The organism is Portibacter lacus (assembly GCF_021533215.1).
GTDB lineage: Bacteria > Bacteroidota > Bacteroidia > Chitinophagales > Saprospiraceae > Portibacter > Portibacter lacus.
Genome location: NZ_JAJNKA010000010.1, coordinates 173,014 through 230,684 on the forward strand (window position 1 = coordinate 173,014; position 57,671 = coordinate 230,684).

36 protein-coding genes (1 of these 36 running past the window's edge) are annotated in these 57,671 nt (G+C 36.6%); 28 read left to right on the forward strand and 8 right to left on the reverse strand.

Annotation, left to right across the window (positions count from 1 at the left end):
• From L2586_RS17020 to L2586_RS17030, 3 genes are all read right to left on the reverse strand, one after another.
• Positions 1-161, reverse strand: partial view of a hypothetical protein gene (locus tag L2586_RS17020; protein WP_235294135.1) — the 5' end (the start) only. The gene continues 1,060 nt to the left of window position 1, outside the view; only the first 161 of its 1,221 coding nucleotides appear in the window; the start codon lies at positions 159-161; its stop codon lies beyond the left edge, outside the window.
• A gap of 123 nt (positions 162-284) precedes the next feature.
• Positions 285-1,016, reverse strand: coding sequence for a PLDc N-terminal domain-containing protein (locus L2586_RS17025; RefSeq protein WP_235294136.1), 732 nt, complete (start codon positions 1,014-1,016; stop codon positions 285-287).
• Positions 1,017-1,022: 6 nt separating this feature from the next.
• Entirely contained in the window at positions 1,023-2,606 is a 1,584-nt protein-coding gene (locus tag L2586_RS17030; RefSeq protein WP_235294137.1) for a M28 family peptidase, read from the reverse strand.
• A gap of 102 nt (positions 2,607-2,708) precedes the next feature.
• Here L2586_RS17030 and L2586_RS17035 point away from each other — a divergent pair, with 102 nt between their 5' ends.
• Positions 2,709-3,734 carry an acetate and sugar kinases/Hsc70/actin family protein gene (locus L2586_RS17035; RefSeq protein WP_235294138.1) on the forward strand — a complete coding sequence of 342 codons (1,026 nt, stop codon included), beginning with the start codon at positions 2,709-2,711 and terminating at the stop codon, positions 3,732-3,734.
• 191 nt (positions 3,735-3,925) lie between these two features.
• Here L2586_RS17035 and L2586_RS17040 read toward each other — a convergent pair whose 3' ends face one another.
• Positions 3,926-4,438 (reverse strand): SixA phosphatase family protein, encoded by a 513-nt coding sequence (locus L2586_RS17040; RefSeq protein ID WP_235294139.1) that lies wholly within the window; start codon positions 4,436-4,438, stop codon positions 3,926-3,928.
• 18 nt (positions 4,439-4,456) lie between these two features.
• Between L2586_RS17040 and L2586_RS17045 the strand changes: the two genes are divergently transcribed.
• From L2586_RS17045 to L2586_RS17090, 10 genes are all read left to right on the forward strand, one after another.
• Entirely contained in the window at positions 4,457-5,719 is a 1,263-nt protein-coding gene (locus tag L2586_RS17045) for a S8 family serine peptidase (protein WP_235294140.1), read from the forward strand.
• Positions 5,720-5,947: 228 nt separating this feature from the next.
• The gene (locus L2586_RS17050) at positions 5,948-8,371 is read left to right on the forward strand and encodes a zinc-dependent metalloprotease (RefSeq protein ID WP_235294141.1); all 2,424 of its coding nucleotides are present in this window, start codon (positions 5,948-5,950) and stop codon (positions 8,369-8,371) included.
• A gap of 177 nt (positions 8,372-8,548) precedes the next feature.
• Positions 8,549-9,532 carry a YARHG domain-containing protein gene (locus L2586_RS17055; RefSeq protein WP_235294142.1) on the forward strand — a complete coding sequence of 328 codons (984 nt, stop codon included), beginning with the start codon at positions 8,549-8,551 and terminating at the stop codon, positions 9,530-9,532.
• Between the two features lie 9 nt (positions 9,533-9,541).
• Positions 9,542-10,204 (forward strand): DUF2306 domain-containing protein, encoded by a 663-nt coding sequence (locus L2586_RS17060; protein WP_235294143.1) that lies wholly within the window; start codon positions 9,542-9,544, stop codon positions 10,202-10,204.
• Between the two features lie 5 nt (positions 10,205-10,209).
• On the forward strand, positions 10,210-10,866 hold the full coding sequence (locus L2586_RS17065) for an HD domain-containing protein (RefSeq protein ID WP_235294144.1): 657 nt from the start codon (positions 10,210-10,212) through the stop codon (positions 10,864-10,866).
• A 249-nt stretch (positions 10,867-11,115) separates the two neighbouring features.
• Positions 11,116-12,486 (forward strand): redoxin family protein, encoded by a 1,371-nt coding sequence (locus L2586_RS24700; protein ID WP_284284025.1) that lies wholly within the window; start codon positions 11,116-11,118, stop codon positions 12,484-12,486.
• Between the two features lie 150 nt (positions 12,487-12,636).
• Complete coding sequence (locus tag L2586_RS17075) at positions 12,637-15,147, forward strand: zinc-dependent metalloprotease (protein WP_235294145.1); 2,511 nt, start codon at positions 12,637-12,639, stop codon at positions 15,145-15,147.
• A gap of 401 nt (positions 15,148-15,548) precedes the next feature.
• A complete protein-coding gene (locus L2586_RS17080; protein ID WP_235294146.1) occupies positions 15,549-16,256 on the forward strand; it encodes a DNA alkylation repair protein in 708 nt (235 codons plus the stop codon).
• Entirely contained in the window at positions 16,250-17,473 is a 1,224-nt protein-coding gene (gene sbcD / locus L2586_RS17085; RefSeq protein ID WP_235294147.1) for an exonuclease subunit SbcD, read from the forward strand. Before L2586_RS17080 ends, sbcD begins: the two co-directional genes overlap by 7 nt.
• On the forward strand, positions 17,463-20,498 hold the full coding sequence (locus L2586_RS17090; RefSeq protein WP_235294148.1) for an AAA family ATPase: 3,036 nt from the start codon (positions 17,463-17,465) through the stop codon (positions 20,496-20,498). Before sbcD ends, L2586_RS17090 begins: the two co-directional genes overlap by 11 nt.
• Here L2586_RS17090 and L2586_RS17095 read toward each other — a convergent pair.
• Positions 20,491-20,997: a YfiT family bacillithiol transferase gene (locus tag L2586_RS17095; RefSeq protein WP_235294149.1), complete on the reverse strand. Its 507-nt coding sequence runs from the start codon at positions 20,995-20,997 to the stop codon at positions 20,491-20,493. The genes L2586_RS17090 and L2586_RS17095 overlap by 8 nt on opposite strands.
• A 1-nt stretch (position 20,998) precedes the next feature.
• Entirely contained in the window at positions 20,999-22,660 is a 1,662-nt protein-coding gene (locus L2586_RS17100; protein ID WP_235294150.1) for an SWIM zinc finger family protein, read from the reverse strand.
• A 149-nt stretch (positions 22,661-22,809) separates the two neighbouring features.
• On the opposite strand from L2586_RS17100, the gene L2586_RS17105 reads away from it, so the two are divergent.
• The 5 genes from L2586_RS17105 (at position 22,810) to L2586_RS17125 (ending at position 26,112) form a co-directional block, all read left to right on the forward strand.
• Entirely contained in the window at positions 22,810-23,307 is a 498-nt protein-coding gene (locus L2586_RS17105; protein WP_235294151.1) for a SixA phosphatase family protein, read from the forward strand.
• On the forward strand, positions 23,279-23,632 hold the full coding sequence (locus L2586_RS17110) for a DUF4296 domain-containing protein (protein WP_235294152.1): 354 nt from the start codon (positions 23,279-23,281) through the stop codon (positions 23,630-23,632). The genes L2586_RS17105 and L2586_RS17110 overlap by 29 nt, the downstream gene beginning before the upstream one ends.
• Positions 23,633-23,644: 12 nt before the next feature.
• Positions 23,645-24,328 carry a response regulator transcription factor gene (locus tag L2586_RS17115; protein ID WP_235294153.1) on the forward strand — a complete coding sequence of 228 codons (684 nt, stop codon included), beginning with the start codon at positions 23,645-23,647 and terminating at the stop codon, positions 24,326-24,328.
• Positions 24,328-25,386, forward strand: a complete 1,059-nt coding sequence (locus tag L2586_RS17120; RefSeq protein ID WP_235294154.1) for a sensor histidine kinase — start codon at positions 24,328-24,330, stop codon at positions 25,384-25,386. Before L2586_RS17115 ends, L2586_RS17120 begins: the two co-directional genes overlap by 1 nt.
• A gap of 423 nt (positions 25,387-25,809) precedes the next feature.
• Positions 25,810-26,112: a hypothetical protein gene (locus L2586_RS17125; protein WP_284284042.1), complete on the forward strand. Its 303-nt coding sequence runs from the start codon at positions 25,810-25,812 to the stop codon at positions 26,110-26,112.
• A 375-nt stretch (positions 26,113-26,487) separates the two neighbouring features.
• On the opposite strand, the gene L2586_RS17130 is transcribed toward L2586_RS17125, so the two are convergent.
• Entirely contained in the window at positions 26,488-27,807 is a 1,320-nt protein-coding gene (locus tag L2586_RS17130; RefSeq protein WP_235294155.1) for a peptidoglycan DD-metalloendopeptidase family protein, read from the reverse strand.
• A 295-nt stretch (positions 27,808-28,102) separates the two neighbouring features.
• Between L2586_RS17130 and folP the strand changes: the two genes are divergently transcribed.
• From folP to L2586_RS17150, 4 genes are all read left to right on the forward strand, one after another.
• Positions 28,103-28,936 carry a dihydropteroate synthase gene (gene folP / locus L2586_RS17135; protein WP_235294156.1) on the forward strand — a complete coding sequence of 278 codons (834 nt, stop codon included), beginning with the start codon at positions 28,103-28,105 and terminating at the stop codon, positions 28,934-28,936.
• 27 nt (positions 28,937-28,963) lie between these two features.
• Entirely contained in the window at positions 28,964-33,784 is a 4,821-nt protein-coding gene (locus tag L2586_RS17140; RefSeq protein ID WP_235294157.1) for a translocation/assembly module TamB domain-containing protein, read from the forward strand.
• 413 nt (positions 33,785-34,197) lie between these two features.
• Positions 34,198-36,582 (forward strand): endonuclease MutS2, encoded by a 2,385-nt coding sequence (locus L2586_RS17145; RefSeq protein ID WP_235294158.1) that lies wholly within the window; start codon positions 34,198-34,200, stop codon positions 36,580-36,582.
• Between the two features lie 134 nt (positions 36,583-36,716).
• Positions 36,717-36,872 carry a hypothetical protein gene (locus tag L2586_RS17150; protein ID WP_235294159.1) on the forward strand — a complete coding sequence of 52 codons (156 nt, stop codon included), beginning with the start codon at positions 36,717-36,719 and terminating at the stop codon, positions 36,870-36,872.
• Between the two features lie 307 nt (positions 36,873-37,179).
• Here the strand turns inward: L2586_RS17150 and L2586_RS17155 are convergent, their stop codons facing one another.
• Entirely contained in the window at positions 37,180-41,598 is a 4,419-nt protein-coding gene (locus L2586_RS17155) for a choice-of-anchor Q domain-containing protein (protein WP_235294160.1), read from the reverse strand.
• Positions 41,599-42,063: 465 nt separating this feature from the next.
• Between L2586_RS17155 and L2586_RS17160 the strand changes: the two genes are divergently transcribed.
• The 8 genes from L2586_RS17160 to L2586_RS17195 all read left to right on the forward strand — a co-directional run bounded on the left by L2586_RS17160 (position 42,064) and on the right by L2586_RS17195 (position 57,618).
• A complete protein-coding gene (locus tag L2586_RS17160) occupies positions 42,064-42,882 on the forward strand; it encodes an oxidoreductase (RefSeq protein WP_235294161.1) in 819 nt (272 codons plus the stop codon).
• Positions 42,883-42,972: 90 nt separating this feature from the next.
• Positions 42,973-43,887: a helix-turn-helix domain-containing protein gene (locus L2586_RS17165; protein ID WP_235294162.1), complete on the forward strand. Its 915-nt coding sequence runs from the start codon at positions 42,973-42,975 to the stop codon at positions 43,885-43,887.
• 286 nt (positions 43,888-44,173) lie between these two features.
• Positions 44,174-46,075, forward strand: coding sequence for a sensor histidine kinase (locus L2586_RS17170; RefSeq protein WP_235294163.1), 1,902 nt, complete (start codon positions 44,174-44,176; stop codon positions 46,073-46,075).
• Positions 46,076-46,081: 6 nt separating this feature from the next.
• Positions 46,082-46,822 carry a LytR/AlgR family response regulator transcription factor gene (locus L2586_RS17175; RefSeq protein ID WP_235294164.1) on the forward strand — a complete coding sequence of 247 codons (741 nt, stop codon included), beginning with the start codon at positions 46,082-46,084 and terminating at the stop codon, positions 46,820-46,822.
• A 271-nt stretch (positions 46,823-47,093) separates the two neighbouring features.
• Positions 47,094-47,495, forward strand: coding sequence for a LytR/AlgR family response regulator transcription factor (locus L2586_RS17180; protein WP_235294165.1), 402 nt, complete (start codon positions 47,094-47,096; stop codon positions 47,493-47,495).
• A 52-nt stretch (positions 47,496-47,547) separates the two neighbouring features.
• Positions 47,548-51,753, forward strand: a complete 4,206-nt coding sequence (locus L2586_RS17185) for a LamG domain-containing protein (RefSeq protein ID WP_235294166.1) — start codon at positions 47,548-47,550, stop codon at positions 51,751-51,753.
• Positions 51,754-52,454: 701 nt separating this feature from the next.
• Positions 52,455-52,856, forward strand: coding sequence for a LytR/AlgR family response regulator transcription factor (locus L2586_RS17190; protein WP_235294167.1), 402 nt, complete (start codon positions 52,455-52,457; stop codon positions 52,854-52,856).
• 52 nt (positions 52,857-52,908) lie between these two features.
• Positions 52,909-57,618: a LamG domain-containing protein gene (locus L2586_RS17195; protein ID WP_235294168.1), complete on the forward strand. Its 4,710-nt coding sequence runs from the start codon at positions 52,909-52,911 to the stop codon at positions 57,616-57,618.
• Positions 57,619-57,671: the final 53 nt, after the last annotated feature.

Here is a 57,671-nt window from a genome sequence, read left to right on the forward strand (position 1 = left end):
TTCCAAAAAGATACATTTAAATTGGAGTATTTGTGGATGTCATTTTTACTTAATTCCTGAATGATTTTCTTTTTGATGGTCATATTCAGATATCCTGTAAGCAATACAAGAAATACTAAAATACCAAGTGCCCATAGCAGTGCTTTTTTTCCGTTAGTCATATGCTATATAAGCTAAGGGTGAATGCTTTTGTTCGGGATCTAAAATTGACATAGAAAAGTAACCTAATACAGCAAGATCACTCTGTCTAGAAATACGATATGGGAATAGAAACTGAATAGAAGTTACAAAAGCACCTTCTGCTTAATCGCTTTGATTTCTTTGTAAATTTTCTGAACAGATCGCTTTTCATAGGAATCCATTTCCTTCATCTCATTGAGCATTTCATCTAGCAGCAAATCAGCTTCTTCATGACGGTCTGTCTCCAATAAAAATTTAGCGTATTCAGATCTGTGGTAGTAATTCGTATTGTCAATGTTCATCTGCTTGAAAATTCGCTCAGCATTTGCATCATCATTTAACTCGAAATACGCCCAAGCATAGTAGGTTTTCTCCTTAGCATTAGCGAAGAAGCGATAATTCTCTAATTTTTTACCAAGTGCAATGGTATTAATATAATCATTGCTGAGATAATAAGCTCCAAGGAGTTTTTCATTAAGTTCGTCATCGTCTTCCGTAAATTTATTAAAGCAAGAGAGGTATAAATCTATGGCTTCGTTGTAATCACCTTGTTCTACGTAGGCATCAGCCAACCTAATTTTATTAGAAACGGTATCAGCAAGTTCCACCTGTTTCTCTAATTGATCAATTCTCGAATTAGAAAAAACAGGTGCAACGTTACTGGTTTCTAATGTGAAACTATTTCGTTCATTTGCACTTTTTACAAAGTAGATCAAGCCTCCTATAAAAGGAAAAAGTATAATTATGATATACCAATAGGCTTTATCCTGATTCTTGTAAATATGATAGAAGCAGTATGCTTGAAATGCTAAACTTATTAAAAATGCAAATGTCATAAATTCTTAGTTCGTTCCCGATTTTAAATCCTCATCTAAAGGCTTTCTTGGTAACATTGTATCCATCTGAGAAGTATTCCATACGAAAGTTGCAATGATCGTTGCAGCTTGACTTAGATCTTCTCCAGATAAATGGTCTAAATTATCCATATTACTATGATGCGTTTTAGCAAAATAAGACATTGGATCCTGAATAAATTGGAATCCTGGAATGCCTACTGCATCAAACGCCAAGTGGTCTGTTCCACCTGTATTGCCTAATGTTATCGTACCTGTTTCTAGGTCTGGAAGTTCAGTAAACCATTTTCTAAATATTGGCACTACATCTTCGTTACCTTGAGTATAAATACCTCTAATTTTACCAGTTCCATTGTCTAAGTTATAATAAGCAGACACTGTTTTCTGATCTTCTTTTAATGACTGAGGAGTATAACTGTTCGGTGGAAATTCTGCATAGTGTTTTCCTACATAATTTCTAGATCCGAATAATCCTTGCTCTTCTCCAGTCCATAACGCAATTCTTAATGTTCTTCTTGGCTGAACACCAGACTCTTTAATGGTTTCCATTAATATTCTAGCGACTTCCATCATTACAGAAGATCCAGCAGCATTATCAGTAGCTCCTGTTCCAGTATGCCAAGAATCGAAGTGTGCTCCGAAAATAACAACTTCATCTTTCAAATCAGTTCCTGGGATTTCTGCAATAATATTATGCTCCATCTGATCTGGGTTTGTATAATTTGATTGCAGATCAATGCTTAATCTTACAGGAATTCCTTTGTTAAGCATTCTGAAAATTCGGTTATAATGTTCTACAGATAAAGTAGCTTGTGGTACAATATCGTTGTCTACATTTTGGCTTCTTCCTTCTGATGCTCTAGCTCCCGAAACAAAAACAGTTCCCAAGTCTCCTTTGTATGAACGATCAATAACAGCAATTGGTTTTTCAGCTTCAATCAATTTCCACATTTCTGTGTTAAAATTGAATCCTCCAGCTCTTCTTCCACGTCTTGGTCGCGGAGTAGGAGAACCAGCATTGGCCATGCCTAATAAATCATCGCTTTCATATCTTTTAGCAGACGGCTCGAACCATTCTTCTACATCTCTTATGGTATCAACCATTACAAATTTTCCGCCTAGCTTTCCTTTGTAAGCGTCAAGTTCCTCTTGTGTACTTGCATCGATATAAATTACTTCACCTTCTCCTTTTACAGGTGGTGACCAAGCTTTAGGGTATGCTAAAACTGGAAAGTAATTAGGTGCTTCGGCATGCATTTCGAAGTGTGTTAAGTCCCATCCTCGACCGAATGGGCCCCATTCTTCGAGGTGAACATTAGAAAGTCCCATTTTCTTTAGTTCAGACACTGCCCATTCTGTTGCTTTGTCAAGCATCGAAGAGCCAGTAAGTCTCGGGCCATATACATCTGTCATCCAACCAGCAATTTCCATAACTTGAGATTTCTCAAGTCCCTGTTCTTTGATTAAATCCAATGGTGTGGTTTCCTCATTGCTGTCTTCTGATGTGGCTTTTTGCGCATTTACGGTGTGTAAAGTCATAAACACACAAAGTAATAGAAGTAATTGTTTCATAATTTCTTTGATTGGTTTAAAATAATATGCTTTATATTCGCGTCGTAATTTACGATTTAGAAATTATTTTTTTGATTTACTTATATAATAAAATCAGTCAGGATGAACAAATTGACCACTTTCTCTAAACTATTGATAACTCTAGTCATTTTAGCACTGCTATTTTTTGGCTATAAATACCTGGCGCCTTCTTTAGGTTTGCCTGAATTGGGAACAGGAAACAATACTACTAATGAAGTAGTTATCGGGGAAGATGAAAATGGCGAGGCCATTAAAACTGAGATGCCTCCTAAAACTGCGAAGACAAAAAATAATAATTCTTCAACTTGGAACTACACAGCTGTAGAACCGATAGGTGGAAAATTAAAAGGTGTTGTGGAATTAGGTGCTTCTGGATTTAATTCATTTATTATTAAAACAGACAGCGATAAAAATTGGAAGCTTGAAAAAGCAGAATGGAGTAATAGTTTGGTTTATGAAGGGATGGCTTCTGGAACGGATGTTACACAAGGTCTGAAACAATACATTGCTAAGTTCTTAGATTATGGTGTTTCTGGAAATGAAATTCACTTTGTGGTTTCATCTGGTGCATTAAAAAATGACAAAACTCAACCGATTATAAAAGCGCTTAAAGACTTAGGTTTTGTTGTGAATGAAGTAACACCAGAGCAAGAGGGTAGTTATGCCTTGAAATCTGTTTTGCCTAAATCATATGAAAACAGTGCTTTTGTTGTAGATATAGGAAGTGGAAACACTAAAATTTCGTGGATAGAAGGAGGAAAAGTAAAAGCAGTAGAAACTTATGGAGCTAAGTATTTCCAAAATAGTATTGCTGATTCAAAAGCTTACGCTGATGCTAAGAAATATGGCGAAATGATTCCAAGTTCTAAAACAAATACTTGTTTTATCATTGGAGGAGTTCCTTTTACATTAGCGAAAGAGGGTAGAGATGGAAAAGAAAGATATACGGTATTGAATAAGCCAGGATCTTATGATTCTGATGAAGCTAAGACAAAGGCGGGCCTTAATATTTACCAAGGGTTAGTGGATGGAACAGGTTGTGATCAGTTTGTATTCGATTGGGATGCTAATTTCACGATTGGATTCTTATTGACGCTTCCATACTAAACGCGAACACGGATATTTAATATAAAAATCGGATCTGTCATTTTTTTGCTTAACTATTTTTAGAGCGGCGAAAAAGTGACAGATCTTTGTATTTGTGGAGGTTGCGTCTCGTAGAGAGGTGGAGGTTCATTGGGATTGGACTTAACCCAACATTATGAGGTCGTCTTGTACAGATAAACTAAACTACTAATTCAATATTTCACGACTTCTGCCTCTAATTGATCACCTTTTTTATGAATCGAAAAGAGATTTTCGTAGTCATCTTCTGAAAGCTGGTCATATTTTTTTTCTCCTAAAACAGCATTGACCAATGTAGGTGTTGTATTAGAATGTCCAACGATTAATGCACTTCCACTCTCAAGTTCATTCTTTAATTTAGCAGCAAATTCCTTATCTGAAGGATTGTAAAGCTCAATTTCTAAATTGAGTAGATCTGCTAACGGTTTTCCAGTAAACCTTGTTCTTTTGTAGTCTGTAGAATAGATTTTTGTAATGCCTTTATCTTTAAGTATTTCAGCTAAGTTACTTGCCCGCTTTTCACCTTCTGATGTCAACGGAGGATCTTTAGTTCCATCATCTGCTTTCTCAGCGTGCCTAACAAAAAATAATTCATAATTATTGATCTCATTACTTTGATTATTTTTACATGAAAAGGTTATACTGCAACCTAATATTAACACACATACAAATAGCATTTTTTTCATAGCTTTCAATTTTTTGAGATGATAAGATATACAATAGTTATTTTGGTTTTAGCTTTTTCAACGATTTGTTTTGGTCAAAATGAAAATTGGACAGACCAACAATTGGAATTAATCAACATGGATTGCCTTCATGAAAGAGGATTTACTGGCAAGGGAATAACCATTGCCCACCTTGATGATGGTTGTGATGGTTGTGATGAAATAGAAGTTTTCCAGTATGCTAGAGAAAAAGGTTACTGGAAAGGGAATTATGATTTTGTACTTGATACAACATTGGCATTTAATAACCTAGGTAGTCATGGAACAGCGACAATTTCAATCGTTCATGGAAACATAGAAGGGAAGTACACTGGAGTAGCTTATGATGCGAATGTATTAGTGGCAAGAACTGAAAATGTAGCAAGCGAAACACACCAAGAAGAAAAGGACTGGCGAGACGCCGTAGACTGGTGCATTGCTAATGGAGCAGATATAATAACGAGTTCACTTCAGTACAATACATTTGACAAAGGGGAAGGTGATTTCACCTATGAAGATATGGATGGCAAGTCAACAATCATCACTAATGCAGCTGATTATGCTGCAAGCAAAGGAATTATAGTTGTTACCATACAAGGCAATTTCGGAGCAGATCCTTGGTATTATTTATCAGCTCCAGGAGATGCCGATTCTGTGATTACCGTAGGAGCAGCTCGAAAAGATGGTGTGAAAGCTCGATTTTCTGGATTTGGGCCATCATACGATGGGCGGATGAAACCTGATGTGATGGCAATGGGTCAAGGCACAGCGGTTGCAAACCCTAATGGAACGATTAGTCGAGGAAATGGAACTTCATATGCAGCGCCAGCTATTGCTGGGTTAATGGCCTGTCTGAAACAAGCACATCCAGAAAGAACAAATATGCAACTCATCACTGCCGTTCGCCAAAGTGGAGATCGATATCGAAATCCTTCGGCCAAAGAAGGCTATGGATATGGAACAGCAGATGCATGTCTTGCAGATGAAATATTGACAGAAATAGATAAGTCTACCCATCAAAAAGGATCGTGGATCGTTACGCCTTCAGTTCGATACAAACAGCGAAAGAGAATCATGCAAATTAGACCAATTCCTGATGATCTTAAAGTTGAGAAACTAGTGCTCAAGGACATATTTGAAAATAATCCGATTGACTTGCTTAACAAAAAGTCTATCAAACTTCAAGATTTAGATCCAGGAGATTACTTAGTAGATGTTCACTTAAGTGATTCTTCCATTAAGACGATATATTTCAAGATTTAATGTTCTATAATCGTTTTGGGTTTTCATTAGTGTCCATGAGAAGCTAAAACCAAGAAGACTGGTTCCGCTGTTTTATAATTAGAAAGACCAAGTGCCTATTTCGTGGTAATTTCTTTCACCAAACCATTCTTCTTTCACATGTTCTCGCGATTAATTAAAAAAAAATCTATTTTCACGCAAGATACACAGCCATATTGCTTTAAATCATTAAAAACAAATCTGAATTCAATGACAAAACTTTTCAAACTCGTATTACTATTTTTTGTGCTAAGCTTACTGCCTACACAAAGTCAAGCTCAATTTTGGAAAAAGAAAAAAGAAACGCCTGCAAAGCCTGCAGAAAAGAAAGACAAAGACTCCAAAATCAAGAAGTATGATGAAATTATAAAAGATGGTGCAGTAACAGATACTGGACTATTCACAGTTCACCAAGTTAGTGATAATTACTATTTCGAAATTCCATTTGACCTATTAGAACAAGAAATTCTTGTGGTGAGTAGAATCTCAGGGTTTGTAAAAGGACTCAACTTTGGAGGTGCAGGGACAAAATCTAAGCCTCAACAAGTGATCAGATGGCAAAGAAAGAACGATCAATTATTGCTTCGAACGGTTTCTTATAATAGTGTTGCAAGCGAAGAAGATCCAATCTACCAATCTGTGAAAAATAATAATTTCGAACCGATCATCATGGTTTTCGATATTAAAGCCTTTAATCCAGATAGTACTTCTGCGGTTATTGACATTAAGAGTTTATTTACAACAGATGTGGAGATGCTAGCACCAGTTTCTCCTAGGCAGAGAAAAGCATTTGAATTAGGAAGTCTAGATGGCAAGAGAAGTATGATTTCTAGTATGAAGAGTTATCCAGAAAATACGGAAATAAGACACATATTGACCTTCAAAGGAAAGAAAATTCCAGACAATCAAGTAACTGGGACCATGTCCGTAGAAATGAATCAATCCTTCATTAAGTTACCTGAGATTCCATGGACGCCTAGAAAGTTTGATGCTAGAGTTGGTTATTTTTCAGTAGGTCAGATTGATTACAGTTCCAATAATCAGCGTGCATCAAGTAATAGATTTATCACCAGATGGAAACTAGAGCCTAAAGATCCAGCGGCATATGCCAGAGGAGAATTGGTAGAGCCAGTTAAACCAATCATCTATTATATCGATCCATCGACACCGCATGAATGGAGACCATTTATTAAGCAAGGTGTTAACGATTGGCAAGTAGCATTCGAAGAAGCTGGATTCAAAAATGCCATCATGGCTAAGGACGCACCTACGAAGGAAGAAGATCCAGACTGGACACCAGAAGATGTAAGATATTCAACGATACGATATGTATCTACAGATATTCAAAATGCAATGGGACCTCATGTTCATGATCCTAGAACTGGAGAAATATTGGAAAGTGATATCATTTGGTATCACAATGTGATGAACTTATTAAGAAATTGGTTCTTCATCCAGACAGCAGCGATTAACCCGCAAGCAAGAAGTATTAACTTTAAGGAAGACGTGATGGGACGGTTAATTCGTTTTGTAGCGGCACATGAAGTAGGACATACTTTAGGATTACCACACAATATGGGTTCTAGTGTGGCATATCCTGTGGATTCATTAAGATCTCCATCTTTTACGAAAAGGATGGGAACAGCACCTTCTATTATGGATTATGCGCGATTCAATTATATCGCTCAGCCAGAAGATGGTGATGTTGGCTTGATGCCAGGAATAGGACCTTATGACAAGTGGTCGATCAAGTGGGGTTACACTTATTTCCCTGGAAAAGATGCAGAAGCATCGGATGCTGAACTAAATAAGTGGGCATTAGAAAAGGCAGGACAACCGATTTATAGATTCGGACGTCAGAGAGGAAATCCAACGGATCCTTCTGCACAGACAGAAGACTTGGGTGATGACTCGATGTTAGCAAGTGAATATGGAATAAAAAATCTGAAAAGAATTCTTCCTAAATTGACAGAATGGACGAAAGAAGATGGAAAAGATTATGCGCAGTTAGATGAGTTATACGGTCAGGTTTTCGGTCAATTTAATAGATATATGGGCCATGTTACTTCTAATATAGGAGGAGTATATGAGTTCCAGAAAACGTCAGATGAAGACGGAGCGGTCTATACTCCAGTTGATAAGGAAAAACAGAAAAGAGCGATGATGTTCCTTAACGAGCAATTGTTCAAAACTCCAACTTGGATGATAGATCAGGATATCATTTCTAAAACTCAAGAAAGTGGAATCGTAGATCTTATCACAGCTTTGCAGACGAGAACATTGAATAGAATATTCGAAGGTGATCGTTTATTAAGAATTATTGATAATGAAACCTTGAATGGCGATGCAGCTTATGGTCTAGATGACTTGTTTTCTGATGCAGAAAGTGGAATTTTTTCTAACATGAATCCTGATACCTACACTAGAAATTTGCAAAGAGCATTTGTAGATCGAATGGGAGACTTAATCATGGAAAAAAATGACAAATACAAGCGTTCGGACATTAATGCGATGGCACGAGGAACATTGACTAAACTGAAATCTAAAGTTTCAGGACAAGGCAATGATCAGATGAACCGATACCACTTTGAAGATTTGAAAGTAAGAATTGATAATATTCTAGATCCGAAATAACTATTTGTTTTCAGTTTTTTAATCATTCGGATGATTATTCTAGGCTGAATGAAAAGATGATATAAATAAAGAAGATTCAATGTACCTAGTTGTATGTTGAATCTTCTTTTTTTGTAATATACTAGGGAAGTCAATTCATTTTCTTTTTATATTTTTGGAAAAGCTCAAATCCAAAAAATGAAAAATCTCTTTTACCTACTTTTTCTGACCTTATTCATTTCGAATTGTAAAGATGCTATTAAAAATAGTGAGGCAAAAATTGACATAGAAAAAGGGACAGCTATAGAAGCGGAAGATGCCGTTATCGAAGAAACGAGTAACATGGCTCAGCGGCAGCAACAGGAGCAGGCAGAAAAGTTGAAAGCCGAAGAACATCTAGACCTTATAGGTTTCTGGGTAGGATATTTTGAGAGAGACAGTGAGGCTGATATTTTATTCGTAGATGAAGGTTATATCTGGAATAGAGAAAATAAAATTAACATAGCTATCGATCAGATAGATGGCAGTAATGTCGTCGGTCATAGTGTTGTCGCAGGAAATGATCGACCGTTCGAAGGAGAAATGATTTCTGAAGAAGATGGGAGTTACGCTTTCACTGTGAAAGAGCCGGGGGATGATAGATATGATGGAATATTTACATTTACCATTAAAGATTCGGAACTAATAGGAACATGGTCAGCTTATAAGAAAATCGAAATTCCCAGAAGAAAGTACACCTTAGAAAAAAAGACATTTACCTATAATCCTGATGTTATGTTAGAAGGTGCGAAGGAATACGTCGACTGGACAAAGAAAATTCAGACCAAGGAAAAAGTTGAAATGGCGGAGAACGAATTCGACGAATGGATTTCTACACAATTCGCTTCGGCAACCTCCTTGATTTATACGATGAATGCTTCGAATCGCTTGTTAGAAAAATCAGAAGTGGAAAATTTACAGAAAGGAGATCTAACGATTATCCGAAATACCATTTATGCGCGGCATGGATATTCATATAAAAATAGACCGCTTCGGGTATTCTTCGATGCCCAACCATGGTATATTCCTGTGCATTCTAATATCAAAGGAGATTTTACAGAAATAGAAAAAGAGAACATCAAGTTGCTCTTAAAGTATGAACAAAATGCTGCGGAATATTATGATACTTTCGGGAGAGGATAATTTACTTCAATGAATCAAGCTAAGCGCCTCGTCTTTAAATCAATATGGTACTTATCTATCGTTTATTTCTCCTACTTGATGTTGCTGATTACAGTACAATATATCCCGATCGATTTCGAAGTAGCATTTCTGCGAGTAAAGGAAGAAGCAATGAGCAAGATGCACTACCAGCTTGCATTTTTTAGTCATGTTTATACAAGTATAATCGTGCTTCTAGTAGGTATTACACAATTTTCTGAAACCATTAGAAAACGATATGCTTTTGTCCATCGGAATTTAGGAAAGTTATATGTATTGCTTGTTTTGGTCATTGCCAGCCCTTCTGGATTCATTATGGCTTTATACGCTAATGGTGGAATTTATTCTAAGATATCTTTCGGGCTTCAAGCTATTTTATGGTTTTATTTTACCTTCGCGGCACTTAGGTTTGCAAGACAAAGAAAATGGGAGCAGCATCAACAATTTATGATTAGGAGTTATGCGCTTACCCTTTCAGCGATAAGCCTTAGATTATTTAAGTGGATCATTGCGAACACGTTAGAATTGCCACCGATGGATACTTATCGGATCGTTTCCTGGTTAGGGTGGATTTTTAATCTTGTTATTGCGGAGCTATATATTTACTATTTTATTAGAAAAAATAACAGAGTATTTACTAAAAACAAACATTGACCTAGATGAAGAAAGAAGAAGTTATATTAAAAACGGTCGAGTATGTGAAGGCTGTGCTTAAGGATGCTGAAGGAGGGCATGATTGGTATCATATTTCGCGTGTTTGGAAGTTAGCTAAGCACATATCGGAAAATGAGGAGATTGATGGATTTGTAGTTGAACTAGGTGCATTACTACATGATATAGCGGATTCTAAATTTCACGGTGGTAATGAAGAAATAGGGCCTATGAAGGCTAAAGAATTTCTTTCGTCGCTGGAAGTTGATTCGGAAACGGTTACACACGTTCTAGAGATCATTCGTAATATCTCATTTAAAGGTGGGAATGTAGCGCAGCGGTTTAAGTCGAAAGAATTAGATGTTGTTCAAGATGCAGATCGAATAGATGCCTTGGGCGCTATCGGAATTGCTAGGACTTTTAACTATGGAGGATTTAAGAACAGAGCTTTGTATAATCCCGATATTAAACCGAATCTGAATATGACTAAAGAAGAGTATAAGAACAGCACCGCTCCGACTATAAATCACTTCTATGAAAAGCTGCTGCTACTTAAGGATAGGATGAATACAGAAACAGGAAAGAAGATAGCGCTTCAGCGGCATGAATTTATGGAGCATTTTTTAGGTCAATTTTATAAAGAATGGGATGTTGATTTAGATTAGAAATAACGAGTTAAGTCCTTAATAGTAGGTTTCTCTAAGCTAATTACTCTAAATATAATCTTGTTTTTAATATGTACTTCCATTTGGATACTTGAATGATTTCCTTAATCGTTATTAGAGCGACTTTTCATAGGTTTGTAACTTCGTATATAATTAAGGCAGAAAGGTTTTATAATGCCCGCGAAAAAAAAGTTGCAAATTCATTTTGTACAAATAAAAATATTGAATAACTCACATTTAGAATTAATAATGAATAAACTACTGATCTTACTTATAGCGATTGTTTTTGTGGCCTGTGATAAAGAAAATACGGTTACTATAAATACTAACATCTCAGATCCTGAGGTGCCGCAATTATTGATAATGAACGAAGTAGAAATGATCTTCGATACCATTTCAGATTTTAACGGTACTCCATTTGTGCTTCCTGTAGGAGAAAAACCATCGATCCTGAAAGTTCAATTTGGAAGATTGGCTGATTATATCTATATCAGTCCAGGAGCCGAAATTACCATAAATAAGGAAAGAGGCAGCCGCGTGTTCAATATTGAAAATTCTAATGACGCTGAGCAGAAATTACTTGCGGAATTTGATAAGCAGATGGACATCGCTTCTGCGAAATACAGTTTGAACGAAATAGCGAATGGTTCAGAAGAAGATTTTGAACATGCATTAAGCTTGAAATATGAGGAAGTGAATAAGTTATTAGCAGAGCATCAAGACGCTTCTCAGGATTTGATTTCGTGGTTAGAAGCTAGGATCATCGCGAATAAGATTGAATCTAAAGTTTACTACCCAGACTATTATGAATATATAAAGAAAGAAGAGCCCGTTATTTCTGCGGACTTTTATAAAACGGAAAATGACTTAGATCTTAGTCGCAAAGAATTATTCTACTTTGATGATATGAAATCAGCAGCATTGTCTTTGCTTGGTAGAGGTGTCAATTTTGAAGACTATGAAGATTTCACAGAATATTATGCAGCGCGATATAAGGTGATAGACGAGCGTGTGGAGAATCCAGAGATTGCTGAAATTTTAAAATTTGGGATTATAAATGATAAAATTAACTACGCTGGTGGAATACAGGGATTTGAAGATCAAATAAATGAGTACTTGAAAATAGCAAAAGATCCAAATAAGAAAATAGCCATAGAAAATCAAGTAGCGAAATGGGCTCATTTAAAGAAAGGGGCAGTAGCGCCAGATTTTACAGCTCTAACAAGAGACGGGGAGGAAGTGAAATTATCTGACTTGAAAGGTAAGCATGTATATATAGATGTATGGGCAACATGGTGTGGTCCTTGTCTTGCAGAAATTCCATCATTAAAAAGTATGGAAGAAAAATACCATGGACAGAATTTAGAATTTGTAAGTGTCTCTATCGATAAAGAAAGTGATAGGGAAAAATGGAAGAATTTTGTTATGGAAAAAGACTTGAAAGGTATTCAAATCATGACAAATGAAGCTTGGCAAGCAAAAATGACCACCGATTATAATATATCGGGCATCCCAAGATTTATCATGATTGATGAAAATGGAGCACTCGTAAGTGCAGATGCACCTCGTCCAAGTAATACGGTATCGTTTACAAAAATGGTTGATGGATTATTAAATTAATCTCATAAGTGTCGCGAAATGCATGAGAAATGACGCCTAATTGTCATAGCTATGCAATAATGTCATGTTTCTTACAAAATTTATGTCGTCTAGTAGGGGGTTTATCCGTCGTGTAGTTGTCATGTAACTGGACTGAATAAATTTTAGAGAATGAAACCTATAGTAACTGGAATGGTGCTAATTGCACTGTTTACCAACGTGTTATGCTATGCCCAAAACAATACTCCGATGGAGGTTTTGGTGAATATAGCCAATGACAACGCTCGTTTTATTCCTAAACAAATTTTTATAGAAGATCACCGAAACACAGATTACCTAGATTCTTACCTAACGAATTATGCAACGTTAAAATTAAACGAATCTCTACTTAATGAAATCGTGACACAGGAACTGCCTAATATCGCGGTTGCTCTGCCATTACCTGATGGTAAATCATTAAATGCTAGACTTGTTAATTTTGATATTCGTACGGAAGAATTTTCTGTTGTTGACCAATTCGATAACGAATTGGAAATTCCTGATGCCCAATTTTACAGGGGTGTATTAGATCGTGAAAGCGATGCGATGGCAGGAATAAGTTTTTTTAGAGATCGAGTTTATGGATTGTTTTCCAGCTTAAGTAAAGGAAATATAATCTTAGCTCAAGATCCTATTAATCCTGGAAATGGAGAGAATTATATTCTCTACTATGAAAGAGATTTACTAATAGATCGTGAGAAATCTTGCGGAACTGATGACCTCAAGCCATTTGATGATTATCAATCTGTAACGTCGCGTTCTACAGGAAATGTGTATTCTTCTTGTGAAGATATAGAAGTATACATCGAAGCAACGAACAAGTTGTACCAGAAAATGGGCTCATCCACTGCAGTGACCAATTACATTACCGCTTTTTTTAATAGTGTTTCTATCATTTACAGAAATGAAGGAATCTATACTAGTATTAAAAGAATTAAGGTAAATACAACTGAAGATGGATATACCAATTTGACAACTTCGTTTGATAACTTGAACAAGTTTGGAGAAAACACGAAAAATAATTATCAACAATATGGTGCCGAATTAGCTCACCTTGTTGATTACAATGAGAATAATCTTGGAGGGGTTGCATGGATAAACGCAATGTGTATTAATTATATCTATTATCCTTCGCAAAACTATCATTATGGTGGTTACGCATATAGTAGTATCAATAATACACACGAAGATTTTCCTGATTACTCATTAACCGTATTCATGTTTGCTCATGAAATGGGGCATAATCTTGGATCTCAGCACACGCAGTGGTGTGGATGGACGGGAGGACCGATAGATAACTGTGTGAGCGTAGAAGGAACGTGTGATCCAGGGCCAGCTCCTGTGAATGGAGGAACCATTATGTCTTACTGCCACCTAACGGAATATGGCATTAATTATAGTGAGGGATTCGGAGAAATACCTGGGAATCATATCAGAAGTATTCTACAAAGCAAAACTTGCAAAGAAGAATATGTTCCTAAAGGTGTAGTGAATTGTAATCCGAATACAACGGTTACTGCGAATAGAGAATGCACAGATGAAGATGGATGGACGCATTACTATTTCGATAACAATTCCACGGATGAAGATGATGATGACTTATTACTTTCTGTTCTGAAAGGATCAGAAGATATAGGAGACTTAGATGATGGTTCACTCATTGTAAGAGTAAAAACTTCATCTAATGCTGGAAATGGTGCAACGCATATTGTAGATCCTGGCTATAGTGCTGGTGATGATTGGTATGTAATGAACAGATGGTTCGAACTTATTCCAACGGAAGAACCGAATAATCCGGTAACCGTACGTTTTCCATACACAACTGAGGACTACATGGATGTGATTATGACTCAACCAGCTGTTAATGCACATCAAGATCTTATTTTTTATAAGATTAATACTCCGGGTAATCCTGATCCAGATTCTGGGCATAAGAATATTACGAATGATCAGATAACATTTTATGAAAATGGAACAACGGCATCATTGAACGCATGGAAGTACATTAAAAATGGTACAAGTCATATGGCTGAATTTCAAGTAAGTTCCTTCTCCGGAGGTGGAGGTGGATTTTCAGAAACTAGCCAATCAGCAGTTCCTGTTGAAATTTTGACTTATGATGTACAGAAGGAAGGAAAGTTTGTTAGTGCAAATTGGTCTACTTCTCTAGAAATCAACAATGAATATTTCACTGTTGAAAGATCATCGGATGGAAAAGTATTCGAAGAAATAGGCAGAATTAGTGGTCAAGGTAATAGTTCAGAACTGCAGGAATATTCATTTTTGGATAGAAATCCTAATGCTGGAATAAATTATTACCGTCTTTCGCAAACTGATTTTGATGGTACACACGTAGTAATAGGTGTACGGTCGATCAAGATGGATTTTATACGAGAAATTAATGTTTTTCCTAATCCATTAGCGTCAGACCAATTAAATATTAATTACAGCCTAACGAATGCTGAAGATATTTCGGTTGTGATCAGGAATATAGAAGGAAGAATGATTTACCAGACTCAGAAAACATCTGAAATTGGTAAGAATCAGATGAGTATGGATTTGAGCCATGTGGATGCAGGAATTTACATAGTTCAGATTGTAAGTGGTAAAGAAACTTACACACAAAAATTGATTAAAGATTAAGCGTATATAAATTTTAAAAACTTACTCAAAGTACCTCGAAGGAAAAGTTCTTCGAGGTTTTTTTATTTTAATTTGAAAATATTTGAAATTAAATAGGGGTAGGTCATTTTAATTGCGTCTTTAATGTACACACAATAGAGAAACAAAGAAACAAATAATGAGTTTGGCTGGAAAAAGAAGTCTTGAGAAATCGGGACTTTTTTTATTTACGGTCAATTTCTAAAGCGGGCTTCCGCGAGTTATTGCTTTTTATTCCCTCCGTTTCTTATCAACGAGCCAGATTAACAGACCCTACGTCATTTTAGTTTTTGGAATACATAAAGCCAATCAACGGACTTCTATTTTAAATTTTTAATTTTATATCATCGTAATCCGATTTTAGATAATCTAAATTTAATTGTATGACTGTAGCGGAAGTAATGACTCAATTAGAATCTTGGGGAAATCCGAAAACCAAAGAAGTTTTATTAAAGCACGGTGCTAGAGAGCCATTCTTCGGCGTTAAGGTTGCAGACTTAAAGAAAATCGTCAAAAAGGTCAAGAAAAACCATGAGCTAGCGATGGCTTTATATGATACAGGAAATTCTGATGCCATGTACTTAGCAGGATTGATCTCCGATGAAACCAAGATGACTAAGGCTGACCTGAACAAATGGGCTGAAGAAGCTTATTGGTATATGATTAGCGAATATGCGGTTGCCTGGGCAGCTGCTGAAACTCCTTTCGCTGAGGAAATTGCAGATGAATGGATTCAGTCAGATAAAGTAAATGTTGCTTCTGCTGGCTGGGCAACATGGTCTAATATTTTACTTCTCAAAGCTGATGAAGATCTAGACCTAGAAAAAATTAAGAGCCTCATGGCTAAGGCAGAAGAGGGCATTCACGATCATCAAGACAGAGTCAGTTATACTAAAAATGGTTTTATTCTAGCAGCAGGAGGTGCAGTAAGTGCATTGACTGATCTAGCTACCGAATATGGAAACCGAATCGGTAAAGTGAAAGTGAATATGGGAGAGACGGCATGCAAGGTTCCATTCATCCCCGATTATTTGAAAAAGATGAAAGAGAAAGGAAGGATTGGTAACAAGAAGAAAACGGTTAAGTGTTGAAAATACTACATACTGCCGATTGGCACATAGGAAAAAATCTTCATAAGGTTCCATTACAGAGCGAATTCAAAATGTTTTTAGAATGGTTGCTAGGTATCATAAATGATGAAGCCATAGATGTATTGTTGATTTCAGGAGACATCTTTGACTATGCTAATCCAGCTGCAGAAGATCGGAAAACCTACTACGAGTTTTTGAAAAGTTTAGTTGATACCAATACTAAAATAATCATCACAGGTGGAAATCATGATTCTGCAGGTTTTCTGAATGCACCACGTGAAGTACTAAAAGCTTTAGATATAGAAGTAATCGGGGAGGCGACTCATCCGATAAACCAAGAAATTATTCCTATTGTAAATGATGATGGGAGCGTTGAAGTTGTCATTGCTGCCGTACCTTTTCTGAAAGATAAAGACCTTAGAAATCGAAATGAGGCTGAAAAATTTGAAAGTAGGGTAGATGAGATTCGATATGGAATTCAGAATCACTATCACCAACTAGCAGAAATTATCAAAGATCAATATCCTAATGTTCCTTCTATCGCCATGGGACACTTGTATACTGTGGGTTCTGATCCTTCCGAAAGTGAACGTGATATCCACATGGGGAACGAAGCAGCAGTGGACGCTAAGATATTCTCGGATGCTTTCGATTACGTTGCGCTCGGCCATATTCATCGACCACAGATTATTGGGAAGAATGAATTCATTCGCTATTCTGGATCGCCTATTGCCTTGAGTTTCTCGGAAAAGAAAGATATAAAAAGTATAATCATATTAACAGTTGACGAAGGTGAGATCCAAAAACCTAAGCTTATAGAAGTACCTAAGAATCGGACATTGGATCGAATTTCTGGGAACTTGGAAGAAGTTAGACTTGCGCTAGAAGATTATGAAAACTCCTTTACCTTGCCGGCATTTCTTGAGATTATCGTTAAGGAAAAAGAATACAGTTCTGTCATTCTCAGTGATTTTGAAGAGCTAAAAACTTTGCACCAAGATCAGCCAAATTATAAGGTTATTAAAAGTAAGGTAGATTTCGAGCATGGAGCGAAAGACATAGATGCGTTATTTCTAGAAGGTGAAAACATCGAAGATCTAAAGCCTACTGAAGTTTTTGCGAAGAAAATGGAGTCTGAAAATATAGATGATGCTTCTAAGGAATTAATGAATGAAGCTTTTTTAGAATTGCTATCAATTGTGATGAATGAGGATTAGGAAAATTAGTTTTAGCAATATTAACAATCTGAAAGGTGGACCACACGTGATCTCCTTTGAAGAAGAGCCATTGAAATCTTCTGGAATATTTGCGATTACGGGACCTACAGGATCAGGGAAGTCTACGATCTTAGATGTTATTACACTCGCTCTTTTTAATCGGATACCACGTTATGATGGTAAGATTTCTGATAAGAAAATGCAAGAATTAGGCTCAGTAATTACCCATCATGCTAAAGACGCCGAAGCTGCTGTGGAGTATGAAGTAGGTGGAAATCGATACACCTCGAAATGGTCCGTTCACCTCGCTAAGAATAGCGGTAAGATTCAGCCATATGATATGTCTATCAGTGATGTCAGCGGTAATTACTTAGATCTGAAAAGAAGTGATGTTCCTGCGAAAAATGAAGAAATTATTGGTTTAGACTATGAGCAGTTTGTTAAGTCTATCATTCTCTCTCAAGGTGAATTTTCTAAGTTTCTAAAATCTACGGTTAATGAACGTGGAAAGCTCTTAGAAAAGTTAACAGGAGGAGATGTATATCGAAAAATAAGTCAAGCCGCTTATCGCAAAGAAAAAGATATTGTTCAGCAGCTCAAATTTGAAAAATCCTTATTTGCAGAAATTGAGCTTTTTACGCCAGAGAAAATTGAGGAAGTAAAGAAAAACATTGACCTATACCAAAAAGAGATTAGCAAGCTAGAACAGGTCATCAAAAATGATGTGGAAGTCTTACAAGTTAAGACATCTCTGTCCTCTATTTCGAAGCAGTTAATTGAAAAGAAGGAGAAACTACTGCTTAATCAAAAGAGCTTAGATGCTTTTCAAGAAAAGGCCGAGCAGGTTAAAGTGCATGAAAAGGTCGTTGTCTTTAGTGGCCAATTATCGCTGCACGAAAAATCATCAGAGCTTTTACTCAGAACCGCATCAGAAATTAAAGCTAGACAGCAAGAATTGAACTTGGCTCAAGAGCGATTTACGAATTCGATAAAGGAACTAGGAAGCCTGACCAAGGAAAAAGTTGAGGAAAGCAATTTCAAAACCATCTTAGATACATTTGAATCCAAGGTGGTTGCTTTAGACTTTGAATTGCTCAATTTGAAAAAGAAAGGTGGGGAATCTCGTGAAAAAATAAATGAGAAGTTATTAAATTCTAGGCTTGGACTGAATGCTAAAATATCTCCCAATGAGGCCTTAACCTCACTCGCTGAAATCAAAGAAAAATTAACAAGCCAACTGTCCTCAATTGGTTTTTATGAAAATACGCCGACTTCAGATCTCAAAACCCAAATCAAGGATAAACAAGAAAAGATAACGCTATACCGAAATTGGCTCCAACTATCAGAGTCTCAAGAAAAGAATCTAGCCACTAAAGCTACTTTGACCCAAAAGATAAAAGAAGATCAGAAGACTTTAGAAAGCAATAATCCATTACTAGCAAGTAACCTAGCCTTGATTAAATCTCTGAAAAGCCAAATCACGCTATTAGAGGCTCGAAGAGATGATGCACTGAAAATTGCCAAATTAGAAGATTTTAGAAAGGAACTTGTAGATGGAGAGGCTTGTCCTCTGTGTGGCGCAGTCGACCATCCATACACTGTTCACTTGCCAGAAGAACAAGAAAATGAGATTAAGAAGGCAATTTCACTCAACCAACAAGAAATTGAAAATGTAGAGCAGGTTGCTCGACAGCTGGAGCAAAAAATAAGTACTGCGAACACTGCTATAAAGATAAATTCAGAAACACTTGCGAATCTATCTAGTAGTATTTCAGAACATGAAAAGGCCATTAATGAAATCGCTCAGAAATTCTCGGCGAAGCAAGATCACGAACCGTTATCACTGAAATCCGAAATACAAGTAGAAGAAAAAGCAATTGCCGCATTAGAAAATGGTCTAGAATCGTTAGAACAACTAAAAATTGTCAATGATTTAAACCTTGATTTTCAAAATTTAAAGGAATTATTGTCTACTTATGCCAGCGTCAATGCTCAGCGCCAAGAGCTTTATATCGGAAAAGATATTAAGCAGGAAACCAATAAGTTACAAGACTTATTTACCCAAAACAAATCTTTGATTGCTAAGCTTTCAGAGTTCTTAGAAGAAAAGCAAAAGCAATACCTTAACCTAGAGAACGACATTAGTAAAATCGAGGAAGAGTTAAAGCCTGAATTAAATAATTTTGGTGTTCCGGATATTCAATCTATGAAAACTTTACTGTTGCCTCAGTATAGTTATGAGGCGTACAAAAAAGAGGAAACAGCAATTCATGATGAGCGGAAAAATCTCCTAGCAGAACAAAATCAATTAGAAAGTTCTCAGAAGGAATTAAAAGAAAAAGATAACGCAGTCGATAAGGAGATAGAAGTTATTCAGAGCGAAATAAAAATTAATGAGACTCGACGAAACGAGCTTAATGCAGAAATAGGCGGATTAAAATCCATGCTAAAGGAAGACTCTGATCGAAGAGTTAAGCAGATGGATCGTCAGAAAAACATTGAAAAATTAGAAGAGGAGAATGAAAAATGGAGTTTGCTGAGCAGACTAATCGGTTCTGCAAATGGGGATAAGTTCTCGAATTTTGCACAAGGACTAACGCTTCAGAATCTACTCGTTTTTACGAATAGAAGATTGAAAAATCTTACAGATCGCTACCTTCTGGATAAACCTGGACCTGATGGCACCTTGAGTGTTATCGACTTGTATCAAGGGAATACAGAACGAGCGGTAACAACATTGTCAGGTGGGGAAATCTTCATTCTGAGTTTGGCATTGGCACTTAGTCTTTCAGATATGGCGTCTAGAAATGTCTCTTTAGAAAGTTTATTTATAGATGAAGGTTTTGGGACTTTAGATCAAGAAACATTAGACATTGCCATGACTACGCTGGAAAAGCTTCAGTCAGAAAGTAAGAAGATGGTTGGGATTATTTCCCATGTGGAAGCACTGAAAGAAAGGATCAATGTACAGATCCAGTTAAAAAAGAATGCTCAAGGTTATAGCAGAATCGAAATTGTTAGCTAGAAATGTGCGCTAAGTGATGCCTGCAATGCCATGCATAGTGCAGTAAGTTCTCACCTAATGAAGATTCTGCATTTTTTTCTGGATGATAATACGTTTTCGCAAAATCGTCATCGGTCATGTTTTCTATGACCACCACCCATCTTTTGTGTAAACTATCTAATATATCTAAAGAAAGATCCACAGGCAACTTAGCATCCGGTAGTTCTGCCCATGCTGCTTCATCATAAGCTTTAATCGTAGGAGTATCTTCTGTAAGTGCTAATTTGAACCGAATGTAGGCATTCATATGGCTATCTGCACAATGATGAACCACTTGTCTTAATGTCCAGCCCTCTGGTCGGTAAGGGGTGTCAAGTTGGTCTTCAGTCAATTCCGCACATCGTTTGCGCATTAACGAAGGAAATTCAGCAATGGTAGCAATTGCTTGATCTTTGTTTTCAGAAGTAAATTCTTCGTTTTGATCTTTACCTATTGGGTATTTTAAGTGCTCTAAATCCATATTATAAATCTTTAATTTCTGATTTGAGGCTCTTTCTGTCTTCGTAGCCTTTTAATAAGTGCTTTTGAAGCTTGCCCAATTCTTTATCCCACTTATTCTTACGAAGGAAAATTAAAAGTCTTTTCATTTCGGAAGAACTTTCTATGCCCATGTATTCACTTAAATAGAGATCACTTATCCTGATAAGTACTTCTGTTAGGCGGTTGCTTCGTTCGGAAATGTACTCTGCAAATTCGTAAATGTGGGATATGGCGTGATTCGAAGTTGACATGTAATCGATCAATTCTTCCACTTTATCATCCTCTTGTAAGATTGCGAGGTAGAGCCGTTGAAATTCTTTTAGTTTTTTGTGTGCAATTTTGCTTTTTATCGTTTCGAAGAAATCGTCTATCGTGTCTGGATAACTCTCCTTCAGCAGACGATAGAAGTACATGTCTTTATGTATGATTAGGTTAGTCATAGCCATATCTGTAAGCTCTTTTTTACTACCTATCTGCTTTAAGACTTGTACGTATTTTTTAACTAAGAACGCATCTCTGATCTGTCCATTGATAAAGAAAAGCTCAAGAAAATCTTTTAAACCTTTATAAGCCTTGAATTCATACAATCGGTCACTAATTCGATATATGGATTGACTACTGAGCGTTGGCGTTTTTTGTTCTTTGACTTCGATTCCTTTTTCAATGTAATACTGACGAATGGTCCATAATTTTTCTAATTCGTATACATGAAGCAAACTGGAACTTAATTTTCTATTGAGGATCTCATTTAAGATTGTTTCCTTAGAATCTAAGCTTAGTGGATTCAGAAGAATGATCAACAAATTCTGCTCCGCATGAGAAATATGGTAGTATGAACGTTCTGCGAGATCCAGACCGAAAGCAACTAAGTCCTTCCGCAAAGAGGGAGCAATATCTAATTCAATCAAAAGTCTGAATCGTTTGTGAAAATGCTTTTTGGCCTGTAAGATTTCTTCATTTTCAGAATTGGTCCAATGGTTAACATAGGCCGCTTTAGACATCAAAGTCTTTATAATATAAGAAGCCTCTTTGTATTGTTTTAGTGAAACCGCATCGTCGAATTGCGCGTCAAACTGTTCTGAGATAGTTATAAACTGCTTTATATTCTGGAAAGAAATCCGATAATCCACGCCAGTCGCTGGTCGGATTACTGAATTTAGTATGTTTTCATATTTGTCTTCATTATTCTCAAGCTCTATGGACCTTGCGAATGTTGCTTTCAGTGAAGTCGAAAATTTCTTATTTTTCTTAGCAAATGTTCTTACAAAGTTTTTTAGGTCTTCGGGATCTATCTGATTAAGAATATTCGGAATACTTAGTTTCTTCGGAACAGATCTAACCACTTTCGCACCTTGCTTGACATTTTTAGTTTTCAGCAAGCGAAGATGGTAGAGTGATGCAATGATATGCTTGCAACTTCCATTTTCAGTAAAATATGTACAGTCGCAAGAGTAGTTTAAGACCTTACTTGGACTGATAAGGATTTCAATTTCGTAGGAGATACCGTCTTTAATTTCATAAGACCAGAGGTTTTTTTCTACTTCTTCGAATTCGAGCACCGCTTTTTTCTCATAGAGAGCTTCTCCAGGAGCTATAATCTCTGGTGGAAAATGTAATTCAAAATGCTCTAATGAGAAGTTCATGATTTCAGTTTATTAATCAGAAAAACCTAAACCTTCTTTCTGAACTAATAAAAATAGTGCTAATAGATGAGAGCATTGGCAAAAAAGAAAGTATTTTTTATCCTATCTTTGCTTCATTAATTCGGAGAACCGATAAACATGGCCATATAGTGAAAAAAATTATATTTATAAGACACGCTAAATCATCATGGAACTCAGGCGTAAGTCGTGATATTGACCGTCCTTTGAATGCAAGAGGCAAAAACGATGCTCCTGTAATGGCTAAAGTTTTAAAGAATTACTTCCATAAAATAGACGGAATTATAAAAAGCCCTTCGAAAAGAACTACCGAAACATCTACTTACTTCCAAGAGACTTTTAACCTGAATAATGACGTTGTTTTAACAGAAGAACAATTATATCATGGTTCAGTGGATAATCTGATGGATGCCATTCAAGGGTTACCTGAAGACTGGGAAAGTGTGATGTTGTTTGCCCATAATCCAGGGATGACTTACTTAGCAGAATATCTAGGTATGACAGAGATCGTTAATGTTCCAACATGTGGAATGTTAATCGCTGAAAGTTCGACTGATGACTGGGCAATGGTTAATAATAAAAATACTAAAATTTTAGCTTTTGAATATCCTAAGAAGTATAGTAATTAGTATCATCGCAATTTCTTTTTTCAGTTGTGAGGAAGAAAAGAGTAATTTGACTGATGAAGAATTGGCAACAATTGTAGCGGATATGCATATTACTGAGAATGCGATCGGAAGACACGACTTATCACTAAGAGATAGTCTGAGTGTTATTTACCTTGAAAAATTAGAAGAAATTCACGGAATTTCGAAAGAAGAAATGAAGCGTGAGGTGGAATTAATGATGGATAATCCTAAGCGTCAATCTGAAATTTACGGCATTGTAATTAGGAGATTGCAAGCGATAGAAAAGGAAGTTAAAGAAGAGAATAAATCTAAAGATAAAGACTAAATATAGAACCAGATGAGTAAAGCAAGAATCTTGTTAGTAGATGATGAGCCGGATATACTAGAAATGCTAAGCTATAACTTGGAGAAAGAAGACTATAAAATAGAAACAGCAACCAATGGTTTAGATGCCATCGAAAAAGCTAAAAGTTTTTCACCAGATCTAATTCTGCTTGATATCATGATGCCAGAAATGGATGGTGTGGAGGTCTGCTATCAATTGCGCGAAAATGATCAATTCGCAGATACAATTATCGCCTTTTTAACGGCAAGAACGGAGGACTTTACTCAGATTTCAGCACTAGAAGCTGGCGGTGATGATTTTATTCTTAAGCCTATTAAACCCAATGTATTCAAGTCGAGGATTAAGGCACTTCTTAGACGAAACGATAAGAAAGATGCTAAGAAAGAGAAAGTTAAGTTCAAATTCGGTCCCTTAGTGATCAATACTGAAAAGTATAATATCCGCCTTGATGGAAAGAAAATAAAAATGGCTAAGAAGGAATTTGAACTATTGCTTTTGCTTACTTCTAGTCCTGGAAAAGTATTTAAGCGGGAAGAAATTCTTAGAAAAGTGTGGGGTAGGGAAGTGATAGTGGGCGATCGAACGATAGATGTGCATATCCGAAAACTAAGGGAGAAGATTGGCAATGATTATTTCAAAACCTTAAAAGGTGTAGGTTACAAATTTGAATTTTAATGTTTAAAAATCTATCGCCTTCGAGGCTTACGCTATATATCGCAGTTCTTGTTTCGATCTGTAATATTGCTATCCAATATCTATTTTCTACGATCAATGGAATAAATTTTAATCTTGGACTTCTATTGATTTCAGCAATAGCGAGTTTCATTATTTGCTACTTTATCGTTCGCTATTTCATTGCGAAATATTTAATAAAGAAGATACGCCTCATCTATAATATTATCCAACGATCTAAGTTCGGGAAATCTTCTACCATTAAATTACAGAAAGGACTCTTAGCAGGTAATGTATGGCAAAGTGTGGAAGCAGATGTTGCTAAATGGGCTAATGTGACCGAAACTGAAATTGAAAACCTGAAAGAATTAGAACAGTATAGAAAAGATTTTGTAGGGAACATTTCCCATGAACTAAGAACACCTATTTTTACCATACAAGGATATATTCACACGCTTCTGGAAGGCGGATTGGAAGATGATAATGTAAATGTTCATTTCTTAGATCGAGCCGCAAACAATGTTTCTAGGTTGATTAATATCGTTGATGATTTAGAGATTATTTCCAATTTAGAGGCAGGAAGTGATACACTCGTGCAAGAAGATTTTGATCTGAAATTGCTCACAGAAGAAGTCATCGACGATCTAGCTGTTCAGGCAAAACAACACGATATAGAATTAGTATATAATGAGAAAGCTCCTAATTATATCGTAAGAGGCGATAGAGAAAAGTTTAGACAAGTTTACAATAATCTGATTTATAATTCTATCAAGTATGGCAAACCTAATGGAAGAACTAAAATCAAATTTTTAGACCTTGATCAGTATATTTTAGTAGAGGTTTCAGACAACGGAATAGGGATGGAAGAGAAACATCTTAACCATGTATTCGACCGTTTCTACAGAATCGATAAGTCTAGGTCTAGAGATGTAGGAGGATCGGGATTAGGACTTTCCATTGTTAAGCATATTGTCGAAGCGCATGATCAGACGATTAATGTTAGAAGTACACTTGGCGAAGGATCTACTTTTGGTTTTACCATAGAGAAAGTGAAAAAATAAATGTAGGGTCAATTTGTAGGTCAATGTTAGATCAAGGTATAACTGATCATTCAATACCAATCTAAATGCTATAATTCGTAGCTTGATCAAGGCATGATGTAAATTGGGAGATAAGAAGCAGTATTTAGGGATCTTCAGCATTAAAAAAAAATATGATCTTAAATCCTTTGTAATCAACACATTAAGTATTATCTTAATACAAAAGAAAACCCCGTTTTTTACGTTGGAAGCGGAAAAACGGGGTAATCTTAAAAACTATTAAGATGAAAGTACGCCGAATTTCTGAATTTCAAGCAAGAATTGACTTTCCAAATTTTGATTCACATTTTTAAAAGCATTTAGAGGGCTTTGAACAAAGTTCACTTGGATAATTAGGCACAAAAACTCACCAACAAAAAGGTCAAAATACTGAGTGCAGATGCTATCTATGCAACTAATTCAAATCGAAACTATATCCCAAAAAGGAGTAAAAAAACGGATTTTAAACCCAAAGGAAGACCAGGTAGACATAAGGAGCATAAAAGTCAACTTTCCAAGATGATCACTAAAGAAAGAGCAAGTCGATTAGAAGGTAGTTTTGGAGCAGATAAAGAGTACTATCTTCTGAATAAAATCAAAGCTCGAAATAAGGAGACAGAAATCTTGTGGATTTTTTTAGGCATCCACACCTCCAATGCGCTAATTATTGGTCGTCGAATGGCGAAAGCAACTAAAATTGCAGCCTAACCAAGATATTAAACTATATCATTTACTCTAAAATCCGCCTTGAAAGAAGGGCGTTAAGAAATTGATTCCCGAGTGTAAGCAAAAAGAGCAAATAACTGTCTGACGACCGAAGGAAGGAGTTTTATTTGCCGCGGGAGGCAGAAGCAATTTTAGACTTTCTTTCACAGCGGTGATCTTTTGTTTCTTTTGCATGGCAGGCAAAAGAAAGGCGAGCTAAGTTGCGCTTCTCCTGAATATCCCTATTTAGATTGATTAGTTTTCTGTCCAGTTGCTATCGCATAAAAGTGTGATAGCTTATCTAACGATTCAATTGCAGAGCTGAATTAACTGCGAATAAAGTACAAGAAATAATGCTAGGTCTGATTAAGTAAAAAACTATGATCTAAATTTAACGACTGTCTTTTCAGGAGTGTTACTTGAAATTTGTGTTTCGTCTTCAAATTTTACATCATCAAGTTGCTCGATGATCCGATCTCTAGATTCGAAAAATTCAGGTAATTGATCTTGTGGCATCGGCTCTGGTGGAGGAAAGTTCTCTTTTAGGTGATTTACTTGTCTTCCATTTTTCCAAAATCTAAAGCATACGTGTGGACCTGTAGCAAGTCCTGTTGAACCTACGTGGCCGATTACATCTCCTTGTTTCACATGTACTCCAGGTTTAATTCCCGGTGCGAATCTTTGCATGTGAAGATATTGCGTAGAGAATGTTTTATCATGCTTGATTTTCACATACTTTCCGTTTCCTTTAGTATATGCAGCCTTGGTAACAACACCGTTACCCACAGCAAGAATAGGCGTTCCGTAAGGCGCAGCATAATCTGTACCTAAGTGCGGCTTTCTTCTTTTAAGAATTGGATGCAATCTGTTCATATTGAAACTACTGCTGATTCGAGAAGCTTTAACAGGTGACTTTAAGAATCCCTTCTTTGTAGGACGACCTTCTAAGTCATAAAAACCTGAATATTCTTCGTTCTCATAATACACCGCGTAATATTGATTATCAGCATTCTTATAATATGCTCCTTTTAATTGCCCTATTCCTACCGGTTCACCATCGATATATCTTCTTTCGAAAATCAATTTATATCGATCACCGTCTTGAATATGATAAAAGTCAATAGACCAAGCCAGTGCATCCTCCATTTTTTCAATTAAAACTGGACTAAGACCTTGCTCTTTCATTGACATCCATAATGATGATTTAACAATTCCTGCAGTGGATTCCACAGTAGTTGTAACATCTCTCTCTATTATTTTCACATCTAAAGTATCCCTTAGATCATAAACAACGTATTTAAACGGATCTGGCTGATAGACAAGACATTCTGCTGCTGAGCAACTGTCTTTCTGAATAATCGCATATTTCTTTCCAGCTCTAATATTTCTAACACTATAGATGTCTTTCGCTTTTTCCTCTAATTGGAAAACTTTGCTAAGACTCACATCATACTTCATTAAAATGTCAGATAAAAACTGATTAGGGAAGAGCGTATGTTCTTGGATATGATAATCATCTTCAGAAAACCCAAACTTCAAGTTTTCGATGGGTTCTTCCGTTGGGATTTCAACAATCTCCTCGGTTGGAGTTATTTTATTTATATCTATAAAATTGTAAGCTGTTATTAATGCAACTGCGACTAAGCAAATGATGACAACATCGTAAATTTTAGGTCTTTTTTTATTCTCTTGCTCCACTTTAGTAATTACTTATCGAGTTATATCTTATTTTAAAATCAATTTAAAAGTAATATTTTACTTCTAAAACTCAAACTTTAAACTAGATATATATGATAAAAAAGTTTAATTTGTTTTTATTTCTTCGGCATTCCTTTTATTAAACGAAAGTTTTCCTTTCCTATTATACTTTAAGACACCTAAATATTAAACAATATTAAGACAACTATTTTACATTCTAACCCTATTCTAGACATCTTTTTTTTAACCCTCTCTAACACCTATTCTGAAAGTTTATCATTATTTTCGGTCTTCTATGAAATCGATTAACGCGAATGGGCATATCATTTCCTTTGAAGAGCCTAAAATTATGGGAATTCTGAATGTAACTCCAGACTCCTTTTATGATGGAAATAAGTTTAATGCTGTTGATGCTGCCATTCTTCAAGTAAGTAAAATGATTACTGAAGGTGTTGATATTCTAGACATAGGAGCGGCTAGTTCTAGACCGGGAGCAGAAACCTTGACAGCCGAAGAAGAAATCTCACGTCTGAAGCCGATTTTATCTGAAATCAAAAATCAATTTCCTGAACTGATCATTTCTGTTGATACCTACCTTTCTAAAGTTGCTTACTTCGCAATAAACAATGGAGCACAGATTATTAATGACATCAGTGCCTTCGAAATAGACAGCAAAATGTTAGATGTGGTAGAGGAAACTCAAGCTCCCTATGTTCTCATGCATATGAAAGGACAACCTAGAACGATGCAGGCGAATCCATCTTATGAAAGTGTCACAGAAGAAGTTTTAAAATTTTGCATTAAAAAAATAGAACAACTTAAGGCGAGAAGCGTCAAAGATTATATCGTAGATCCGGGTTTCGGCTTTGGAAAAAGCATAGATGATAATTACAAACTTTTTATGAACCTAGAAGTCTTTAAATTGCTAGAAGCGCCTATCTTAGTTGGGATTTCTAGAAAGTCTATGATTTATAAACTGCTAGGTATTACTGCTAAGGAATCATTAAGTGCAACTTCTGCGTTACATTTACAATCTTTGTTTATGGGAGCGAATATCTTAAGAGTGCATGATGTGAAAGAAGCGAAACAAACAATAGATCTTTATAAAATGTTGGTTAAACATAATTAGTGACACACTTTGAGTGTTAAATATACAATGGCAAATGAAAAAGTAAATACGGACGATAAAAAAAAGAAATCCATCGGGTTCTTTGCCAGATCGGTGATTGTTTTATTTATGGTTATCCTCTTTATTTTGACATTTCTTACCTCCATTTTATACGTACCAAGTATCCAGAATTATGTAGTAGATCGAGTCGCATTTAGGGTCTCTAATAATATTAATGGAGAAATTAAAGTAGGTAACGTCAAGCTTAATGTTTTTAAAGGCCTTGTCCTCCAAGATTTTGTCATTCTGGAAAAGATTTCAGGTGATACCTTAATTGCAGCAGATGCTGTAAATGCAGGATTTGCGGATAATTTGTTTTCATTATTTAACAGACAAGCTAATATCAATACCGTTGAGTTAACTGGTGTTTCGCTGAAAGATGAAAAAGGTACAACCTCTGCTTACAGCAAACTTGCAAGTATATTTAGGAATGAGAGCGTTGGAGAGGATACAGGTGAAAAGAAGGAACCATTTGATATCAATATTAAGCAGCTGAATCTGAATGATTTCGAATATCAATCTGTGGATAGCATTAAGGGGGAAACGCGCTATGTCTTCATGAAAAGAGCAGAGATAACTATCGATAGCATCGATATTCCAGGTCAGAATTTTAATATCTCAAAATTTGAGGCAAATGCTCCACATTTTGAATTAACTTTTTTCGAAAGGTCTGAGAGTGAATATGTGAGTTCTTCTGTCTCTATCGATGATTCTACATTTACCATTCCTGATACATTTGATTTGGTGATCCAAGAAGCACATTTAGAAAATGGTATTTTTATTTTACAAGATTTGAATAAAGTGCCGACCGGTATTGCTAACGAATTCGATCCAGCAATCATCGAAGCAAAAGAAGTAAATCTAGACATTAAGGATTTCTATGTCAATTCAGCAGCTGAAATAGTTGCTAAAATAGAAGCTGGTAGTCTGAAAAGTCAAGATGAAATGATCGTCATTAATGAATTCTCTTGTGATGAATATCGATTAGATCAGAGAAGGATGACTTTTCAAGGATTAAATCTAATTACGAATAATAGCCATGTTAAGGATAATTTGATCTTTAAGTTTAGAAGCATCAAAGATTTTAATGATTTCAATAATCGGGTCATTATGGAGGCCAATATCACTAAAAGTAAAGTTGGAATTAATGAACTGATTTACTTTGCCCCGAGCATGAAAAAAAGTGACTTTTTCTTCAAAAATCAAAAGCGTCAGATCAATTTTGATGGAATCGTAACTGGAAGAGTGAATAGCCTTAACGCGTCGAAAATGAAAATAAATTTCGGCAATGAAATAGCAATAAAAGGGCGAATGAATTCTAGAAACCTAGAAGATGTAGAAGATGCGATATTGAATTTAGGGCTTGATGAGTTTTCTATGACGGTTGCGACATTGAGTGAAATCATTCCAGGATTTAATCCTCCGCCCAATTTCTATAAATTAGGTAGGTTAAATTTCAATGGCAGATTTGATGGATATATTCAGGATTTTGTTGCATTTGGAGATTTGACTTCAGATCTAGGAAAAGCAGACCTGGATATGCGTCTGGATTTAAAAGATGGAGCTGAAAACGCTCAGTATTCTGGTAGTGCAGTATTAAGAGCGTTCGATCTCGCTACTTGGTCTGGGAATACAGATTTCGGAATGCTGGAAGTAGAAGCGACAGTTAAAAATGGAAAAGGATTAAGACTTGAATCAGTGAATGCAGAGCTCGCAGCGAATGTGAATATGCTTGAATACAAGGGATATGTTTATGAAGATTTCAACATGGAAGGTAAGTTCGAACAGAATTTATTCGATGGTATTTTCGAAATTTCAGACCCTAACATTGACCTAGATTTTAGCGGAAGTATAGATTTTACTGATAGTATACCCGTGTATGATTTCGAAGCTCAGGTGAATGCATTGAAACTAAAAAAACTAAATATCATTGCTGAGGATTTCGCACTCGAAGGTAATCTGGAGATTAATGCGAATGGGACTGATATTAACAATGCCCAAGGAACTGCATCTGGTACCGAATTTATCCTTTATAAAAATGGTAATGAATTCAAGTTAGATAGTTTTGATCTTCGAGCGAAAGGTGCCTTCCCTAAAAGAAGAAACTTTGTGCTTAATTCTTCCTTAGCAGATATTGAGTTGAATGGTTTCTTCAAGCTAGAAGAACTTCCTGATGCATTTATTTCAGGTCTTAAGACGAACTATCCTAATTTTACAAAGAGATTGAATCATATCAAGTATCCTAATCCTAGTCCTGGCTATGATTTTAATATCAATATGACGATTAAAGAATCCGAAGATATATTCGAAGTATTGCTTGGAGAATCTATTTTTATTCAAGATGCGACGGTATTGGGTCGGATCAGTAATATCGATAATCGATCTGCCCTCGATATCAGTTTTCCATTTCTCGAGGTGAATGGCAATGTATTCGGTGGGATAAAAGGGGATTTATTTGCGCAAGCAGAAGAAGGGAAGTTGGATCTAGTGGTGGAGTATGCGAATATTAATGGGGTTGATTTTTCTCCAGTAAAAATTGTCGCTAACGCAGGAAAAGAAGAATTGCATTTTACCATTAATAGTGCTGAATTAATCGATAGTTTTACCAATATCACAATCGATGGAATCCTAAGAAATGAAGATGATCTGTTTAATGTGAGGTTCGATAATACCAGTTTCGATGCATTCGGGAGCACTTGGGCATTTAATGATGAAAATAACGTAGTGTTTGGAACAGAGTATTTACAGATAGATAATTTGGTTTTGTCTGATGGCGTACGAGCACTAACATTTGATGATATAAACAATAAAGGTGTTGCGATGAACATCAGCTCATTGAGTACATCATTTTTTAACCGTTTATTCAAAGCTGATTTCCGAGGTGATATCAATGGTTCTGTGGAAGTGGCTAATGTATTTGACTTCAAAGGTTTCAATGCTTCTGTTAGTATTCCTAAATTTGGATTCAGGCAACATCAATTTGGGTTAGTCAATTTTGATGCTTCAAGTCCATCTCTAAAAGAACCTATTGAATACAAATTAGTCGCTTATGATAAGGATAAAAATCTGAATTTTAGCGGTGCATATACGATCGCAGATAAAAATAATAAAGGGAAATTAAGGATTAATAATTATCCACTGGATCTACTTGAATATATTATCGATGATGGAATATCTGAAACATTCGGGACTGTGGATGCAAGTGTATCTTATGATGGCCCGATAGGATATCCTGAAATTTCTGGTAAAGCTGAAGTTAAAGAAGGTGGCTCTAAGATTGACTACCTCGGTACAAGATATAAAGTCGGAAAAAATAACATTCAGTTCTCAGATGGTTATATTGATTTCTCAGATGGTATTCTTATAGATAGTAGAGGGCAGGAAGCAATAGTGCAAGGTGGATTAAGACACGAGGCGTTCAGAGATTTCTCTGCAGACCTTAGAATCAGATCACCGAAATTCATTGCATTGAATACATCGAAAGAAGACAATCCATCGTATTATGGATTTGCACAAGGTGAAATGGATGTTCTTTTCTCTGGTCCATTTGAAACCATATTGATTTCGGTAAATGCAACAACCGGAAGAAATACGGTATTGAATCTTCCAGTTGAGTATACTGCTGAGGAGTATAGCACAGACTTTATCGAAATTATCAATAAAAATGCTCCGAAGAAAAAGGTAAGTAGAGAAGATATTAATCTAGAGGGTTTGAGTCTGGATATGAATGTGAATGTAACTCAAGATGCTAAAGTGGTCATTCTATTCGATGAAACAGCCAAGGATATATTAGAAAGTTCCGGACGTGGCGCGATTCAATTAGCTATCGATCCAGAAGGAAATTTTGAGATGTTTGGGAATTATGAAGTGGTTAGTGGTCAATATTTGTTTACCATACCATCGTTACTCGTTAATAAATCTTTTATCATTCAGAATGGAGGGAATATAGAGTGGACGGGTGATCCTTTAAATGCGAATCTGAATATAGATGCAACATATAGGGGGTTGCAAGCATCACTTGATAAATTCTTAGCGGAGTACTTGCCAGAAGGAAACGTAGGATTAGCGAATCAAGCCAAGCAAAGAGTGGAAGTAGCGTTAACGATGGATTTAGGAGGGACGATGTCAACTCCAGATATAGATTTTGATATTTCCTTTCCGAACTTAACAGGTGAATTGAAACCATTAGCTGAAGGACGGTTAAGAACATTAGAAACGAACCAAGATGCTTACAACGATATCGTATTCGGCTTGATTTTACTAAGAACATTCTTGCCTCCGAATCAAGTTGGAAATAGTATTTTGAATAGCGGTAATTTAATTGGTACAGGCTACAGTACAATTAGCGAATTCGTATCGAATCAATTTTCGATTCTCCTTTCAAGTATCTTCGATGAGGCGCTAGAAGGAAATTCCTACTTCTCAGGTGTAGATGTAAATTTTGCAGCCAATAAAAATTCGAATGTTTTTGCTCAAAACAACAATGATATCCTGCCAGATGAATATGACATCAATTTGGTTTCTAGTTTCAATGAGGACAAATGGAACCTTCAGATAGGTGGTCGATATGTAGTGAATAGCGTTTTCCTCGATGTAGGCGAATACTTTGCACCTGATTTCGTAGTCGAATACTACATTACAGATGATCGACGGTTAAAGTTGAACCTTTATGCTCGATCCGATTACGATACTACCAATTCTAGGAAACTGCAATCTGGAATCGGTATAACCTATAGAAAGGAATTTAATAACCTTTTCGATTTTGCTCGTGAAATCAATGAAGTTGCACAGAAAGGTGACGCGCTGTAGAATTAGTCTTTCTATCGAATAAAAGGAATAACACTTACCATATTGGATGTTAATATCAGTTGCTCAAAATGGGTATATGTAGGCATATTTAGCCTGATTTCAGTAGAAAAATCAAACTTTGAAAAATATATGTGCCGTTAGTTCCTTTTTTAATACCGAAGATCAAATGTAGGTGGGAATAACCTATAACACATTATATATTTGAATCATAGTTAGAAAGCTAATTAGAACCATAAGTCCAAATTACCTAAACCATTTTGAAAACATTACCCCTAATTACCAAAATTTCGAGCTATGCCTAATGATTCGAAATTCCAAGCAATAACCTTATTGCTGCAACCTTAAACCCTCAAAGAGCCTACTTATAATGAGTAGGCTCTTTTTTTTATCTTTGAGGTAAAATTATCTAATTGATGAGTGTTCAGTTTATTCCAGCTGATGGATGGAAAAAGTTAGAGTTCGATAAGTTAATCGAGCATATTCAGCCTTATTGCCTTAGTGCGCATACTAAAGAGCAACTATCTAAGATGCCGATATTGACTCAAGTAAGTGAGATTAAAACTATCTTTGAAGAACTCGCTGAATGGAATCTTTCTATAGAAGAAAGAGAAGCCGTACAATTATCTGCGATTGTACCAATCATGGAAGACGTATATCTTTTGCAAAAAGAAGGCTATGTTCTTTCTGTTGAGTCCATCATTAACATCAATGAAGTCATACAGAATCATCGTCGAATTTCTGCACATTTCACAGAAGCAAAGCAAACTAAATATCCCGTCCTTTTCAATCTTTTTCAGCAAGTTAACATGGAAAAGCAAGTTTATCCTTTAGTTGATAAGGTTTTCGATGAAGAAGGAGAAGTGAAACCGAATGCAAGTCCAGACCTCGCTATTATTAGCAAGCAGATCAAGTCTAAGCAGAGAGCAATCGATTCCGAGTTTAATAAACTGCTGACCAAGTACCGAAATCAAGGAATGCTTTCTGATACCTCGGAAAGTTATAGGAACGGAAGAAGAGTGCTGACTGTTCCCGCTGAAAATAAAAGGAAAATAAAAGGAATCATTCATGATGAATCGCAGACAGGAAAGACGGTATTTATAGAACCTGATGCCATCATCCCATTTAATAATGATCTTTTCGATCTGTATGCGGATCGGAAGCGGGAAATATATAGGATTATTAAGCAGTTATGTAATGATCTGAGGCCATATGGAAACGACTTTTTGGATTCTTTTAATCTTCAGATACATTATGATGTCATCCAGTCGAAGGCTGCCTTCAGTAAACTTATTAACGGAGTTATTCCTAATATATCAGACCAGCCGGTATTATCCTTTAAGAAAGCCTATCATCCGCTATTGTTGATTAAAAATAGTAGAGAGGATAAGGAGACAGTTCCTTTTGAATTGGTACTTCATGGACAGAATAGAGTGCTGATGATCAGTGGACCTAATGCAGGAGGGAAGTCTATTTTGATGAAGGCAGTAGGACTTATACAGCTAATGTTCCAAGCAGGAATTCCCATCCCAGTTGATAGTGACACGACGATGGGAATCTTTAAGAAAATCTGTATTGATATCGGTGACCAGCAATCGATAGAAGATGACTTAAGTACCTATAGTTCTAGATTAAAGAACATGAAAGAGTTCACGGAGACATTGGACAGAGACAGTTTAGTGTTGATAGATGAGTTCGGATCAGGGACAGATCCCAAGATAGGAGGAGCGATAGCAGAAGCTTTGCTGAAGAATTTTATTTTGACAGGTTGTTCTGGAGTCATAACGAGTCACTATTCTAATCTGAAGTTATTCGCCTATAAGACTAAAGGAATTGTCAACGGCGCAATGATATTCGACCAGAAAGAACTTCAAGCGACGTATGAAATGAAAATTGGTAGACCAGGAAGCTCATTCGCATTTGAAATTGCGTCTAAAATTGGACTCGATCCTAAGATTTTAAAGTATGCAAAGTCAAAGACGGGAAAAGATAATGTAGAAGTGGAGACGCTTTTGACAGATCTCCAGAAGGAAAAGCAAGAACTAGAGTCGAAGGTGGGTTATCTAGAGAAAAAGAGCCAAGATTTAGAAAAGTTAATTAAGAACTATGAAGTACTTCATGGAGAGTTAGAGTATAAGCGAAAGAAGCTGAAAATGGAGCAGAAAGCTCAGAAACTCGGTGAGAAGAATGAAAATAATAAGCGGGTAGAAAGATTGATCCGAGAGATCAAAGAAGAAAAGAATATTGAGAAAGCGAAAAAGCTATCGAGAACACTAAAAGAAGAAAAGAAAGGCCTGAGCACCGATATTGATAAGTTAAAAAAGGACGTTTACTACGCTAAGGATATAGATATATCTCAGTTTAAGAAAGGGAGTTTTGTGAAGTTGAAAACGGGAAGTGAAATCGGGAAGATCTTAGGAATAAAGAAGAACAAAGCGGAAGTGTCTATAGGTATTATGAGGATGTTTGTTCCACTTACAGAACTGATTCCAGCGCGAGAGCCGATCGAAACGAATAGAAGAAAGAGTGTAACGTCACAGTTTACAAGTAACCACCAGGATGTTGATGACAAATTAGATATCAGAGGATTTTCGATGGGAGAAGCAGCAAAGATTTTAGAGGGATTTCTTGATAAATTTTTGCTCAGTAGCAATTACGAAGTGAAAATTATTCATGGAGTGGGGACGGGTGCACTTAAAAAAGTGGTTTGGGCCAAGGCGAAAGACTATAAAGACTTCAGTAATATTTTCCATCCAGAGGAAGAGGCTGGGGGAGAAGGCGTTACGATAATTCAGAGTTGATGTTATCGCTTCCTAATACTCTTCTGATGTTATCGCTTCCCGCGATGACATCAATATTGGTATAACAGATCTAACATCGCTAGAAGCGCTGTCAGATCGACAAATCACTTTCAGATCAAAAGGAAATTATTTTGATGTTATCGCTTTCCCGCGATGACATCAATATTGGTATAACAGATCTTACATGGCTAGAAGCGTTGTCAGATCGACAAATCACTTTCGATCAAAATGAAGTTGTCTTGATGTTATCGCTTCCTGCGATGACATCAATGTTTTTAGAACAGATCTAACATCATTAGAAGCGCTGTCAGATCGACAAATCACTTTCAGATCAAAAGGGAATTATTTTGATGTTATCGCTTCCTGCGATGACATCAATGTTGCTATAACAGATCTAACATCGCTAGAAGCGTTGTCAGATCGACAAATCACTTTCGATCATAGGGGAATTATTTTGATGTTATCGCTTCCCGCGATGACATCAATGAATTAAAGCGTTATTTTCTCCTAGACTATTCTCCTATCTCATAGCCTTACTGGATGTCAGACCATGAAATAGGAGAATAGTATGAGTTCGTTATTTTAATCTTGGATCGATCATTCATTGATATTAACTGGACCGAGAACACTTACTTTACCTTTTTTAATATAGATTGACGGACTATTTAATCCTGTGCAAGAGTTTAGAAAATCTACATTTTTCAATGTTGTCTGAGGTGTAAATATTTCAGTATCCTGGCCTCCATAAGGGGCTCCATTATAAATAGTATTACAAATGAATGTTGAATTTTTAATATTTAATGTTGCATAAGACGCATTCATTATGGCAACTGGGTTATTAATGCCTGCGATTTGAAAATAATATTTATTATTAATGAACTGACATGAATCTATTGTTAAAGTATTTGTAGCATTGAGATTCGACATAAGAATAGCGCCAGCCCCACGATGACTCTCATTGCCTTCGAATATTGTATTAAAAAATTCAACATTTGTGTTCGTATTATCCGATATCGCAAAACCAGCTTCACCTTTTAAATCTTTAAAATAGGAGTTTTTAAAAGATACATTCTGATTATTGGTATATGTCAAAAACATTCCATTCTTTGATCCTGTGATTTTCAGGCCATCTATAATGTAAGTGCCCGATTCACTGCTGGTTAGGATTGCATAGTTTTGTGGAGTATTTCCTCCGTTGCTTCCATCCACAATCGTGTAATCATTTTCTGAATTTGCAAAAGACCTCTGATTGTGTCTAACTTCACCACCGATAAATGAACCGTATATGGATACTCCAGGAACTATTCTTAACATATAATTCGAATTATCCGCATCAGTATAGGTACCTTTTGCTACCCAGACTTCCTTACCAGAAGAAGCAGCATTCATTCCTACATTCAATGCAGTATATGCATTAGCCCAGCAAGTTCCATCATTACTGCCTGTAGCATTCGAGTCAACATAAATAACATTTGAGACAGCACCTGCACATTCTATTTGATTTTCATAAGCACCTAAATCGATAAAATTATAATATACTCTTAGATCTCCACCTAGATCAAATTGCTCCAAATTAACTTCTTTGTTTCCGGCATTAATAGCTGGTGAACTAGCTTGTAAGCGAAAATTACCTCCACCGATAAATTTAGGATCCATTCCTCCTAAAATATTTTCAGTACCTGTTGTATTAGCAGTAAGTGCTAATAACATTGAATAATTAATTTCAGTGGAACTTCCTTCTGCATTGAAAATTTCTGTTTGATTATTGTATAAAATAGAATTTTCTATCATAACCTTACCCTCGGCATTTTCAATTTCTGAGAAGACTGTATTGTAAAGTACCCCTCCTTGATTTGCTGTATTATAGGAAAATGTACAATTAATAATCTCCGACATTGCCTCCCCTTCATTCGCAAAGTTAAAGATTGCTCCTCCTTGGTTTCCTCCTAAACTGGTGTGTGCTGTATTATTGTCAAATAAACAGTTAATAATTGTTGGACTGCTTATCCCGAAACTAGCATCATTAAATATCGCACCACCGTACTTAGCAGTATTTCCTCTGAAGATACAATTTTTGAAAATTGGGCTTGCTTCTCCATACAATGCATTATTATATACTGCACCTCCATAATTATTTGAATAATTACTTTCTATTGTACACCCAATTATACTTGGGTTTGCTTTTGAAAATGAACCATCAATATAAATTCCAGCACCATCTTTAAGTCCGAATGCTTGATCAGCAGATCCTCCTCTTATTGTGAAGCCATCTAAGACCATTTCATCCGTTATCCCACCTAATTCGAATCTACCGTCGATATATACCGTATTGTATGCTTGCTGTCCATCGTTATTTAGTAAATCTCCATTAAGTATAGTTGGATTAGTTGTAGCATCGCGTTGATTTAAGGCAGTTTCGCCCCCTGTAAATCCACCATATATTTTTATGTTTTTGTTAATGTAGAAAGTTTTGTTTCTAGCATCCATGTTCCCCCCTCCAAGTCTATTTTTACTTGGCTTATAGGTGCCCTGCGCGACCCATATTTGATTGGATGACTGCGCAACATTTATAGCATCTTGCAGATTATTAAAAGCAGTTTCCCATGTGGATCCTGTTTTACATCCATCGGCATTCGCATCTACATATATGATATTTCCTAAGGGTGGTGTTGTCGTTGAAATAATTTCATATGCACCTATGTCTATTAAACCTTCTAATATTCTAGGCTGTCCATCTAAATCGTACATTTCTGAATTATAAGTATTCTCGCCTGCATTAACATGTGGTGAACATGACTGTAGTCTAAGGTCTCCTTCAGCTAGATCTTGAAATACTGGGTCTATTCCGATCACAGATGAAACTTCTTCGTAGTCTACACTTTGGCCTTTAATGACATCTGATCCATTTCCGTAAATGATAGAGTTTTGTACGGTCAGTTTAGATTTCCCACTAACATATACACCTGCGGGATAATTAGAAGCAATTGTAGTATTAGTTAATTTGATGTTGATGGTGTCTGACCACGGCCTCACAGAAATAGCACCACTTAAATTTCCTTCGTTGGTATTATTGTTGAAAAATCGAGAATTAATTACCTCTGCACCAGTTTTTCCATCTGAAGCTGAGTCGCACCATAAAGCGGAACCATTCCTTTCCGAAAAATTATTTTCAAAATTACAATTTATGATTTTAGGATTCGCGATTCCATTAGACGTCCCGTCTATAGTTATACCCGCTCCACCAAGTGAGGAATAGTTATCTTTGAATGTACAATTAGCAATTATTGGTTCAACTTGATTACTTATTTCACCAGATTTTCCTCTTCCTACCAAAATTAATCCTGCTCCTCTATCATCTATATTTTGTTGATTTGTGTCAGAACGCCCAGCTTTAATAGTAAAACCATCTAATTCGAAGTCATTGCTGATTACATTCTCACCAATTAAACCGCGTATATACACTACATGATATACGCTGTCAGCACTAGTACCAGTGCTTCCTATTTTTCCAGAAAGTATGGTTTCATTGTTTCTAAAATCTCTCTCACTTAAACTATTCTCAGTACCATTAAAACCTCCGAAAACTTTAAGGTCTTTATTTAGATAAAATGTCTTCTTCCTAGGGTCAGTAGGGTTTGTATTTCCTGAAATATCACTGCTAGGTAAGTAAGTACCTGCAGCTACAAATAAAGTGTCACCTTTATCAGCAGCATCGATAGCTTGTTGTAGATCAGTAAATGCATTATCCCAATTCGATCCAGTTTCACAGCCTGTTGCATTGCGTGAAACATATATAATGGTTTGGGAATTAGGCTGGTCATATTCAGATTCATATGCGCCGATATCAATGAAATCACTTTGAATTCTAGGATTACCATCTAAGTCGAATGGTTCATTATTTAGAGCGTTATCGCCTTTATCTACAGCACGAGAACACGCTGTCAATCTAAGATCTCCATTTTCAATGTTAACAAATAGTGGATCTATTCCAATCAGAGATGATTTGAAAAAATCTTCGTACGGTCCATAAGTTTGTATGTCCGTACCGTTGTTATTATATACGATGGTATTTTCTAAACGTAGTTTATAATCCTTATTGGGCCCATTATCATATGCCAGAATCCCGGCTGGAAAATTGGAGACAACTGATGAGTTGACCAATTTAATATCGACAAATCCTTGATCCGGTCTTCCAGCTATACCTGCTCTATATCCACTATTATCTCCTCTATTATTAAAGATTTTACAATTGTAAAGTTCAGTTCTAGCATCTCCTTGCTTGCCATCTATCCATATTGCAGATCCTGTAATACTTGAGAAATTTTCTTCGAAAATACTGTTATAGATTAATGGATAACTTTTACCATTTAGCCCATTAGCTAACAATCCTCCACCACCTAGATAGGCGTGATTTCCTTTAAATATACAAGATCGAATAGTCGGACTACATTCATTTCCCACTCCTTCACCATCCAGATATAACCCGGCTCCTCTATCTTGTTTTTTTGATGAGGAAGTCATATTAGCCTTACCACCTGTAATAGTGAATCCATCTAGGACAAAAGCTGAACTGATCTTATTGTTTCCGCTTCCCCCTTTCAAGTAGATAACATGATAAACACTATCAGCCTGGGTACCAGTGTTTCCGATGACTCCTGTTAAAGTGGTTTTATTAGAAAGGATATCTCGTTCAAGAAGTGAAGATTCAGTGCCATTAAAACCTCCATATATTTTGAGATCTTTTTTAATATAGAATGTCTTTTCTCTAGCATCTACTGGATTCGAATTTCCTAGCGAATCCTGAAGAGGCAAGTATTCACCTTCTGCTATCCAGATCACCTCACCAGTTATTGCATTATTAATTGCATCTTGTGGATCGTTGTATGCATCAGCCCAAGAGCTTCCGTCGTTATTGCCTATAGCATCGATATCTACGAAGATCGGATTTTGTGAATAAAGATTTAAAGAAGAAAAAATAAGAAAGAATAGAATAATTACAAAATTAACAGGGCTCATCACTTTTTATTAAATTTTTTATATTAAACATAAGGTTAGTTTATGCAAACCTCCCCTTAATTCTAGGTTGGAATGCATTAACTAAAATCTAATTTGCTACTTGGGGTTATGCAGTTTAGCTAGACTATTCTTATTAGTCGAGGTATACTGAAAAAGGTCAGATCGTAATAATAGTTTTTCTTACAGAATAATGTAGAAGGTCAATATTTACCGCTATTTTTAAACCTTAATTTCGTTGTTATTTTGGAGATTTATCATTGAATAATGGCGTACTCTAAGAGTTTATAAATCTATGAACTCAGCCTCTTTACATCGGTCTTACCGCGCTAAGGTTCGGTGGTGAAATATATCAACAATTCATAATTCCGAAAAAAGTATTCAACTATCGGCAATTAGAACACATCTACAGTCTGAGAATAGCCTAACTTTGCATTAACATTTAGTTAATCATTTAAAATTTATAAAATGAGCAAAGTAGTCTTAATCACAGGAGCATCATCAGGAATGGGGAAATCTGCAGCGAAAATTCTTCAGAGCCAAGGGTATAAGGTCTATGGAGCAGCAAGACGCCTCGGCGAAATGCAGGATTTAAAAGAGAAAGGTATTTCAATTATTTCCTTGGACTTGACAAAAGATGAATCCATCGTTGCTTGCGTAAATGAAATCATTGAAAAGGAAGGAAGACTAGATGTTTTGGTCAATAATGCAGGTTATGGTTCGTATGGTGCGGTGGAAGATGTTCCGATAGCGGAAGCGAAAAGACAGTTTGAAGTGAATGTGTTCGGTTTAGCACGTATTACCCAGTTGGTATTACCTAAAATGAGAGAACATAAGTATGGAAGAATTGTAAACATCTCTTCTATGGGCGGTAAGGTATACACTCCATTTGGGGCTTGGTACCACGCCACAAAGCATGCTGTAGAAGGATGGAGCGATTGCCTGAGATTAGAAGTCAAAGAATTCGGAATCGATGTCGTCGTTGTAGAGCCAGGCGGAATTAAAACGCCATGGGGAGGAATTGCAGCTGATAACTTGAAAAAAACATCGGGAAAAGGAGCATATGCTACCTATGCTAATAAAGTTGCAGATGGATTGGTTAAAACTTATTCTAGTAATAGCTTAACCGATGTGGAAGTGCTAGGAAATGTGATTGCAAAAGCAGCAACAGATAAAAAACCTAAGATAAGATATGTGAAAGGGTATATGGCTAAGCCTGCAATCGCTATACGTAAGTGGTTCGGAGATAGAATATTTGATAAAATGATTGTGAGTCAATTCAAATAAGGGATGTTTCTTGTGAAGGTGATTAATCATTGATTACTTTTAAGAAGAAGAATCAACTTGCTATTACACGGTCATCCTAAATTATATGCAATGAAGGAAATCATTAAATTAGAAACGATAGCTGAAACACACCAATTTCTTGGAATTGGAAATCCAAAGCATCCTTTAATTTCTGTACTAAGAATAGGAGAAGTTTTACGTCAATTAGAGGTAGATAATGTCAAATATTCACTAGGATTATTCCAAGTTAGCCTAAAAGATAATTGCCCATATACTTTAGTCAATTATGGTAGAAACTCCTATGATTATCAAGAAGGAACAATGGTTTTCTCAGCACCGAATCAAGTTTTAGAATTTAAAAAAGCGGAAGCAATAGAGAAGGATAAAGGGTGGACATTGGTCTTTCATCCAGATTTACTTCGAAAATCTGAACTCGGTAAAAAAATGGAGAAATTTTCATTCTTTTCGTATTCTTCGCATGAAGCGCTTCATATATCTGATGACGAAAGGGAAACGATTTCAGATATTATTCAGAAAATAGAAAAAGAGCTGAGCAATAATATTGATGCACATAGTCAGACGTTAATCATCTCTAATCTAGAACTACTTCTTAACTATTGTGTGCGGTTTTACGATCGTCAATTTTTTACCAGAACAAATTTGAATCAGGATATTGCAAGTGAGTTTGAGCAATTTATACAAGCTTATTACAGAGAAAACAAGCAATTAGAACTTGGCATTCCATCCGTACAGTATTGTGGTGAGTCAATGAATTTGTCACCTAAGTATTTAAGTGATCTTCTCCGTAAAGAAACAGGAAAAAGCACCCAAGATCATATTCATAAATATATCATCGAAAAAGCGAAGAACAGATTGCTTAATTCTAAGGAAAGCGCTAGCGAGATAGCCTATTCATTGGGCTTCGAATATCCTCAATATTTTAGTAAAATCTTTAAAAAGAAAACAACAATGAGTCCGAGTGAATTTAGAAATAGCTTGAATTAATGGTTGTTGTCTTTTTGCAAGATGTCTATCCACTATACAACTTATAAGGCCATGCTAGAAATCTGAAAATGGACTTGAAAGCCACTGCTTCATTTTAGAAGTTTCAAGTTTAACCAGAACTGTTTTCTTTAGAATTAGATATTCATACGTCTACCACGACAACATTGACCTAAAAGAGAAATTGTTTAATAATCATATTTGTTTTTCGATACTCTTATGTCTCTACAAACTTTCTCACAAAATTTTATGATATTAACATTTTGCTTTTTTAATTCCCCGTTTGCCAATGAAGACCTTAATTAAATTACGGACAATAATTAGTTTTTATATCCTATTTATTGTGATCACAAACCTTGGAGGACAATCTTTTGCAATCGAAGATGTCACTAGACTTCCAATGGACTCTACCATCGCTTGGATGGAAAATAATTATACTATAGATTCTAACGATTTCCATAACATCGCACTTCTTGCACTGCAGAAAGCCCATAAGACTGAAGATGATCATACCATTGGTGATATTCATACGAATTTATCCAACTGGCATGGGTATCTTTATAAATTTGGTTCTGATTCCATCATCTACCACGGCGAAAAAGCACTCGAACATTACAAATTAGCAGGGAATCAAAAAAAAATCGCAGATACGTATAAGAATATTTCCATTGACTACATGAATAATAATTCCTATGACAATGCAGAGGAAGTACTTTTCGAAGCCATTGCCATATTTGAGGAATTAGAGGATGAGCAGGGACTTGCAGGTTGTTACAAGAATTTATCTTCCATGTTTCGAGTTTTAGAAGAACCAGAAAAATCGATCAAGTATGCAAATTTAGCGATTCCCATATTTGTACAAGAATTAGACTATTATAATCACTCCATTACATTGTTCAACCTGATCATATCTCACCGCTTATTAAAAAATTATGACGATGCATATGAGGCAGCTGATGCTTGCATAAAAATGGTGGATGAACATGTACCAAGTGAGGTATTTATAAAGTCAAGAGCATATTCCTATAGATCAGAGATATCCAAAGATAAAGGAGATTATGATGAAATGCTTAGCGATGCTATGGAAGCCTGGAAGATCGTAGAAGCTAAAATTGGTATAGAAGGTGCTGCTTCATATCGGACAGAAATAGGTGATGCTTATCGACTTAAAGGTGATTATAAAGCTGCCTTAGACCACCTCTTAGCTGGAGTCATAGCCATTGAGAAAAGAGGAATGGATCAGATTTGGGATCAATATTTTCATCTTGCAGATACCTATAAAAACTTAGGAAATTATGAGAAAGCCTATGAATATCAAGAGAAATCGATAGCAGCTAAAGATAAAATGATCAATGATAAAATTACCAATCTTGAATCCGAAGCAGTTATAAAATATGAAACAGGAAAAAAAGACCAGGCGTTACTTGTACAAGAGAGCCAATTAAAACAAAAAACGATAATTCAATGGTTGAGTATAGGTGCAGCTGCTATTTTGGCGGCATTCCTTTTTGTCCTTTACTTTAATTATCGCAAGAATAAGGTAATTACCGCCGAGCTTGCCATAAAAAACCAAGAGAACGAATTACTACTAAAGGAAATACACCACCGGGTAAAAAATAACTTACAGACGATTTCTAGTTTATTAAATATGCAGTCGAAAAGTATTGATGACTCGGCGGCTTTTGATGCCATTAAAGAAAGCAAAAACCGTGTGGCCTCTATGGCTTTGATCCATCAAACATTGTATCAAGGAGAAAACCTGGCATCTATAGAAATGCGCAACTATTTTACGATCATGGGGGAAGCCATTATAGACGGTTTTGGTGAGAAAGCAGAAAATGTAACGCTAGAAGTAGAAATGAATGAAATTGAATTGGATGTGGATGAAGCCATTCCTATAGGCCTTATTACTAATGAGTTGATAACAAATTCTATAAAGTATGCTTTCCCCGAGAAGCAAAAAGGTGTTATTTCTATTTCAATGAAAACATTACCTGATAAAAGTTACCAGCTTGTCATTGCAGATAATGGAGTATCAGATGGAAATATAGAGGAAGTTAAAGGTACTGGGTTCGGTAGCATTTTGATAAATCTTTTAACGGCACAGTTAGGTGGAAAACTAGATGTACTGAAGGAGAATGGCACGTCAGCAATTATTCAATTTCCTCCACAAATAAAATCAGCAGTATAGCATATTATGGAGATAGCCAAGCCGAACAAAATAATGATCGTTGAAGATGAGATGCTGATTGCAGCAGATATCTCTATTGAATTAACAACTGAAGGATATGAAGTTGTTGGGATTTTTACCAAAGCGGAAGATGCCTTAAAGGCTTTAGAAGAAAGTACGCCTGAAATCATTTTGATGGATATTGTCTTAAGTGGAGAGATGAATGGCATTACAGCTGCGATAGAAATTTTCAAGTTATACAAGACCCCAGTTATTTTTCTCACTTCTAGTGCGGATGATGCTACTTTCAGAAAAGCAAAAGAAGCCAAACCATATGCTTTTATTTCCAAGCCATTTCGAAAAGATGATTTACTGAGAGCGATAGAGATTACTTTGGAAAGAATGGAGCTTGAATCAGAAAAAATGGAGACTGTACCGTTTTCCGTTATGGAGGATCGTCTTTTTGTGCGACATAATGAAGAAATGATTATGGTGCCAATGGATAAACTTCTTTTTCTAGAAGCCAGCCGGAATTATTGTAGAATTAAAACCATTGATAAAGAATTTCATGTTTCTACTCCACTTGGTAATATTGAAAAACTCTTACCTATTGAGAATTTTATAAGAACACATCGGACTTTCATTGTCAATTTAAAAGCCATTACTTCTATTCATAAAAACAATGAGTATCTGATGATCGATGACGCACTAATTCCAATCAGTAGACGACTAAGAGAAGATGTTGTTAAACGATTTAAGATGGTATAGCTTTAGGAATTTTGATTAGTGGTTAAAACTATGTCTACTGGGAGTAGTTTGCGATTCTGATTGAGTTAGTCGATGTTTCCGCATGCAACATTCACCCATTTCATAGCCTGACTTGAGGTCAGACCATGAAGGTGAATAAATCCAATATCCCCTTTCGGACCCGCTTTTCGACCGTTCGGAGTGCATAATTCCTACCACTGGACAATTTCTTGAATTTCTGGAAAGATTCTACCTAGCTTTAAGAAGTAAAGCACTTAAAAATTAATCCTGTATGGACTCAAAAATACCGATAACCACTTTTAGGAAAATTCTTTCATTTGATCCGCTGAAAAATGAATCGAAGGCTATAGAGCTTGCAATTTCGAAGAAGAACAATACAACAACTGTCAATATCGATCGTATTATTTACTTAAAATCGAATAGCAGCTACACTGTTATTCACATGGACGATGGTACGAAGATTGTGAGTTCCACGACCTTAAAAAAGTACGCAGACAAATTAGGTAATGAAAGCTTCCTTCAAGTGCATCCTAGTTACCTCATCAATAAGTCCTCTATTTCTTGTTATATGGCCAATCAGAATAAAATTATCCTGCATAACTCCCAAGAAATTCCAGTGTCGAATAGCAAGAAAGAAGGGCTTCTAAATTATTTAAAAACACTGATGGTGTGAGTTGTGATAATACAAACCACATTGACCTAAATCTACCCTAAAATTATCAAAAATGAAAAATAGTAAGAACAAGAAAATGAATACACTGATTTTAATCAACTCATGCATGTTGGAAATGTTTCAGCAGATTAAAAATAGCTTTCGTATCTCTAATGTTTACGGTGTGATTGTTAAGATGTTGTTGATCTCTTTTCTACATATATTATTTTTTCTTTTTCCCACATTTTTATCTTCACAACAGGAAATTATTTACAACCAACAGGTTTATTCAAGTTATTTAAGTACACGTAACGAAAATGCACAAGTTGGTAATGATATCGTTTTAGCTGAAAATAATAGATATTTATCGCAGTTTTCATTTGTCTTAATAACTAATTCAGATGTTGTTGAAACAAATACTGAAATTATATTTTATTTTTATAGTTCTTGTCCGGTTCAATCACCTTTATTTGAAGGTGAATGCGATCCAGATAAATTGATTAATACAATGAATTATCAGTTTGTCCCGAAGAAGGATACAACAATTCATTACACCCTTAATTTGCCATCTCCAATCCAATTAAATAAGGGTGACCTAAATAGTTCTGTTGTAAATGTTTCTTACTCAAGCTCCCAACCTATTGGAATTGCAGTAAGTCATTCGGATCCAACTATCGGATCAAGGGAGCATGGTGAAAATGTAACGTATTGCGGTATCGGTGAAACAAATTCTACCTGCAGTGGTGTTTTATCTAATTTTGAACATTATAATTTTACTATCATAATGGCGGCAGTCCCTGACCCATGGAAAGAAAAGAACTTTGATTTAATACTTTCAGCTGACGGAACAGGTACTATTACGTTGTCTGACAATTATATTGGTGATGAGAATTTCTTTCCTACTGTCAGTAAGTCCTTTTCCAAAAGCAACTTTACTTGTGATGATGTAGGATGGAATGATGTCACTCTTGATCTTACTTTTGCTGATGGAAGAATCATCCAATTTGAAAACAAAATAAATGTCATTTCACAATTCGACAGACTTTATATAGAAGGTATAGAAGGAAATAATTATTTTTGTGAGGGCGAACCACTTTATTTTAACTTGTTTCTTTATGGTGGTGTAGAGCCACATACTTTTACTTGGTCCGGACCTGGAGGAACATGGATTAATGAAAATACAGCTTCACCAATAATATTTAATCCCTCACCTGGCATTTATTCTGTTTCAGTTACAAATGGTTATTATTGCCAGCCATTAGCAATAGAAACTTTCGCGGTATGGTCGAGAGAAAATCCTGTTCCAGATGCAACTATTTACAATAACACTTTGTGTCACGATGGAATCCTAGAATTAGATATATTAGGTATTCCAGAAAATAAAACGCTCTCTTACGCATGGGACGGACCTGGAGATACGTGGGTAGGAGCAGATACAAGAACACCGACAGTGCTTGGCGCTATAAGTGGCGATTATTTCGTCACTCTAACAGACCATTATGGTTGCCAGAATCGCATCACAAAGCATATAATAAAAGAGGATATAACGCCTCCCATAGCAAATTGTAAGAATCGCTTAATCGAGATCGTTGGTGTAAATGTAACCCTCACTGGTGAAGATGTAAACAATCAAAGTTCTGATGATTGCAGTATTCAAACGCTTTTGTTGGATGGGGCTAATTACGTTGTTTTGGACGATTCTGATCTAGGTTTAAATTATCTAACATTGACCGTGATAGATTTTAGTGGCAATAGCTCCACTTGCGAATCGGTCATTAATGTAGTGCCTGATTTGTGTCCTGGAAGTGACGGGATAGATTCAGATAATGGTGGACTTCCTGACGATTGTGATTGCAGTCCCAATGATGACTTTAACGATAAAATATTCTTGAATAGAGATGTGAATACAGGAATGGACTTTGATGGCATCGATGACTATCTGAGTACCCCGAATGCTCCCTTATTTAATCCATCTGCGACTTCTTCCATCTCATTCGAAGCTTGGATTAAGCCAGACCTAACACAGGAATCTAATACGATTATCTCCAAAGGTGATGGTGGTAATGGACAAACTGCCTACATATTAGAAACTCAAAATTCAAAGCTTAGATTGTTTCTTGGAAATAGCGCTGGAAGTGGTACCTGGTTTACCGCAGATACGCAGCTAGAACCTAATGTTTGGACACATGTTGCTGCTTCATATAACCACACAAATAGTACTGTAACTTTCTATGTCAATGGTTCTTTTTCTAATACTGAATCAGTGTCTTTTACCATATACAGCGCTGATACAGAACTTTTTTTTATAGGAAGGCAAGGATACCTTTGTGGCTGTAATTATTTCAAAGGGCAAATGGATGAAGTACGCGTCTGGAGTTCAGATTATAATAGTCTTATTCGGTCCTACAAGGACAAAGAATTAAGAGGTGGCGAGCAATCTCTTTTGGCATACTACAGTTTTAACGATGGAGTCCCAGGGGGGAATAATAATAACAGAACAATTACCAAAGATTATTCTCCAAATGGTCATCACGCAAGCTTATCAAATATGGCTAAAAATGGTTCTGCTTCGAATTGGGTCAATGATGACTTAGCACTTGCAGTCGTCAACACAGAAACGCTCGATCTCTGTCTTACTTGTCCCAATGTTCAAAACGGTGGGATGCACTTTGATGGTAGCAATACATTCCTAGAAGTAGACCGTGATCCTGTTTTCGGGCCTAGCTTAACTTCCTCTTTTACCTTTGAGGCATGGGTAAATCCAACAACTACCACAAGTGACAGGACAATTCTTTCAAGGGGAAGTGGAGAAGGCGGGACAAGTTCCTATATTTTTAGTGTTATTTTAAATAAGGTGGGCCTTTACATTGGAGATGGATCTTTTGGTACTTGGATATATTCAGATACCAATGTGAGTGGAAATACATGGACGCATGTTGCTGTAGTTTATGATCATGTAACCAATACCTTCACTTTCTATAAAAATGGTATTGCTGATGGCATAAGAACCATTACGCATGGCTTTTATGCAGGTATTTCGTCTGTATTCATTGGACAGAGAGGCAGTGCTGGTTACAATAAGTTCTTAGGGAAAATGGATGAAGTCCGCATCTGGAAAAAAGCTAGAACAGCAGCTGAAATTTCACATTATATGAACAAGAAGTTGTATGGTGGAGAAGAAGCGCTGAGTGCTTACTACAATTTTGATGATGGAATCCCATGGGGAGATAATACAGGACGTAGCTATGCTGCTGATGCAAGTTTGAATGGCCATGAAGCCACCTTACATGGATTCGCGAAAACAGGCGTTACTTCCAATTGGGTGGATGGTCCAAACAACAATAATCTACCTACGAATTCAGCAATGTCTTTTGATTTTCTAGAGGATTATATCTCTATTGCGAATCATCAAAGCTTAATTCCTACAGCAACTAATGCCGTAACTTTTGAGGCTTGGATATTTTTCACCCCATCAACCTATGCTAACATCATCAGCGCCTCAGGTATTTCGCCTAATAATAACCACCAGATTTCTATCGAAAACAACAAATTAAGGGTGGCTGGAACAGGTGTTTCCCCATTATTATCTGAACAAACGCTCGATCCTAACGCAGGTTGGACACATATCGCTGTAGTTTTTGATAAAACAAACACTAAAATTTATATAAATGGACTATTAGATAACACAAGAGTCCAGACTTTAGCAGCCACTAATTTAGGGCATTCAATTACACTTGGCAGCACTGTCATAGGCGATTCCTATAATGGTAATATGGATGATGTTCGATATTGGGATCATGCACGAAGTCAGGATGAAATCCAAGAAGCCATGTACCAGGAGCTTACTGGAAAAGAAACAGGATTAGCAGCGTATTATAACTTTAACAATGGAGTAGCAAGTGGAGATAATTCCGCATTAACTATTGTTCCTGATGTCTCAGACAATGGGCATGATGGCACGGTAAGCGGATTCGCAAGAACTGGAGGTATTTCTAACTGGACAGCAAGTCCATTTAATTTTGGGGACTTGGACAATGATGGGATTCCTGATTTTTGTGATAAATGTGTTTTCGAAAAAGATATAGTGATATATGATTATTTATGGAAAAGTGTCTATCGCGCAAGCGAGACCATAACCTTGCGGAATGACATGACATTGCCCGCTAATTGGAATCTGAAGTTCGAAACACCTCAATTATTAATGGATGATCACATTCAGGTAGCTGTCGGTACAGAGATTATGGTTACACCTTTTGTTTGTGCTGATGGGAACGACTGATCCGCTAACAAGCGGAATAATGCCAGAGGCATTATAAGGAGGGAACCGAAAGCAAACCTTTCGGATGGGAGGCCGACTGATCCACTAGCTAGCTAGTGGAATTTTAACGGAGTTAAAATAAGGAGTGAACCCGCAGCAAACCTGCGGGATGGGATGGCCTGTGTTGAATTAAACAAGGAGCCTTCGGCATACCCGAAGGTCGCGGCTGCCGATTCGACGAATGTGTAATTTTGTCAGCGTTAGAATAGGAAATGAACCAGCGGCATATCAACTGTGGTTAGTACACAAATATTACTGTTAGGTTTAAGGTACAGCGTAACGTTCCTATTTGTAAAATGATGCTCGAAAGTTAAAACAAGGTACAGCGTATCGGCACGGTTAGTAAATTAATGACAGTGCAGATCTATCGGTTAGGGAGCCGGAGTTAAAAAGTGAGAGCCTGCCTACCTTCTATTTTGGTAGGAACCCTTCCAACTTGACAGTAATAGCACTCAGGCAATAGCAAACCTTTCAATTGCAATATTCCCCTATTTCATAGCCTTACGGGAGGTCAGACCATGAGGGTGAATGAATCCCATATTCCCTTTCGGAACCACTTTTCGACCTTTCGGAGGGCATTATCCCTACCACTCGGACAATACTAAAAAATAAACACATGATTTCCCCTATCTTTAAGATGTTTAAAACCCTAAAATCCAAATATGGAAACCGAAACACAAGTGAGGCCTTTTAGAAAAATTCTTCCGATAACCCCGCTCAAGAAGGAATTCCTAAACAAGAAGATGGCAATCTCATTAAGAAGCCAGATTGAAATTATAGATTTAGACAAAATCCTTTACTTAAAGTCTGATAGTAATTACACAGAAATTCACTTGAAGGGTGGAAAGAAGATTGTCAGCTCCATTACCTTAAAAAGATACGCTAATAAATTAAGCACAGACCGTTTCATTCGCGTTCATCAAAGTTACCTCATTAATAAGTCATCCCTTTCCAGCTATTTGACCAATCAGAACAAAGTAGTCCTGTATAATTCCCAAGAAATTCCAGTGTCAAATAGCAAGAAGGAAGGACTACTCAATTACTTAAAAACATTGATGGTATGAACAGTAATTTACTGACTACATTGACCTAAATTCTACCCTAAAATTATCCAAAATGAAAAATATAAAGAAGGACAAAGTGAATAAAGAGATTTCGATGATTTCCTATTTTATTAGAATATTTAAGCCGATCCAAGACAAAAATTTCATCTCTGAATTTGGCCCATTAACTAAGAGATTTATTTCAATTACCTTTTTCGCCACATTTTTTTTCTTAGGTTCATCATTACCATCACGCGCTCAAACGTATGTTTATTCTCAAACAGACCTTGTTGGGCATTATTTAACAAGTGAATCCGAAGTAACTGAGACATGGGAAATTGGAAATTTAATTTCATTTGATTGGAATGATGATAGACAAATAAGGAGAGTTTATTATCACTTATATAAAAGTTTGGAGGCCAATTCGATTCCAGATACAGTAACTGTAAATATCTGGAGAACATGCCCTGCTTCAAATGGGCAACAAGCTGGAATTTGTGGCTCAAATGGCGCTGAATTAATGTACTCATTCACAAGCTCTCCAAATTTAGCTCCAGGTACTAGTTCACAAATATCTGTAGACTTACCATCTCCATTACAAATAGAAAGGGGAAATATATTTGATAATAACCCTTTTTATATTTCTTTTTCTACCAATGATCCAGCAAATCTTGGTATTGGGATGGGTGAAGATGATCCTCCTTTTGGAGCTGGATATAAAGAAAACCCTTTTGCTTCAATTTGTGGGGTAGTACAAACTCCAGCGTGCAATCAAGATTTTGATGGAGTTAACAACTTATACCTCCAAATAGTTGCTGTTAGAGACCCCGATAAATACTTAGGTATCTCCCTCTCAAATATTGGCAATGGGCCCGCCTCCGCTACAATCACAGCAGAAGATGCATATATAGGGGATGCCTATTTCTTCCCTACCCAAAGTATATCTTTATCGAAATACACCTTTACCTGTGAGGATATTGGTGAGAATACGATCTACTTAACCATCACTTTTTTTAATGGAGTGGTCAAAACCTATCCAGTAACTGTGATTGTGTATGATCGTCATGGGATTACCTATAGCAGCAATAGTCCGATATGTTCTGACGAACAACTAGAGCTAAGTGCTGTAGACGGGATCACTGGACCATTCACATACGAATGGTCAGGATATGGGGATTTTGGGAATAGCGAATTCACGGCTACACCTACCGTTGAGGGTGCTGCTAGTGGCGATTATATGGTAACTGCGACAAATGGCTGCGGCGTTGAAGAAACATTTACAATAAGTGTTATTGTTGATCCAACTACAACAGCCACCATTTCCAACAATGGTCCGATATGCTCTAATGATCCACTAGAATTATCTGTACAGCCAACAGGTTTAGGTCCTTTTACATACTCTTGGTCGGGAGCAGGACAATCGTGGATCAACGGAAATACGAATTTACCAAGTGTTTTTGGTGCTTTAAGTGGTGATTATACTGTCACAATAACAAATAAGTGTGGGGAAGAGTCGACCTACACAACGAGTGTAATTGTAAAGCCTCTTCCTACAGCTTCTGCTACCAATAATGGTCCGATATGCCCTAGCGATGCGCTAGAATTAACTGTTCAACCAATAGGTGAAGAACCGTTTACATACTCATGGTCGGGACAAGGTGATTCGTGGCTTAACCAGAACACAGCGACTCCTACTGTTAATGGTGCTTCAAGTGGCATTTATACCGTTACCGTTACAGATGCTTGCGGATTGGTGACCAGCACTTCTACTACATTAGATATTCACCCTCCCGTAATGCCAATAGCTTCGAGCAACAGTCCATTATGCCCTGGTGAAAATATTGAATTAAGTGTTGAAACAAATGGTGAAGGACCGTTTTCTTATAACTGGATTGGCCCTGGTCACTCGTGGGGTGGTGCTAATACCGCCACACCTACTGTATCTGGACCCGTTAGCGGTGATTATTACGTTACGGTGACTGGTCCCTGTGAAACAGTCGTCGCATCAACCAGTGTAATGGTAGAAGATATAACGCCTCCCATAGCAAACTGTAAGAATCTCTTAATCGAGATTGTTGGAGTAAACGTAACCCTCACTGCTGAAGATGTTAACAATCAGAGTTCTGATGAGTGCTCTATTCAGACACTTTTATTAGATGGGGCTAGTTATGTAGTCTTGGACGATTCTGATTTGGGATTAAATAACCTAACATTGACGGTTACGGATAATTCGGGCAATAGCTCCACTTGCGAATCGGTCATAACTGTAGTTCCTGATTTGTGTCCTGGAAGTGATGGGATAGATTCAGATAATGGTGGACTTCCTGACGATTGTGATTGCAGTCCCAATGATGATTTTAACGATAAAATATTCTTAAATAGAGATGTGAATTCAGGGATGGACTTTGATGGCATCGATGACTATCTGAGTACTCCGAATGCTCCCTTATTTAATCCATCTGCGACTTCTTCCATCTCATTCGAAGCTTGGATTAAGCCAGACCTAACAAAGGAATCTAATACGATTATCTCCAAAGGTGATGGTGGGAATGGTCAAACGGCTTATATTCTCGAGACCAATTATTCAAATCTGAGATTCTTTCTTGGAAATAGCGCTGGAAGTGGTACCTGGTTTACCGCAGATACGCAGCTATTACCTAATGTTTGGACCCATGTTGCTGCTTCTTATAATCATACAAATAGTACCGTGATCTTTTATGTCAATGGTTCTTTTTCCAATAATGAACCCTTTTCTTTTACTCCTTACAGTGCTGATACAGAGCTATTTTTTATAGGAAGGCAAGGATATCTTTGTGGCTGTAATTATTATAAAGGACAAATGGATGAAGTTCGTGTCTGGAGTTCAGATTATAATAGTCTTATTCGGTCCTACAAGGACAAAGAATTAAGAGGTGGCGAGCAATCTCTTCTGGCCTACTATAGTTTTAACGATGGAGTCCCAGGGGGGAATAATAATAACAGAACAATTACCAAAGATTATTCTCCAAATGGTCATCACGCAAGCTTGTCAAGTATGGCTAAAAATGGTCCTACTTCGAATTGGGTCAATGATGACTTAGCACTTGCAGTTATTAATACAGAAACACTCGATCTCTGTCTTACTTGTCCCAATGTTCAAAACGGTGGGATGCACTTTGATGGAGTTAATTCATTTCTAGAAGTGGATCGTGATCCCGTTTTCAGTCCTAGCTTGACTTCCTCTTTCACTTTCGAGGCATGGGTTAACATCATTGGTCAAAACAGACATACCATTATTTCAAAAGGGTCCGGAACTGGTGGAGAAAACTCATATATCTTTAACATCAGCAATTTCCAACAATTTCAAGGTAAGATAGGCTTATACATTGGAGATGGGACTCAGGGGACGTGGATATATTCAGATTCAGGTGTACTTGAGGGAAATGGATGGACTCATGTTGCAGTGGTTTATGATCATGTGACGAATACCTTCACTTTCTATAAAAATGGAATAGCAGATGGACAACGAACCATTCCTCATGGCTTTTATTCAGGAAGCTACCCTTTATTGGTGGGGCAGCAGGGAAGTGTAACTCAGAGCCACAAATTCTTAGGGAAAATGGATGAAGTTCGCATCTGGAAAAAAGCTAGAACAGCAGCTGAGATCTCACATTATATGAACCAAAAGTTGTACGGCGGAGAAGAAGCGCTGAGTGCTTACTATAATTTCGATGATGGGACACCATGGGGAGACAATACAGGTCGTAGCTATGTTGCTGATGTGAGTTTGAATGGCCATGAAGCCTCCTTATATGGATTTGCTAAAACAGGCGTTACTTCCAATTGGGTGGATGGTCCTAACAATAACAGCCTACCAACGAATGTAGCAATGGATTTTGATTTTATAGATGATTACATCTCTATTGCTAATGATCAAAGCTTAATTCCTACAGCTAGCAATGCCGTAACTTTTGAGGCTTGGATAGGCTTTATTCCTTCTTCAGCTGCCAACATCATCACTGCTTCTGGAGTTTCGCCTAACAATAACCATCAAATCTCTATTGAAAACAATAAACTGCAAGTGAGTGGAAGTGGGGTTGCCCCTTTGCTATCCAATCAGGAACTGTCTTATAGCAATGGTTGGACACATATTGCAGTAGTTTTTGATCAAACCGAAACTAAATTATATATCAATGGCTTATTGGATAACACCAGAGTGGAAACCTTGGCATCCACGAATCTGGGTCATCCCATTACGCTTGGAAGTGCAGTTAATGCTGATTCCTATTACGGTGCAATGGATGATGTAAGATATTGGGGATATGCACGAAGTCAAGAAGAAATACAGGAAGCCATGTACCAGGAGCTTAGTGGAAAAGAACCAGGATTATCCGCTTACTACAATTTTAATAATGGTATACCAAGTGGAGATAATACTGGTCTGGCCATTGTTCCTGATGTTTCAGGCCATGGGCATGATGGCACCGTGAATGGATTCGCAAGAACTGGAGGAGCTTCTAACTGGACCGCCAGCCCATTTAATTTTGGGGATTTAGATGATGATGGCATTCCTGACTTTTGTGATAAGTGTGTTTTCGCTAAGGTTTTAGTCTTGTATGAGACTTTATGGAAAAGTGTTTATAGAGCTAGAGAGTCGATCACTTTGGGTAATGGAATGACGCTGCCTGTGGGTAAGGATCTGACATTTGAAACACCTATGTTAATGATGTCTGACCATATACAGACAGCTGCAGGAACAGAGATTATGGTTACTCCGTTTGTTTGTGCTGATGGGAACGACTGATCCGCTAACAAGCGGAATAATGCCAGAGGCATTATAAGGAGGGAACCGAAAGC

Bases quoted from the DNA above. Each gene is read 5' to 3' on its own strand.
- L2586_RS17100 (WP_235294150.1), bottom strand. From the start codon at position 22,660: ATGAACTTCTCATTAGAGCATTTTGAATTACATTTTCCACCAGAGATT.
- L2586_RS17120 (WP_235294154.1), top strand. From the start codon at position 24,328: ATGTTTAAAAATCTATCGCCTTCGAGGCTTACGCTATATATCGCAGTT.
- L2586_RS17195 (WP_235294168.1), top strand. From the start codon at position 52,909: ATGAAAAATATAAAGAAGGACAAAGTGAATAAAGAGATTTCGATGATT.
- L2586_RS17140 (WP_235294157.1), top strand. From the start codon at position 28,964: ATGGCAAATGAAAAAGTAAATACGGACGATAAAAAAAAGAAATCCATC.
- folP (WP_235294156.1), top strand. From the start codon at position 28,103: ATGAAATCGATTAACGCGAATGGGCATATCATTTCCTTTGAAGAGCCT.
- L2586_RS24700 (WP_284284025.1), top strand. From the start codon at position 11,116: ATGAATAAACTACTGATCTTACTTATAGCGATTGTTTTTGTGGCCTGT.
- L2586_RS17090 (WP_235294148.1), top strand. From the start codon at position 17,463: ATGAGGATTAGGAAAATTAGTTTTAGCAATATTAACAATCTGAAAGGT.
- L2586_RS17025 (WP_235294136.1), bottom strand. From the start codon at position 1,016: ATGACATTTGCATTTTTAATAAGTTTAGCATTTCAAGCATACTGCTTC.
- L2586_RS17175 (WP_235294164.1), top strand. From the start codon at position 46,082: ATGGAGATAGCCAAGCCGAACAAAATAATGATCGTTGAAGATGAGATG.
- L2586_RS17050 (WP_235294141.1), top strand. From the start codon at position 5,948: ATGACAAAACTTTTCAAACTCGTATTACTATTTTTTGTGCTAAGCTTA.
- L2586_RS17065 (WP_235294144.1), top strand. From the start codon at position 10,210: ATGAAGAAAGAAGAAGTTATATTAAAAACGGTCGAGTATGTGAAGGCT.
- L2586_RS17145 (WP_235294158.1), top strand. From the start codon at position 34,198: ATGAGTGTTCAGTTTATTCCAGCTGATGGATGGAAAAAGTTAGAGTTC.
- L2586_RS17155 (WP_235294160.1), bottom strand. From the start codon at position 41,598: ATGAGCCCTGTTAATTTTGTAATTATTCTATTCTTTCTTATTTTTTCT.
- L2586_RS17040 (WP_235294139.1), bottom strand. From the start codon at position 4,438: ATGAAAAAAATGCTATTTGTATGTGTGTTAATATTAGGTTGCAGTATA.
- L2586_RS17030 (WP_235294137.1), bottom strand. From the start codon at position 2,606: ATGAAACAATTACTTCTATTACTTTGTGTGTTTATGACTTTACACACC.
- L2586_RS17045 (WP_235294140.1), top strand. From the start codon at position 4,457: ATGATAAGATATACAATAGTTATTTTGGTTTTAGCTTTTTCAACGATT.
- L2586_RS17185 (WP_235294166.1), top strand. From the start codon at position 47,548: ATGAAAAATAGTAAGAACAAGAAAATGAATACACTGATTTTAATCAAC.
- L2586_RS17055 (WP_235294142.1), top strand. From the start codon at position 8,549: ATGAAAAATCTCTTTTACCTACTTTTTCTGACCTTATTCATTTCGAAT.
- L2586_RS17035 (WP_235294138.1), top strand. From the start codon at position 2,709: ATGAACAAATTGACCACTTTCTCTAAACTATTGATAACTCTAGTCATT.
- L2586_RS17160 (WP_235294161.1), top strand. From the start codon at position 42,064: ATGAGCAAAGTAGTCTTAATCACAGGAGCATCATCAGGAATGGGGAAA.
- L2586_RS17095 (WP_235294149.1), bottom strand. From the start codon at position 20,997: ATGGATTTAGAGCACTTAAAATACCCAATAGGTAAAGATCAAAACGAA.
- L2586_RS17165 (WP_235294162.1), top strand. From the start codon at position 42,973: ATGAAGGAAATCATTAAATTAGAAACGATAGCTGAAACACACCAATTT.
- L2586_RS17180 (WP_235294165.1), top strand. From the start codon at position 47,094: ATGGACTCAAAAATACCGATAACCACTTTTAGGAAAATTCTTTCATTT.
- L2586_RS17060 (WP_235294143.1), top strand. From the start codon at position 9,542: ATGAATCAAGCTAAGCGCCTCGTCTTTAAATCAATATGGTACTTATCT.
- L2586_RS17150 (WP_235294159.1), top strand. From the start codon at position 36,717: ATGTTATCGCTTTCCCGCGATGACATCAATATTGGTATAACAGATCTT.
- L2586_RS17190 (WP_235294167.1), top strand. From the start codon at position 52,455: ATGGAAACCGAAACACAAGTGAGGCCTTTTAGAAAAATTCTTCCGATA.
- L2586_RS17170 (WP_235294163.1), top strand. From the start codon at position 44,174: ATGAAGACCTTAATTAAATTACGGACAATAATTAGTTTTTATATCCTA.
- L2586_RS17080 (WP_235294146.1), top strand. From the start codon at position 15,549: ATGACTGTAGCGGAAGTAATGACTCAATTAGAATCTTGGGGAAATCCG.
- L2586_RS17115 (WP_235294153.1), top strand. From the start codon at position 23,645: ATGAGTAAAGCAAGAATCTTGTTAGTAGATGATGAGCCGGATATACTA.
- L2586_RS17075 (WP_235294145.1), top strand. From the start codon at position 12,637: ATGAAACCTATAGTAACTGGAATGGTGCTAATTGCACTGTTTACCAAC.